At 66.6% G+C, this 47,588-nt stretch carries 41 protein-coding genes; 13 read left to right on the top strand and 28 right to left on the bottom strand.

Annotated elements, in window-relative coordinates; translation table 11 throughout:
• The 10 genes from RT456_RS03605 to ndk all read right to left on the bottom strand — a co-directional run.
• A partial coding sequence (locus RT456_RS03605) for a tetrahydrofolate dehydrogenase/cyclohydrolase catalytic domain-containing protein (RefSeq protein WP_313342615.1) occupies positions 1-206 on the bottom strand: 206 nt, incomplete at its 3' end.
• A 57-nt stretch (positions 207-263) separates the two neighbouring features.
• Entirely contained in the window at positions 264-2,093 is a 1,830-nt protein-coding gene (locus RT456_RS03600) for a monovalent cation:proton antiporter-2 (CPA2) family protein (RefSeq protein WP_313342613.1), read from the bottom strand.
• A gap of 169 nt (positions 2,094-2,262) precedes the next feature.
• The gene (moeB, locus tag RT456_RS03595) at positions 2,263-3,402 is read right to left on the bottom strand and encodes a molybdopterin-synthase adenylyltransferase MoeB (protein ID WP_313342611.1); all 1,140 of its coding nucleotides are present in this window, start codon (positions 3,400-3,402) and stop codon (positions 2,263-2,265) included.
• 86 nt (positions 3,403-3,488) lie between these two features.
• The gene (gene der / locus RT456_RS03590; RefSeq protein ID WP_313342609.1) at positions 3,489-4,886 is read right to left on the bottom strand and encodes a ribosome biogenesis GTPase Der; all 1,398 of its coding nucleotides are present in this window, start codon (positions 4,884-4,886) and stop codon (positions 3,489-3,491) included.
• Between the two features lie 12 nt (positions 4,887-4,898).
• On the bottom strand, positions 4,899-6,107 hold the full coding sequence (bamB, locus tag RT456_RS03585; protein ID WP_313342607.1) for an outer membrane protein assembly factor BamB: 1,209 nt from the start codon (positions 6,105-6,107) through the stop codon (positions 4,899-4,901).
• Positions 6,107-6,745 (bottom strand): tetratricopeptide repeat protein, encoded by a 639-nt coding sequence (locus RT456_RS03580; RefSeq protein WP_313342605.1) that lies wholly within the window; start codon positions 6,743-6,745, stop codon positions 6,107-6,109. The genes bamB and RT456_RS03580 overlap by 1 nt, the downstream gene beginning before the upstream one ends.
• A 59-nt stretch (positions 6,746-6,804) precedes the next feature.
• On the bottom strand, positions 6,805-7,671 hold the full coding sequence (locus RT456_RS03575; RefSeq protein ID WP_313342602.1) for a RodZ domain-containing protein: 867 nt from the start codon (positions 7,669-7,671) through the stop codon (positions 6,805-6,807).
• 6 nt (positions 7,672-7,677) lie between these two features.
• Positions 7,678-8,475 (bottom strand): type IV pilus biogenesis/stability protein PilW, encoded by a 798-nt coding sequence (gene pilW, locus RT456_RS03570; RefSeq protein WP_313342600.1) that lies wholly within the window; start codon positions 8,473-8,475, stop codon positions 7,678-7,680.
• Positions 8,462-9,667: a 23S rRNA (adenine(2503)-C(2))-methyltransferase RlmN gene (gene rlmN / locus RT456_RS03565; protein WP_313342599.1), complete on the bottom strand. Its 1,206-nt coding sequence runs from the start codon at positions 9,665-9,667 to the stop codon at positions 8,462-8,464. Before rlmN ends, pilW begins: the two co-directional genes overlap by 14 nt.
• 10 nt (positions 9,668-9,677) lie before the next feature.
• Positions 9,678-10,103: a nucleoside-diphosphate kinase gene (gene ndk / locus RT456_RS03560; RefSeq protein ID WP_008265389.1), complete on the bottom strand. Its 426-nt coding sequence runs from the start codon at positions 10,101-10,103 to the stop codon at positions 9,678-9,680.
• A 493-nt stretch (positions 10,104-10,596) separates the two neighbouring features.
• Between ndk and RT456_RS03555 the strand changes: the two genes are divergently transcribed.
• The 3 genes from RT456_RS03555 to RT456_RS03545 all read left to right on the top strand — a co-directional run bounded on the left by RT456_RS03555 (position 10,597) and on the right by RT456_RS03545 (position 14,976).
• Entirely contained in the window at positions 10,597-11,259 is a 663-nt protein-coding gene (locus tag RT456_RS03555) for a TetR family transcriptional regulator (protein ID WP_313342596.1), read from the top strand.
• A 44-nt stretch (positions 11,260-11,303) separates the two neighbouring features.
• A complete protein-coding gene (locus tag RT456_RS03550; protein WP_313342593.1) occupies positions 11,304-13,676 on the top strand; it encodes a 3-hydroxyacyl-CoA dehydrogenase/enoyl-CoA hydratase family protein in 2,373 nt (790 codons plus the stop codon).
• 91 nt (positions 13,677-13,767) lie between these two features.
• Positions 13,768-14,976, top strand: a complete 1,209-nt coding sequence (locus RT456_RS03545) for an acetyl-CoA C-acyltransferase (protein WP_313342590.1) — start codon at positions 13,768-13,770, stop codon at positions 14,974-14,976.
• Positions 14,977-15,100: 124 nt separating this feature from the next.
• Here the strand turns inward: RT456_RS03545 and galU are convergent, their stop codons facing one another.
• The 8 genes from galU to cmk form a co-directional block, all read right to left on the bottom strand.
• Positions 15,101-15,985: a UTP--glucose-1-phosphate uridylyltransferase GalU gene (gene galU, locus RT456_RS03540; RefSeq protein WP_313342587.1), complete on the bottom strand. Its 885-nt coding sequence runs from the start codon at positions 15,983-15,985 to the stop codon at positions 15,101-15,103.
• Positions 15,982-17,889, bottom strand: coding sequence for a nucleoside-diphosphate sugar epimerase/dehydratase (locus tag RT456_RS03535; protein ID WP_313342584.1), 1,908 nt, complete (start codon positions 17,887-17,889; stop codon positions 15,982-15,984). Before RT456_RS03535 ends, galU begins: the two co-directional genes overlap by 4 nt.
• Before the next feature lie 16 nt (positions 17,890-17,905).
• The gene (locus RT456_RS03530) at positions 17,906-18,880 is read right to left on the bottom strand and encodes a glycosyltransferase family 4 protein (protein WP_313342581.1); all 975 of its coding nucleotides are present in this window, start codon (positions 18,878-18,880) and stop codon (positions 17,906-17,908) included.
• A gap of 3 nt (positions 18,881-18,883) precedes the next feature.
• Complete coding sequence (gene lapB, locus RT456_RS03525) at positions 18,884-20,062, bottom strand: lipopolysaccharide assembly protein LapB (protein ID WP_313342578.1); 1,179 nt, start codon at positions 20,060-20,062, stop codon at positions 18,884-18,886.
• 6 nt (positions 20,063-20,068) lie between these two features.
• On the bottom strand, positions 20,069-20,353 hold the full coding sequence (locus RT456_RS03520) for a hypothetical protein (RefSeq protein ID WP_313342575.1): 285 nt from the start codon (positions 20,351-20,353) through the stop codon (positions 20,069-20,071).
• 141 nt (positions 20,354-20,494) lie between these two features.
• Entirely contained in the window at positions 20,495-20,800 is a 306-nt protein-coding gene (locus RT456_RS03515) for an integration host factor subunit beta (protein ID WP_017355596.1), read from the bottom strand.
• A gap of 90 nt (positions 20,801-20,890) precedes the next feature.
• A complete protein-coding gene (gene rpsA, locus RT456_RS03510; protein ID WP_313342572.1) occupies positions 20,891-22,576 on the bottom strand; it encodes a 30S ribosomal protein S1 in 1,686 nt (561 codons plus the stop codon).
• A gap of 195 nt (positions 22,577-22,771) precedes the next feature.
• Positions 22,772-23,452 (bottom strand): (d)CMP kinase, encoded by a 681-nt coding sequence (cmk, locus tag RT456_RS03505; RefSeq protein WP_313342570.1) that lies wholly within the window; start codon positions 23,450-23,452, stop codon positions 22,772-22,774.
• A 193-nt stretch (positions 23,453-23,645) separates the two neighbouring features.
• Between cmk and ykgO the strand changes: the two genes are divergently transcribed.
• From ykgO to RT456_RS03475, 6 genes are all read left to right on the top strand, one after another.
• Positions 23,646-23,771, top strand: a complete 126-nt coding sequence (ykgO, locus tag RT456_RS03500) for a type B 50S ribosomal protein L36 (RefSeq protein ID WP_017355593.1) — start codon at positions 23,646-23,648, stop codon at positions 23,769-23,771.
• Between the two features lie 192 nt (positions 23,772-23,963).
• Positions 23,964-24,290: a hypothetical protein gene (locus RT456_RS03495; protein WP_313342568.1), complete on the top strand. Its 327-nt coding sequence runs from the start codon at positions 23,964-23,966 to the stop codon at positions 24,288-24,290.
• A 43-nt stretch (positions 24,291-24,333) separates the two neighbouring features.
• Complete coding sequence (locus RT456_RS03490; protein WP_313342566.1) at positions 24,334-25,371, top strand: agmatine deiminase family protein; 1,038 nt, start codon at positions 24,334-24,336, stop codon at positions 25,369-25,371.
• Between the two features lie 585 nt (positions 25,372-25,956).
• The gene (locus RT456_RS03485; protein ID WP_313342564.1) at positions 25,957-26,844 is read left to right on the top strand and encodes a carbon-nitrogen hydrolase; all 888 of its coding nucleotides are present in this window, start codon (positions 25,957-25,959) and stop codon (positions 26,842-26,844) included.
• Positions 26,845-26,864: 20 nt separating this feature from the next.
• On the top strand, positions 26,865-27,395 hold the full coding sequence (locus RT456_RS03480) for an N-acetyltransferase family protein (protein WP_313342561.1): 531 nt from the start codon (positions 26,865-26,867) through the stop codon (positions 27,393-27,395).
• Positions 27,388-28,623, top strand: coding sequence for a TraB/GumN family protein (locus RT456_RS03475; protein WP_313342558.1), 1,236 nt, complete (start codon positions 27,388-27,390; stop codon positions 28,621-28,623). The genes RT456_RS03480 and RT456_RS03475 overlap by 8 nt, the downstream gene beginning before the upstream one ends.
• A gap of 155 nt (positions 28,624-28,778) precedes the next feature.
• Here the strand turns inward: RT456_RS03475 and RT456_RS03470 are convergent, their stop codons facing one another.
• From RT456_RS03470 to RT456_RS03460, 3 genes are read right to left on the bottom strand one after another with little or no spacing between them, the layout of a single operon-like run.
• Positions 28,779-31,877: an efflux RND transporter permease subunit gene (locus RT456_RS03470; protein WP_313342555.1), complete on the bottom strand. Its 3,099-nt coding sequence runs from the start codon at positions 31,875-31,877 to the stop codon at positions 28,779-28,781.
• Positions 31,874-35,368 carry an efflux RND transporter permease subunit gene (locus RT456_RS03465; protein WP_313342552.1) on the bottom strand — a complete coding sequence of 1,165 codons (3,495 nt, stop codon included), beginning with the start codon at positions 35,366-35,368 and terminating at the stop codon, positions 31,874-31,876. Before RT456_RS03465 ends, RT456_RS03470 begins: the two co-directional genes overlap by 4 nt.
• Positions 35,365-36,510 (bottom strand): efflux RND transporter periplasmic adaptor subunit, encoded by a 1,146-nt coding sequence (locus RT456_RS03460; RefSeq protein ID WP_313342549.1) that lies wholly within the window; start codon positions 36,508-36,510, stop codon positions 35,365-35,367. Before RT456_RS03460 ends, RT456_RS03465 begins: the two co-directional genes overlap by 4 nt.
• A 206-nt stretch (positions 36,511-36,716) precedes the next feature.
• Between RT456_RS03460 and RT456_RS03455 the strand changes: the two genes are divergently transcribed.
• On the top strand, positions 36,717-37,118 hold the full coding sequence (locus RT456_RS03455; RefSeq protein WP_313342546.1) for a c-type cytochrome: 402 nt from the start codon (positions 36,717-36,719) through the stop codon (positions 37,116-37,118).
• Between the two features lie 9 nt (positions 37,119-37,127).
• Positions 37,128-37,589, top strand: coding sequence for a cytochrome c (locus RT456_RS03450; protein ID WP_313342543.1), 462 nt, complete (start codon positions 37,128-37,130; stop codon positions 37,587-37,589).
• A 94-nt stretch (positions 37,590-37,683) separates the two neighbouring features.
• Here the strand turns inward: RT456_RS03450 and RT456_RS03445 are convergent, their stop codons facing one another.
• Both RT456_RS03445 and RT456_RS03440 read right to left on the bottom strand, forming a co-directional pair.
• The gene (locus tag RT456_RS03445; RefSeq protein ID WP_313342540.1) at positions 37,684-39,579 is read right to left on the bottom strand and encodes an ATP-binding cassette domain-containing protein; all 1,896 of its coding nucleotides are present in this window, start codon (positions 39,577-39,579) and stop codon (positions 37,684-37,686) included.
• A 36-nt stretch (positions 39,580-39,615) separates the two neighbouring features.
• Positions 39,616-40,518: a LysR substrate-binding domain-containing protein gene (locus RT456_RS03440; protein ID WP_313342537.1), complete on the bottom strand. Its 903-nt coding sequence runs from the start codon at positions 40,516-40,518 to the stop codon at positions 39,616-39,618.
• A gap of 175 nt (positions 40,519-40,693) precedes the next feature.
• Here RT456_RS03440 and RT456_RS03435 point away from each other — a divergent pair, with 175 nt between their 5' ends.
• The gene (locus RT456_RS03435) at positions 40,694-41,698 is read left to right on the top strand and encodes a YeiH family protein (protein WP_313342902.1); all 1,005 of its coding nucleotides are present in this window, start codon (positions 40,694-40,696) and stop codon (positions 41,696-41,698) included.
• A 57-nt stretch (positions 41,699-41,755) separates the two neighbouring features.
• A complete protein-coding gene (gene dbpA / locus RT456_RS03430) occupies positions 41,756-43,132 on the top strand; it encodes an ATP-dependent RNA helicase DbpA (protein ID WP_313342536.1) in 1,377 nt (458 codons plus the stop codon).
• Positions 43,133-43,226: 94 nt separating this feature from the next.
• Here the strand turns inward: dbpA and RT456_RS03425 are convergent, their stop codons facing one another.
• The 5 genes from RT456_RS03425 to RT456_RS03405 all read right to left on the bottom strand — a co-directional run.
• Positions 43,227-43,763, bottom strand: a complete 537-nt coding sequence (locus RT456_RS03425; protein WP_313342534.1) for an adenine phosphoribosyltransferase — start codon at positions 43,761-43,763, stop codon at positions 43,227-43,229.
• A gap of 64 nt (positions 43,764-43,827) precedes the next feature.
• Positions 43,828-45,393, bottom strand: coding sequence for a protein adenylyltransferase SelO family protein (locus RT456_RS03420; protein ID WP_313342532.1), 1,566 nt, complete (start codon positions 45,391-45,393; stop codon positions 43,828-43,830).
• A gap of 37 nt (positions 45,394-45,430) precedes the next feature.
• Positions 45,431-46,123 (bottom strand): glutathione S-transferase, encoded by a 693-nt coding sequence (locus tag RT456_RS03415; RefSeq protein ID WP_313342529.1) that lies wholly within the window; start codon positions 46,121-46,123, stop codon positions 45,431-45,433.
• Between the two features lie 146 nt (positions 46,124-46,269).
• Positions 46,270-46,479 carry a cold-shock protein gene (locus RT456_RS03410; protein WP_068851222.1) on the bottom strand — a complete coding sequence of 70 codons (210 nt, stop codon included), beginning with the start codon at positions 46,477-46,479 and terminating at the stop codon, positions 46,270-46,272.
• Between the two features lie 435 nt (positions 46,480-46,914).
• A partial coding sequence (locus RT456_RS03405; RefSeq protein ID WP_313342525.1) for a pseudouridine synthase occupies positions 46,915-47,588 on the bottom strand: 674 nt, incomplete at its 5' end.

Here is a 47,588-nt window from a genome sequence, read left to right as displayed (position 1 = left end):
CCGACCTTCTCTGCCGCCCGGCGTTTGTTGCGCACGTACACGGTCGAGGCCGGGTCGCCGCCCACCAGCACCACGGCCAGCCCCGGCCGGCTGCCACCGGCGGCCAGGCGCGCGTCGACGCGGACCTTGAGGCTGTCCAGCAGGTCTTCGGCGATGCGGCGGCCGTCCAGGATACGGGCGGGCTGACGGGGGGCGGTATCGTTCATCGAAGGCAGGGGCGTGGGGCGGCGGGGACGGTATTGTCCCCGATTAACGTGGCGGGGTCATTCTTCCTCTTCGGGCACTTCGTCGGCGTTGAGGGTGCGCGCCTTGCGCTTGGGCGCGGTGAACGGCGTCGGCGTGGGCACGCCCGGCAACGCGGTGCCGAACACCATGTGCGCCCCGGAGAGCAGGTCGCCGCCGGCCATTTCCAGCTCGAAACGCTCGGCGTCGCGCTGGCGGATCTGTTCGGCGATGTCACGGGCGTCGTCGGCGTCGGCGCCCAGCTCCGTCAACGCGGCCTGGCCGAACAGCAAGGCCGATTCGAACGTCTCGCGGATCTGGTAATCGACCCCGGCATGAATCAGGCGCAGCGAATGCTCGCGGTCGAAAGACCGCACCAGCAGCTTGGCCTGCGGGAATTCATGCGCGACGAGCTCAACGATGCGATCGGCATCCTGCGCGTTGTTCACGCACACCGCGATCGCCCGTGCGGTGGCCGCACCGGAGGCGTGCAGCACGTCCAGGCGGGTGCCGTCGCCGTAGTAGATCTTGAACCCGAAACGCTCGGCGTTGTGGATCATGTCCACGTCGTTGTCGATGATGGTCACGTCCACGTCGCGGGCCAGCAGCGACTGGCTGGCGACCTGGCCGAAGCGGCCGAAGCCGATCATCAGCACGCTGCCGGACATGCCTTCGGCGGTATCCACTCCTTCCAGCGACACTTCGCGCACCGGCATCAACTTGTCGTGCAGCAGCACGAACAGCGGGGTGAGCGCCATGGAGAGCACCACGATCGCGGTCAGGTTGGCATTGACCTCCACGCTGATCACGCCGGCAGCCGCGGCGGCCGAGAACAGCACGAAGGCGAACTCGCCGCCCTGCGCCATCACCACGCCACGGTCCAGCGCCTGGCGGTGATCGCTGCCCAGGATGCGCGCCACGGTGTAGATGCAGACCGCCTTGGCCAGCATCAACGCGAACACGCCGGACACGATCAGCGGCCAGTTGTTGGCCACGACGGTGAGATCCAGCGCCATGCCGACGCTGAGGAAGAACAGTCCCAGCAGGATGCCGCGGAACGGCTCGATATCCGCTTCGATCTGGTGGCGGAAGGTGGACTCGCTGAGCAGCACGCCGGCCAGGAACGCGCCCATCGCCATCGACAGACCGCCCAGCTGCATCAGCAGTGCCGCGCCCAGCACCACCAGCAGCGCGGCCGCCGTCATCACCTCGCGCGCCTTGGCCGCGGCCAGGATGCGGAACAGTGGATTGAGCAGGAACCGGCCGACCAGCACCAACCCGACAATCGCACCTGCCGCGATGCCGACGGTGAGCCAGCGCGAACTGCTTCCCGCGTCGGCCTGCACCGGCGCCATGAACGCCACCACGGCCAGCAGCGGCACGATCAACAGGTCTTCGAACAGCAGGATGGAGACGATCTTCTGGCCCGACGGCAACGCAATGTCGCCGCGCTCGGCCAGCAGCTGCATCACCACGGCCGTAGAGGTGAGCACGAAACCGGCCGCACCGATGAAGGCCACCGGCAGCGGGAAGCCGAACAACATGCACACCCCGGTGAGCACGGCGCCGCACACCACGATCTGCAGCGTGCCCAGACCGAAGATTTCGTTGCGCAGGCTCCACAGGTGCGAGGGCCGCATTTCCAGGCCGATGACGAACAGGAACATCACCACGCCGAGTTCGGCGGTATGCAGGATGGATTGCGGGTCGGAGAACCAACCGAACCCGAACGGCCCGATGGCCAGCCCGGCGGCGAAGTAGCCCAGCACCGATCCCAGCCCCAGGCGGCGGAACAGCGGCACCATCACCACTGCCGCACCCAGCAGGGCGACCACTTTCACCAGTTCACTGGCACCTGCTTCCACCGCCATGCGGTCTTTCCTTGCAACTCGGATCAGCCCTCACGATAGGGCAAGTTGATGCAGGGAAATAGCACGGAGGGTGCGCATGATCGTGCCGCAAATGGAACGACCGACCAATAAACCACCACATCATTCCACCCGGGCGTAGCGCCGGGCCCTGCCCGGTGGCACCTGGTCGCTACACACCGCCGCAGAACGCGGCGTAATCGATATACCCCGGGAACGTGCGACCCGGCGCGCACAGCGGGCACGCCGGATCGGGCCGCAGCCGGATCTCGCGGAAGCGCATGCCCAATGCATCGAAGGTCAGCAACCGCCCCACCAACGGCTCGCCCATGCCGAGCAGCAGCTTGAGCACTTCGGTGGCCTGCAGCAGGCCGACCATGCCCGGGAGCACGCCCAGTACCCCGGCTTCGGCGCAGTTGGGCGCGAACCCGGGCGGCGGCGGCTCGGGGAACAGGCAGCGATAGCACGGCGCCTGCCCGCGCTGGCGGCCGGCGTCGAACACGCTCACCTGGCCGGTGAAACGCTCCACCGCGCCATACACCAGCGGAATTTCGTGCTGTATGCAGGCGTCGTTGAGCAGGTAGCGCAGCGGGAAGTTGTCGGAGCCATCCACCACCACGTCCATGCCGTCCAGCAGCGCGTCGATGTTGGCCGAGCTCACCCGCGCCTGCACCGCCTCCACGTCCAGCCGCGGATTGAGCGCGAGCAGCCGCTCGCGGGCGGAATGTACCTTGGGCAGTCCCACGCTGGCATCGGTGTGCAGGATCTGCCGCTGCAGGTTGCTGCGATCCACCACGTCATCGTCGGCAATGCGCAGGTGCCCTACCCCCGCCGCCGCCAGGTAGAAGGCCGCCGGTGAGCCGAGCCCGCCGGCGCCGAGCACCAACACACGGGCACCGAGCAGCGCCTGCTGGCCGGCCACGCCGATCTGGGGCAGCAGCAGGTGGCGTGAATAACGCTCGTTGAAATCGCGCTCGTCGTCACTCTGCAGCGGCTGCACGAGCGGGAGCCCGGCAGCGCGCCACGCGGTGGTGCCCCCGTGGACGGAGGCGATGTTGGGGTAGCCGAGCTCGGCCAGGGCCTGGGCGGCGTCCATGGAGCGTTTGCCGCTCTGGCAGATGAGCACGACGTCGCGACCCAGCGCGGGCAGGTGCGTTGATGGGTCTGCCTGCAGGTCGCCCCTGGCGATGCCCAACGCACCTTCGGCCATGCCGGTGGCGCGCTCGTGCGGTTCGCGTACGTCGATCAGAAGCGCGCCGTGCGCGAGGCGGTGGCGGGCCTGTTCGGGGGTGATCTCGGGGATGGCGGTCATGGCCGCATTATCGCGCAGCCACCCATGGGGTGGCTTTACGGCCGGGTCCATTGGCGTTGCACAGCCACCCATGGGGTGGCAGTACGCTACCTGCCCTTTACGTGCTTGATCAGGCGCTTCTTCTTGGCGATCTGACGCTCGGTCAGCACGTTCTTCTTGCCCTCGTACGGGTTGGCACCCTCGCGGAAGATGAACTGCACCGGGGTACCGACCAGCTTGAAGCGCTTGCGGAAGAAGTTCTCCAGGTAGCGCTTGTACGACTCCGGCAGATCCTTCAGACGCGTACCGTGCACGATGAAGGTCGGCGGATTGGAGCCGCCCGGGTGCACGTAGCGCAGCTTGGAGACATGGCCACGGATCGCCGGCGGCGGGTTGGTCTCATAGGCCACTTCCAGCGCCTTGTTGACCTCGCTGGTGCTGAACTCGTGCGTCGCCGAGGCATGCGCCGCGTGAACCGCACGGAACAGCTCGCGGAGGCCCGAGCCATGTTTGGCGGAGATGCGCACCACTTCGGCCCATGGCACGAAGCCCAGCTTGCGCGCCACCAGCGCCTCGGCCTGCTCGCGCTGGTAGTCGGTCAACCCGTCCCACTTGTTGATCGCCACGACCAGTGCACGGCCGGCATCGAGCACCGCACCCAGCACGCTGGCATCCTGATCGGTCACGCCTTCGCTGGCGTCCAGCATCAGCACGGCCACCTGGCACTGCTCGATGGCCTGCAGGGTCTTGATGACGCTGAACTTCTCGACCACCTCTTCCACCCTGCCCTTGCGGCGCAGACCGGCGGTGTCGATCAGGCGGTACTCGCGCCCGTCACGCTCCAGGTCCACCGCGATCGAGTCGCGGGTGGTACCGGGCACTTCGGAGGCGATCATCCGCTCCTCGCCCAGGATGCGGTTGACCAGCGTCGACTTGCCCACGTTGGGGCGGCCGACGAAGGCAATGCGCATGCGGGCCGGATCGTTGTCCATCTCCTCGGCACTGCCTTCCTCGGGCAGCCGTTGGACCACTTCTTCAAGCAGGTCATCCAGGCCCTGCCGATGCGCGGCCGACATGGTGAGCATTTCGCTGAAGCCGTAGCGGGCGAACTCCGCGCGCACGGTATCTTCGTGCGTGCCGTCGATCTTGTTGATCAGCAGCAGCGTCGGCCGCGACAGCTTGCGCAGCCACGACAGGATCTCGTCATCCTGCGCGGAGGTGCCGTCACGGGCATCCACCACGAACACGATCAGGTCGGCTTCACCCGCGGCAGCGCGGGCCTGGTCGGCGGTAGCACCGGCCAGACCTTCCTCGTCCTCCGAGATACCGCCCGTGTCGACGACGAGGAAATGGTTGTCCTCGTCCAGACGGCAAACACCATAGTTGCGGTCCCGGGTGACGCCAGGCTGGTCATGGACCAGGGCGTCACGGGTACGGGTCAGCGCATTGAAAATGGTGGACTTGCCGACATTCGGCCGTCCAACCAGGGCGACCAAGGGCAGCATCGCGGTAACTCCTTATTGTGCCAACCGGAATGCGGTCAGCTTTCCATCAACGTTCTGCACCAGCAGAATCCCATCGGCGACTACCGGCTGCGCCAGCAGGGCGTCGCCGCCACTCTTGGCGCGCGCGGCCAGTTCACCATTATCCGTCCGCAACCAGTGCAGGTAACCCTTGTAGTCACCGACTACAACGAAATCTCCCTGCACGACCGGACCGGTCAGCGAGCGCCGGGCCAGGCCGTTCTGCGACCACATCGCGGTGCCGCCGGCCTTGTCCAGGCCGAACACGCCGCCCTTGTTGTCGGTCACGAATACATTGCCCGAGGTCAGGGCCACGCCGCCGGCGCCACCATGATCCCGCGTCCACAGCGGACGGCCGGTCGGGCCATCGATCGCCATGGTCTGGCTCTTGAAGCTGCTCACGAACAGCGTGTTGCCTTCCAGCACCGGGGCGCCATCGATATCCGACATGCGCTCCAGCTCGGTGCGGCCTTCGCCGTTGGCGACCATCTGGTCCCATACGGTGCGGCCGTCCTGCATGGCCAGCGCGGCGACGCTGCCGTCATCGTTGCCGATGAACAGCACGCCCGGCCCCGCCACCACCGGCGCGTTGCCACGCACGGTCAGGGCAGGAAGCTCACGCGGGTTGAACCACTTCTGGGTGCCATTGCTGGCATCGAAGGCCGTCACGCGGCCGTCGTTGCTGCGCACGAACACGATGCCCTGGGCGACGGCCGGTGCGGCGATCACTTCGCCCGGCACCTTGGCCCGCCACTTCTCGGTACCGTCGTTTGCGTCCAGTGCGATGACCTGGCCGTCAAGCGTGCCGATCACCACCAGGCCTTCGCCAACGCCCGGACCACCGGAGAGGCGCAGCTTGGGCTGCTTCTTCACCTTGGCCGGCTCATACGTCCAGACCGTCTTGCCGGTCTGCAGATCCAGCGCGTGCACGCCGCCGTAGATCGCCGCCGCGTATACGCGGCCATCGGCAACCACCGGGCCCTGGCGGACGCCGATGCGCCCCTCGCCCTTGCCGACGTTGGCGCTCCAGATCCGGTCGACCTTGGCGGTCGGCTCGAATTTCACCAGCTCCGCCGGCTCCAGCGCCTTCTTGGCCGCCGCGTCCTTGCCGGCGAACCAGCCCTTGACGGTGGTGCAACCGGACAACGCCACGCCCATCAGTACCAGGGTGGCGACACGCTTGATCATGACCATCTGCTTCATTACACCGACTCCGCAGGATCGGTGACGGTGCCACCGGCATCCATCACTTTGGTTTCCAGCAGGCGCCGCTGCGGCGCTGCCACGTCCAGCGTCTTGAGCGCCTTCTCATACTGCCCGCGGGCTTCATCACGCTTGCCCAGCGCCATCAACGCGTCGCCATGGATTTCCAGGCTGGCGCTGTCGCTGGCGGTGCCGAGCTGCTTGATGGCCTCGTCGTTCTTGCCGGTGGCCATGAGCAGGCGCGCGATGCGCTGGTCGATCGCCGGCTTGAATTCGGGGTCGGCCTGGATCGCGCGCAGCGTCGCCAGCGCGTCTTCGTTCTTGCCGGCGTCAACCTGGGCCTTGGCCAGCTGCAGCGAGGCCAGGTCGGCGTAGATGTTCGCCTTGCTGCCCTCAAGCTCCTTCACGCCCTTGGCGGCCGCGTCCAGGTTCTTGTCCTGGAGGTGCTTGAGCACGGTCTGGTACTGCACGTTGGCGCCGGCCAGGTGATTGCCCTGTTCCTTCTGCCACCACTGCCAGCCGGCAATGCCGCCGATGGCAATCGCCACACCAGCGATGATGCTGACACCATTCTTCCGCAGCCAGCTGCGGACGCGTTCACTTTGTTCGTGCTCGTCGAGCAGGTCGTCGATCGCCATGCGTACTCTCGCCCCTGCCTGTCAGGAGGGACTCTTTGAATTGAATTGGGAAACGCGACTCAGTGTGAAACCGGAGCCACGGAGCCGTCAGAGGATACCGTAAAGCGTGCCACGTTGGCTCGCTGGTAAGGCGAAAGGTCGACGATAGTGCCGGCCTGCTGAACCTCGACCGCCGACGCATTGCCCAGCGTCATCCGGCCCACCTGGCCCGCGCTGAAGCTGCGCGTTTCGCCCGATTTGATCAGCGCCTTCTCTACGGTGCTGCCATCGGGGGCGGCGATGTCCACCCAGCTGTCGCCGTTGAACTGCAGGTTCAGCGCGCCACCGGGCGCCGACGGCGCAGCAGCGGTACGCGGGACCGGGGTCAAGGAGGCCAGGTAAGGTGCCGAGGGCGCGCTGGGCGCCGCGGCAGGCGCGGCGACCGGGCTGCTCGGGGACGCCGGCTCGGCGCTGCCGACGACCGGCACCGCCGCTGGAATCACATCCAGCGACGCGGTGTTGGGGGTACTGGAGGGGCTGTCGAAATGCCCGCGGGTCGCGAACCAGACCGGCACGGCCAATGCGGCCGTGATGCCCACGTACAGCACGCGGCGACCCAGGCTTTCGGCAATGCGACGGGCGCGCGGGGTATGGGTGTGGCTGACCAGTTGCGGCGGCACGACCGGCCCGATCCGGGACTGCTCCAGCACATCACCCAGGTCGATCTTGAGCAGGCGCGCATAACTGCGCAGCTGGCCACGGACGAATACCGGGGCACCGAGGCGATCCCACTGTTCGGCCTCCAGCGATTTCACCACCTGCACCGGCATGCGCAACTGCTGCCCCACTGCTTCGAGCGTCAGTCCTGCCGCTTCCCGCGCCTGGCGGAGACGTGCTCCACAGCCGGCTGCGGTGTCAAAAGCGTTCACAGTCTGGTCATCAATCACAATGCTTCAACTCCGGGGATTGGGAGCCGCATCCTGCGGAAATTCGTCGCGAATTCGCTGCAGATAGCGACCGGATGCCACTGTGTCACCGAGCTGCGCCTCGATTTGAGACGCAAGTTGTAACACGGAACGTGTGGCCGGTGCAGCCGCAAGACGCCGTTGCGCAAAGGCTCGCGCCTCGAAATAGCGGTTCTGGGCGTACTCGTTGCGGGCCATGGATTCAAGCGCGTAGGCGTTGTCCGGCTCCAGCGCCAGGGCCTTGCGCAGGTCACGGGACGCCCGCTCCGGCTGCCCGGCATCGAGCGCGCAGCCACCGGCGTTGGCCAGGGCCGCAGCCGGGGTGCGATAGCCGGGCGCGGCAAGCGCGCGGTCGAACAGCGGCAGGGCTTCGGTGGCCCGGCCATGACCACATAACCACGCGCCATAATTGTTGAGCACCTCGCCGCTGTTCGGCGCGAGCTCGGCCGCCTTCTGGAACAGCGGGCCAGCCTCGGCATCGGCGCCGCGCTGGTTGGCCAGGGCCGCAAGCAGGATGTACGCGTCGGGGCGGCTGGCATCGAGTTTCAGCGCGCTCTTCGCCCGTTTTTCGGCAACGTCGATCGCACCGGCGCGGAACGCCTCCGCCGACAGGGTCACCTGGTCCTGATAGTTCACCCGGCGCCGGGTATCGGCATTGTCACGCGCCACGTATTCGGGTGCGATGCCCAAGGGCGCGCTGGAGGGTTTGATGCCTTTGCTGCCACATCCGGCCAATGCCAGCGCGACGAGAACAACGGCTGGCAATCGGAGGTCAGGCAGCGGCATCCCGGTTTTTCCCGTCCTGCAGTGTTTTGTTGAATTCGGCCTGGCGACGCGTGCGATCCATGACCTGGCCCTTGAGCTGGCCACAGGCGGCATCGATGTCGTCGCCACGGGTGCGTCGCACCATGGTCAGCACCTGCGCGTCGAGCAGGATCTTCTGGAAGGCACGGATTTCCGTGTCGCCCGATCGCTCGTAGCGGGTGCCCGGGAACGGGTTGAAGGGAATCAGGTTGACCTTGCCCGCATGCGAGGTCTGCACGGCATTGTCGAACTGGCGCATCAGCCGCGCCAATTGACGGGCGTGCTCGGGCTGGTCGTTGATGCCCTTCATCAGGGTGTATTCAAAGGTGACCGATTCGCGTCGCTTGTTGGCGCGCAGGTAGCGTGCGCACGACGCCATCAGCTCCACGATCGGGTACTTCTTGTTGAGCGGCACGAGCGTTTCGCGCAGCGCGTCAGTGGGCGCATGCAGCGAGACGGCCAGCGAGACGTCGCTCTCCGCGGACAGGCGGTCGATCTGCGGCACCAGGCCGGAGGTCGACAGGGTCACGCGCTTGTTGGCCAGGCCGTAGCCCAGGTCGTCGCGCATCACACTCATGGCGCGCACGACGTTCTCGAAATTCATCAACGGCTCGCCCATGCCCATCATCACCACGTTGGTGAGGCGACGCTGCTTGTGCGGGATGTTGCCCAGGTGGCGTGCGGCAACCCACACCTGGCCGATGATCTCGGCGGTGGAGAGGTTGCGGTTGAAGCCCTGGGTAGCGGTCGAACAGAAGGTGCAGTTCAGCGCGCAGCCTACCTGCGAGGACACGCACAGGGTGCCGCGGTTCTTGTCCGGGATGTACACCGCTTCGATGGCATTCTTGCCATCGGTGCCCATCGCCAGCAGCCACTTGTGGGTGCCGTCGGCGGAGGGCTTGTCGAACACGATATTCGGCACGCGGACCTCGGCGTGCTGCTGCAGCTTGCTGCGCAGCGCCTTGCCCAGGTCGGTCATCTGGTCGAAATCGGTGACGTAGTGGTGGTGGATCCACTTCATCACCTGGTGGGCACGGTAGCGCGCTTCGCCGAGTGTCTCGGCGAAGAAGCGCTCCAGACCCTCGCGATCGAGGTCGAGCAGGTTCTGCTTGGCCACAACCGGACTCGGGACGAGTACGGAGGGGATGGCGGTGGGCTGTACGACCTCGTTCACGGCATCACTCTCAGCGCGAGACCACTTCAGTGGCGGCGAAGAAGTAGGCAATTTCGATTGCAGCGTTCTCGACCGAGTCCGAGCCGTGGGCGGCGTTGGCATCGATGGATTCGGCGAAATCGGCGCGGATGGTACCCGCAGCAGCTTCCTTCGGATTGGTGGCGCCCAGCAGGTCGCGGTGGGCCAGGACGGCGTTTTCGCCTTCCAGCGCCTGGATCATCACCGGGCCGGAGATCATGAACTCGACCAGCGCGTTGAAGAACGGACGCTCGCGGTGCACGGCATAGAAGCCTTCGGCTTCGCGGCGCGACAGCTGCTTGTACTTGGCGGCGACGACCTTCAGGCCGGCCTTTTCGAAGCGGGCGTAGATTTCACCGATGACGTTCTTGGCGACGGCGTCCGGCTTGATGATGGAAAGGGTGCGCTCCAGCGCCATGGGAATTCTCCGTTGGGCGGGCCACTGATCGGCCCGAGAGTAACATGAAAAAAACCCGCGTCAAAACGCGGGCTTAGCCTATATACGTGGCGTAATTCTACAGCCTCAAGGGTCGCAGTGCCACGCATCCGTAGCACCCCGGATCCAGGCGGAATCAACGGTAGTGACACGCCCTGCGTGGCAGGCCTGGCAATGACGCGGGAAGGCCCTGCGTGGCAGGCCGAATCTACGGTAGTGCCACGCCCTGCGTGGCAGGCCGAATCTACGGTAGTGCCACGCCCTGCGTGGCAAGCCCAGCAATGACGGAGGAAGGCCCTCCCCGGCAGGCCCGGCGGACGCAGGAAGGCCCTCCGTTCACATTTACAGGTCCAGCCACGCCCGGACGCACCCCCACGGCAGATGAACGACAGGCCATATCTGCTGCGCCGCAGCATGCCAGCCCGCCCATCCAGGTCTAATATCAAACAATCGTTTGATTGAACCCTGCCCCGCCATGGCCAAGCCCGCCCACTTCTCCACCAAGGACCGCATTCTCGGCGCCGCCGAGGAGCTGTTCGCCCAGCATGGGTTCGCCGGCACCTCCCTGCGCCAGGTGACCAGCCAGGCCGACGTGAACATCGCGGCGGTGAACTACCACTTCGGCTCGAAGGAAAACCTGGTCAACGAGGTCTTCCGTCGGCGCATGGACGAAATGACCGCCGCCCGGCTCTCGCAGCTGGAGTCGGCCCGCCAGGACCACCCCGGACAGCTGCGGCCGGTGCTGGCCGCCTTCGTCGAGCCCGCCCTGGCGATGGCCCAGGACCGCCAGAGCGGTGGCGCCTTCGTGCGGGTGATTGCCCGCGCCTACGCCGAAAAGAACGACAACCTGCGCAAGTTCCTCTCCGACCACTACGGCCATGTACTGCGCGAGTTCGGCAGGACCATTGCCGCCTGCGTGCCGGGCCTGAGCAAGGAAGAGCTGTACTGGCGGCTGGATTTCCTGGCCGGATCGCTGACCTATGCGATGGCCGATTTCGGCCTGATCAAGCGACCCGCCGGTGTCACCGAAGCGGCGCATCGTGCGCATGCCGCCCAGGAATTGATCCATTTCGCCGAAGCCGGCTTCCGCGCAAGCGCGGTACCCGTGCCGACGGCAACGTCCCTCTCCACCACGTAGAGCCGGGCCAGGCCCGACTTCCAGACAACCAAAGGCTTATCGACATGTCCAATTCCCTGCTAGTCCGCCGCGCCGCCGTGCTGGGTGCCGGCGTCATGGGTGCCCAGATCGCAGCCCACCTGACCAACGCCGGCGTCGACACCGTGCTGTTCGACCTCCCCGCCAAGGAAGGTCCGGCCGATGGCATCGTGCTCAAGGCGATCGCCAACCTCGGCAAGCTCAGCCCTGCCCCGCTGGCCAGCAAGTCCTACGCCGAGGCGATCACGCCCGCCAACTACGAGACCGGCCTGGAGCAGCTGCGCGACTGCGACCTGATCATTGAAGCCATCGCCGAACGGATGGACTGGAAGCAGGACCTGTACAAGAAGATCGCGCCGTTCGTGGCCGACCATGCCGTGCTGGCCTCCAATACGTCGGGCCTGGGCATCAACAAGCTCGCCGACGTGCTGCCCGAGCAGCTGCGCCACCGCTTCTGCGGCGTGCATTTCTTCAACCCGCCGCGCTATATGCACCTGGCCGAGCTGATTCCGGCCACCACCACCGATGCTTCGGTGCTGGAAGGCCTGGAAGCGTTCCTGGTCACCACCCTGGGCAAGGGCGTGGTGTACGCCAAGGACACCCCGAACTTCATCGGCAACCGCATCGGCGTGTTCTCGATCCTGTCCACCATCCACCACACCCAGCAGTTCGGCCTGGGCTTCGACGAAGTGGACGGCCTGACCGGGCCGCTGGTCGGCCGTCCCAAGTCGGCGACCTACCGCACCTCCGATGTCGTCGGCCTGGACACCATGGCCCACGTCATCAAGACCATGGGCGACACCCTGCCCAACGACCCGTGGCACCAGTACTTCAGCGCGCCGAAGTGGCTGGACGCACTGATCGCCAAGGGTGCCCTCGGCCAGAAGACCGGCGCCGGCATCTTCCGCAAGGTCGGCAAGGACATCGTGGTGCTGGACCTGGAGAAGCAGGACTACCGCCCGGCCGACCGCAGCGCCGCACCGGAAGTCGTCGAGATCCTGAAAATCAGGAACCCGGCCGAAAAATTCGCCAAGCTGCGTGAGAGCCAGCACCCGCAGGCACAGTTCCTGTGGGCGACGTTCCGCGATCTGTTCCACTACAGCGCCTACCACCTGGCCGACATCGCCGAGACCGCGCGCGACGTGGACCTGGCCATCCGCTGGGGCTACGGCTGGTCGCTCGGCCCGTTCGAGACCTGGCAGGCTGCCGGTTGGAAGCAGGTGGCACAGTGGATCGCCGATGACATCGTCGCCGGCAAGAGCATGAGCAACGCCCCGCTGCCGGACTGGGTGTTCGATGGCCGCGATGGCGTGCACGCCGCCGAAGGCAGCTACAGCCCCACGCGCAACGCCAAGCTGCCGCGTTCGGCGCTGCCGGTGTACCAGCGCCAGCGTTTCCCGGATCCGCTGCTGGGCGAGACCTTCAGCCCGGGTGAAACCGTGTTCGAGAACGACGGCGTGCGCATGTGGCACGACGGCGACGGCATTGCCGTGGTCAGCTTCAAGACCAAGATGAACACCGTGTCCGACCACGTCCTCAACGGCCTGCAGGACGCGATCAAGCGCGCCGAGAAGGACTTCAAGGGTCTGGTCATCTGGCAGCAGAAGGAACCCTTCTCCGCCGGTGCGGACCTGGCCGGCGCGCTGGGCCTGCTGCAGGCCGGCAAGGTCGACCAGTTCGAAGAGATGGTGCACAACTTCCAGCGCACCAGCCAGGCCATCAAATACTCCCTGGTGCCGGTGGTGACCGCCGTGCGCGGCCTGGCCCTGGGTGGCGGCTGCGAGTTCCAGATGCACAGCGCCAAGAGCGTGGCGGCGCTGGAAAGCTACATCGGCCTGGTGGAGGCCGGCGTGGGCCTGCTGCCCGCCGGTGGCGGCCTGAAGGAGCTGGCGGTGCGCGCGTCGCAGGCCGCCGGTCCGGGCGGTGACGTGTTCGCCGAGCTGAAGAAGACCTTTGAAACCGTCGCCATGGCCAAGGTCTCCAACTCGGCGGTCAATGCGCAGGAGCTGGGCCTGATGCGCCCGACCGACAAGGTGGTGTTCAACAGCTTCGAAGCGCTTTACATCGCGAAGGCCGAAGTGCAGGCGCTGGCCGAAGGCGGCTACCGTCCGCCGATGCCGGCCCGCCGCATCCAGGTCGCCGGTGACGTGGGTATCGCCACCTTCAAGATGATGCTGGTGAACATGCTGGAAGGCCGTTTCATCAGCCCGTACGACTACGAGATCGCCGTGCGCATCGCCACCGTGCTGTGCGGCGGCGAAGTGGATCGCGGCACGCTGGTCGACGAAGAGTGGCTGCTCACCTTGGAGCGCAAGCACTTCGTCGAACTGGCCCAGCAGGAAAAGACCCAGGCCCGCATCGCGCACATGCTCAAGACCGGCAAGCCGTTGCGCAATTGATGCCGCGCCGGGCGCGACGGCCTCCGTCCGCGCCCGGCAGGTGCCGACCGCTGGTCGGCACACCTGTCCCTACATTCAAGAGATCACTGCAATGACCAAGCAAATCCAGGACGCCTACATCGTCGCCGCCACCCGCACCCCGGTAGGCAAGGCGCCCAAGGGCGTGTTCCGCAATACCCGTCCCGATGACATGCTCGCCCATGTGCTCAAGTCCGTGGTCGCGCAGGCGCCGGGCATCGACCTCAGCCGCATCGACGACGCCATCATCGGCTGCGCCATGCCGGAAGCCGAGCAGGGCATGAACGTGGCGCGCATCGGCGTGCTGCTGGCCGGCCTGCCGGACACCATCGCCGCGCAGACCGTCAACCGCTTCTGCTCCTCCGGCCTGCAGGCCGTGGCCATGGCCGCCGACCAGATCCGCCTGGGCAATTCGGACCTGATGCTGGCCGGTGGCACCGAGTCGATGTCGATGGTGCCGATGATGGGCAACAAGATCGCGATGGCCCCGAGCGTGTTCGACAACGACCACATCGCCATCGCCTACGGCATGGGGATCACCGCCGAGAAAGTGGCCGAAGAGTGGAAGGTCTCGCGCGAGGAGCAGGACGCGTTCGCGCTCGCCTCCCACCAGAAGGCCATCGCCGCGATCCAGAACGGCGAGTTCAAGGACGAGATCAGCCCGTACGACGTGCGCACCCGCCAGCCCGACCTGGCCGACGGCCGCCGCATCATCACCCGCGACAGGATCGTCGAAACCGACGAAGGTCCGCGCCTGGATTCGTCCGCTGAAGGTCTGGCAAAGCTGCGCCCGGTGTTCCGCAACGGCCAGTTCGGCGGCACGGTCACCGCCGGCAACTCCTCACAGATGAGCGATGGCGCCGGTGCGGTGCTGCTGGCCTCCGAGCAGGCGATCAAGGACTACGGCCTGACCCCGCTGGCCCGCTTCGTCAGCTTCTCGGTCGCCGGTGTGCGCCCGGAAGTGATGGGCATCGGCCCGATCGCCGCCATCCCGAAGGCGCTCAAGCAGGCGGGCCTGACCCAGGACCAGCTGGACTGGATCGAGCTCAACGAAGCCTTCGCCGCGCAGTCGCTCGCGGTCATCCGTGATTGCGGCCTGGATCCGTCCAAGGTCAACCCGCTGGGCGGCGCGATCGCGCTCGGCCACCCGCTCGGCGCGACCGGTGCGATCCGTACCGCCACCCTGCTGCACGGCCTGCGCCGTCGCCAGCAGAAGTACGGCATGGTCACCATGTGCATCGGCACCGGCATGGGCGCGGCGGGTATTTTCGAATCGCTGTGATGCACCGACGGGGACCGACCGCTGGTCGGTCTCCCCGGCAGGTACCGACCGTTGGTCGGTACGCGGACCAAAAAAAAGGGCGGCCTCTCGGGCCGCCCTTTTCATTTGATCGATCGCGTAGCGATCACTCCTCGGCCAGCATCTGCGTCAGCTTCTCGCGCGCCGGCTTGGCCAGCTTCTTGTTCTCGAGGGCGAAGCGGATGGTCGCTTCGACCAGGCCCAGATGGGTACCGCAGTCGAACCGGGTGCCTTCGAAGCGGTAGGCATCGACCTCGTCTGTTTTCAGCAGTTCGGCAATGGCGTCGGTCAGCTGGATTTCACCGCCCGCACCCCGGCCGGTCGACTCAAGCAGCTCGAATATTTTCGGGCTCAGCACGTAGCGTCCCACCACGGCCAGGTCGCTCGGTGCGTTTTCCGGCTTCGGCTTCTCCACGATCTGCGCGATGCGACCCTTGCGGCCGTCGAAGGCCTCGGTCGCCACGATGCCGTAGCTCGCGGTGTTCTCGTGTGGCACGTCTTCGACCGCGATCACGCTGGCACCGGTGGCGGCATTGAGATCGGCCATCTGCTTGAGTGCGCCGTCGCCGCGGTTCCAGATCAGGTCGTCTGGCAGCAGCACCGCGAAGGGCTCATCACCGACCACGGATTTCGCGCACAGCACCGCATGGCCCAGGCCCAGTGCCTCGGTCTGGGTAACGAAGACCGCGCGCACGCCTTCCGGCAACACGTTGCGGACCAGTTCCAGCAACTCGGTCTTGCCCGCGCGCTCCAGCTTCTGCTCGAGCTCGTAGGCCTTGTCGAAATAGTCGGCCACCGCATGCTTGTAGCGGTTGGTGACGAAGATCAGGGTGTCGCACCCCGCTTCGATCGCCTCATCGACGGCGTACTGGATGAGCGGCCGATCGATGATCGGCAGCATCTCCTTGGGTACCGTTTTGGTCGCCGGAAGGAAACGGGTTCCCAGACCCGCCACCGGAAAAACCGCCTTGCGAATGCGTTTGCTCGTCACAGCCTGTTGGCCTCTCGCGCCGGAAAGGGAAGCACTTTAGCCGACTCGACGTGATCGTCCTGTTGCAGTGGCGCAAACTCCGGCATCGTCGCGAACAGGATGCTGTTGATGGCATCGGTGTCGTAGTTGGCGATGGCCTCGCGCAGGCGCGGTACATTGCCCAGGACCTGCTCGCGGGCGAACGTACGCACGCCCGCCTCGAGGATCTTGGGGTGTGACGTGGGCCGGTAGTCCTCGTCCGAATAGAACAGCGTCTCGTGCAGCTTCTCGCCCGGGCGCAGGCCGGTATAGATGATCGCGATGTCCTTGTACGGCTGCTTGCCCGCCAGGCGGATCATCTGCTCGGCCAGCACCCGGATCGGTACCGGCTCGCCCATGTCCAGCGTGTAGATCGCCCCATGCGAGGCGGACGCGGCCGCCTGCAGGATCAGCTGGCAGGCTTCAGGAATGGTCATGAAATAGCGGGTGACTTCCGGGTCGGTCACGGTGACCGGACCGCCCTTGAGGATCTGCTCGCGGAACACCGGCACCACGCTGCCTGCCGACGCCAGCACGTTGCCGAAGCGCACGGTGACGAAGCGGGTGTGGGTGGTCTTCTGGTCCAGGCTCTGGCAGATCATCTCGGCGTAGCGCTTGCTGGCGCCCAGCGCATTGACCGGGTCCACGGCCTTGTCGGTGGAGATGAACACGAAATGCTCGATGCGCGCCTCGACGCAGGCACGCGCCACCGTTTCGGTGGACAGGATGTTGTTGCGCACCGCCTCGCGCAGCTGGCGCTCCAGCACCGGCACCTGCTTGTACGCGGCTGCGTGGAAGACCGCGTCCACCTGCGACAGGGACAGCGCATGGCGGATCACCGCCGGATCGCCGCAGTCGCCCAGTACCGCCTCGACCAGCAGGTCGGGGAAGCTGCGCTTGAGCTCGGCCTCGATGGTGAGCAGCAGCAGTTCGCTCATTTCCAGCAGGACGATCCGCCCTGCCCCATGCCGCGCGCACTGGCGGCACAGCTCCGAACCGATCGAGCCACCGGCGCCGGTGACCAGCACCGTGCGTCCACCCAGCCAACCGCGGATCAGCGACCAGTCCGGCAGGATCGGCTTGCGCCCCAGCAGGTCCTCGATCGCCACTTCCTTCAGCTCGCCAGGCAGTGAATGGCCCAGCAGCACGTCATTGAGCTTGGGCACCATCCGGAACGGCACACCCGTGCTTTCGCAGATGGCCACTACGCGCTGCATGCCCGCCGCGTCCAGCGAGGGAATGGCGATGACCAGCAGTTTGGCCGCGGTTTCGCGCACCACCGCCGGGGCATCGTCGAGCGTGCCCAGGATGGGCAGCCCCTGCAGCTTGGCGCCCTGCAGGTGCGGGGCATCATCCAGCAGGCCCACCGGATGGAAATCACCGGAACGGCGCAGGTCACGGACCAGGGCCTCGGCGGCCTGGCCGGCGCCCAGGATCAGTACCCGGCGCGCGGTCGCATCGGACTGCAGTGCCTGGTAATCCTTCCAGGCCCGGTACAGCAGGCGCGGCGCGCCCAGCAGTGCGGACAGGGCGAAGGGATAGATCACCAGCACCGACATCGGCACGCCGTTGAAGCGCTTGTAGGCCAGCACCACCACGATGGCGAGCAGCCCGATGAAGCTGGATTTGAAGATATGCAGCAGGTCGGCCACGCTGGCGAAGCGCCAGAGGCCCCGATACAGGCCCACGCGCCAGAACACGATGGCCTGGATCACCAGCACCAGCGAGGTGTCGATGTTCCAGAGCGGCAGCGAGGGGGCATCGGCCAGCATGGAATAGCGGCCGGCATGCAGCAGCTGCCAGCACGCCCAGACCATGAAAAGGTCGTGGGCCACGATGGCGGCGCGGGGAAGCAGACTCGTGAAGCGGTCTTGCCAAGGCGTCATAAAACAAACAATCCTTTTAGTTGCGCATTCCTTTGCGCAGGAGTAGCCAAAGGCCGGTCGCGAACAGTATCCACGCTACGGCCACGGCAGCCTCCCACCTCGGCTGCAAATTCTTGCAAGCATTAAACACTGTAATACTGAACAAACCAAAAACAAAGTACATCCCTGTAATCGAAGTGTGCCCTGCACCACCTTTGACGGCACGCTGATACAGATGTTGGGTGTGGGCCTCCATCCATCGTTGTCCGGAGAGCATGCGCGAAAGCAGTGTGAAGCCCGCGTCCACGAGGAAGGCGGTCAACGGCACCAGCAACAGCAGCCAGGACAGGGTCGTGGCAACACTGGCCAGACAGACCAGCCCGGCTATGGCGTAGCCCAGCGCCCCACTGCCCACGTCCCCCATGAAGATCCGCGCGCGCGGGAAATTGAACGGGAGGAAGCCAAGGCAGGCCAGCGCAAGGACAATGCCGGCGAGTGCCAGCGGGCCGGGCAGCACCAAGGCGAACGCGACACCGGCCAGGGTGGCTTGGCTGGTGGCAATCCCGTTGATGCCATCCATGAAGTTCCAGATGTTGATCAGCGAGGTGGTGAACAACAGCGCCAGAAGGGCCTGCCACGGATTTCCGGTGGCCTGCCAGACCAGACCGGCCAGCAAGCCCGCTGCCGCCAGATGGACCAGCAACCGGCGCACCGCAGGCAGCGGCCGGTGGTCGTCCCACCAGCCGATTCCGGCGACCATCACCAGACCCAGCCCGAATACCAGCAGCGGTACCCGCGCGGCGGCCAGGAAGACGGCTGCCACCGCCATGGCCAACAGCAGGGTCAGGACGATCGCGATGCCGCCGCCGCGCGGCGTGGCGACGCCGTGACTGCGGCGCTCACCGGGCTGATCAAGCAGGTTGCGCCGCAGCGCATAGTGGCGCGCGGCCCAGGTAAGCGTCGCCGAGACTGCCAGCACCGCCGGCAGTCCGATCATCCAGGCAGACGGCATGGCTCAGAGCACCGCGTAGTTCAGCAGCGGCTTGACCGTGCCCCACTCCTTGCAGCTCGGGCACTGCCAGTGGTGGGTACGCGCGCCGAAGCCACACCGCGTGCAGCGGTAGGCCGGGTTGCGCACCAGCAGCTGGTCGGTGATGTGCTTGAGGTCGTGCAGGGTGGCGGTGGAGTCGGCGCCTTCGGCCAGGGTCAGGTCGATCAGGGCCGATTCGCCGCGTACCGACGGCCGATCCTTGAGCTGGCGCCCCAGATAGGCGCGTGCGGGGGCAACGCCCTCCTGCTCCTCCATCAGCTGGGTGAGGGCCAGCACCGGGGCGATGCCGCGGTAGTGCTCGGTCATTTCCGAAAGGAAGGCGCGCGCGCCCCCCATATCGCCGACCTTGCGGTAGTTCTGCATCAACGGCTGCAACACTTCCGGCAGGTACTCGGGATCATTGCGGGCCGCACGCTCGAACGCGCGCACTGCCGCCTCGGCGTTGCCGGCGTCGGTTTCCAGGCGGCCTTCGATGATGCCGGCACGCACCGACATGGCATCGGCCTGGTAGGCACGGGCGATGGCCGCGCGTGCCTCGTCGAGCTTGCCGGCCCCGCGGAAGCGTTCGGCGAGCTCGCATTCGAACTGGCCGACCAGTTTGCCCATCGGCTCGCCGGTGACTTCTTCATAGCGGGTGGCGTTGTCGATCGCCTTTTCCCAGTCACGCTCGGCCTGGTAGATGCCGATCAGGTGCTTGAGCGCCTGCGGTGCGCGCTGGTCGATCTGGGCCAGCTCGGTGAACACGGTTTCGGCACGGTCGAGCAGGCCGGACTTCATGTAGTCCTCGCCCAGCGCCAGCAGTGCCTGTACGCGCTGCGCATCGCTCAGGTCCGCGCGGTTGACCAGCCCCTGGTGCAGGCGGATGGCGCGGTCGACCTCGCCACGGCGGCGGAACAGGTGACCCAAGGCGACCTGGGTCTCGAAGGTCTCCTTGTCCAGCTCGGCGATGTGCAGGAACAGTTCGATGGCTTTGTCCGGCTGCTCATTGAGCAGGTAGTTCAGGCCACGGAAGTAGGTGCTGGAGAGGCGGCTGACCTGGTTGTCACCATGGCGCTGACCGCCGCGCCGGCCGATCACCCAGCCGGACACCGCTGCCAACGGCAGAAACAGGAAGAACCAGAACCATTCAGAGACGAATTCCATCGGCGCTCAGCGTCCGTCGAAAGTAGAAGAAGGGGGTACCACGGGGGCGACGGCCGGGGCCGTCTTCTGCGCCTTGCGCAGTCGGGAATACAGCGGAATCACCAGGCCGACGAGCACCAGGCCGCCGCCGATGAACGCACCGGTCAACAGGGCGACGGTAATCGCCAGACCGGTACTGGAATGGATGGCAGTGAACCCAAGATTGAGGGTCATGTCCTGCGAATTGAGGGCGCCGACGATGAGTCCGGCCACCAGAACCGCGAGCAGAATGAGCAGGCGTACGACTTTCATTTGGCAGCTCCCGTTCCTTTAGGGGTAGAGAGTAGCGGACTAACAGTCCGCTCTACCAGCCGGGTCCGCTCTATCAGCCGGGTCCGTTCTACCCGCCGGATGGTTGTAAAGAGACGTATCCGCCAGTGCGGACGCCAACGCTCAGGCCGGATCGCTTTCCAGCGGCACCACGGCGCTCACGCGCTCACGCAGTTCCTTGCCCGGCTTGAAGTGCGGGACATGCTTGCCCGGCAACGCGACCGATTCCCCGGTCTTGGGGTTGCGCCCCAGCCTGGGCGGCCGGTAGTGCAACGAAAAACTGCCGAACCCGCGGATCTCGATGCGATCCCCGCCGGCCAGCGCCCCGCCCATCATTTCCAGCAACGACTTCACCGCCAGATCGACATCGTCCGACTTCAGATGCGCCTGTCGGCGCGCCAGGATTTCGATCAACTCGGATTTGGTCATTGCGGACTCGTGTCGAGGGTCTCTGACCCTGAAACGGCCCGGACAAGTGTCCGGGCCGTCCAGGAAACTGCTTGCTACGGGTAAGGCCGATTACTCGGACTTGTTGCCGTTCAGCTGGGCGCGCAGCAGCGCACCGAGCTGGGTGGTGCCGCTCGACGCCGACGAGGACTGGTATTCCTCCAGCACTTCGCGCATTTCCGCATCGTCCTTGGCCTTGATCGACAGCTGCAGGGTACGACCCTTGCGATCCATGCCCACGAACTTGGCTTCAACCTTGTCGCCGACCTTCAGGAACTGGGTCGCGTCGTCCACGCGCTCGTTCGCAACATCGCGAGCGGACACGTAGCCTTCAATGCCGTCAGCCAGTTCGATGGTAGCGCCCTTGGCGTCCACTTCCTTGACCACGCCTTCGACCTTCGAACCCTTCGGGTTGGCAGCCATGTACTGACCGAACGGATCCTGCTCCAGCTGCTTGACGCCCAGGCTGATGCGCTCGCGCTCCGGATCGACGGCCAGGACGACGGCGTCCAGGTTGTCGCCCTTCTTGTAGTTGCGGACCACGTCTTCGCCGGTGGTGTTCCAGCTGATGTCCGACAGGTGCACCAGGCCATCGATACCGCCGTCCAGGCCGATGAAGATGCCGAAGTCGGTGATCGACTTGATCTGGCCCGACACCTTGTCGCCCTTCTTGTGGATGGCAGCGAAGGTTTCCCACGGATTGGCGGCAACCTGCTTCATGCCCAGCGAGATGCGGCGACGCTCCTCGTCGACGTCCAGGACCATGACTTCAACTTCGTCACCGACCTGCACAACCTTGGACGGGTTGACGTTCTTGTTGGTCCAATCCATCTCGGACACGTGCACCAGGCCTTCGACGCCCGGCTCGATCTCGACGAACGCGCCGTAATCGGTGACGTTGGAGACCTTGCCGAACACGCGGCTGTTGGCCGGGTAACGACGGGCGATGTTGTCCCACGGATCCTCACCCAGCTGCTTCAGGCCGAGCGAAACGCGGTTGCGCTCGCGGTCGAACTTCAGCACGCGGACGTCCAGCTCGTCGCCGACGTTCACGACTTCGGACGGATGGCGCACGCGCTTCCAGGCCATGTCGGTGATGTGCAGCAGGCCGTCGATACCGCCCAGGTCCACGAACGCGCCGTAATCGGTCAGGTTCTTGACGACACCCTTCAGGATCGCGCCTTCCTGCAGCTTGTCCATCAGCTGCTCGCGCTCTTCCGAGTGCTCGCTCTCGACGACAGCGCGGCGCGAGACCACGACGTTGTTACGCTTGCGGTCCAGCTTGATGAGCTTGAATTCCAGCTCCTTGCCTTCCAGGTAGGCCGGGTCGCGCACGGGGCGCACATCCACCAGCGAACCGGGCAGGAACGCGCGGACATCCTTGATGTCCACGGTGAAACCACCCTTGACCTTGCCGCTGATGCGGCCGGTGATGGTTTCGTTCTTCTCCAACGCTTCTTCCAGCTCGTCCCACACCATCGCGCGCTTGGCCTTCTCGCGCGACAGGACGGTTTCACCGAAGCCGTTCTCGATGGAATCGAGGGCGACCTTGACGACATCGCCTTCGGCGACGTCGATCTCGCCTGCGTCGTTACGGAACTGTTCGATCGGGACGATGCCTTCGGACTTCAGGCCGGCGTTGATCACCACGACGTCGCCGCGGACTTCCACGACAACACCGCTGACGATGGAGCCCGGCTTCAGCTTGGCCAGATTGGCCTGGCTGGCTTCGAACAGTTCGGCAAATGATTCGGTCATTAGATTTACTCTGTTGGACACATGGGCATTGGCCCCCGCAAAGGGTCCGTTTACTGCCCGCCTGTTGGTCGACCCCGGAAACGCAGGTCGTGTGTTAAGTAGGAAAACCGCCACGCATCATTGCGGGACGGAGCTGTTGTTGCCTTGCATTGGTGCGACTGCCGTCGATGGACTGACGACCCTCCTTACAACGGATCAGGCACCCGAAACCGGAAGCAGATCCAGTACCTTGGCAACGACGGCGTCGATGCCGATACCACTGGTGTCGATGACGACGGCATCGTCTGCCGGCTTCAGGGGCGCCACTGTGCGCTGTGCATCACGGGCGTCGCGGGCCATGATCTCGCGCAGGAGGTCATCAAAGTTAACAGAAACCCCCTTGTCTTTCAACTGGTTATGCCGGCGCTCGGCGCGCTCCTCGGCACTGGCCGTCAGGAAGACCTTGAATGGGGCATCCGGGAAGATGACCGTCCCCATGTCGCGCCCGTCGGCCACCAGGCCCGGCTCGACCCTGAATGCGCGCTGGCGCTCCTTCAGGGCGGCGCGCACCTCGGGAATGGCGGCGATGGCCGACGCCAGGGCGCCCGTGGTCTCCAGCCGCAGCTCGTCGGTGGCATCCGTCTCATTGACGATGACACGCAGGCCACCGTCGGCGGACTCGACGAAGCGCACATGGGTATCGAAGGTGCAGCGGACCAGCGCGGAGGCGTCCGAAGTGTCGATATCGGCCCAGCTGGCGGCCACGCCCACAGCACGGTACAGGGCGCCTGAATCCAGGTAATGCCAGCCCAGCCGGCGTGCGACAATGCGGCTGACGGTCCCCTTTCCAGCCCCGGACGGGCCGTCGATGGTGAGCACGGGAGGTAGCTGGTTCATGGGTTTCCCTGTGGATTTGACCGCCCATTCTAGCCCCTGGCTGACCGCCCCCGAGACCTTTTTGGTGCAACCACTTGAAAGGATGGAAAAAAGACCGGTAGAATGGCGGGCTTGAACGAGCGTCACCTGCCGATTGTCGTCTGCATATCGCGGCCGCGCTCCAACCGTATCCACGTTTCTGCCGAGGTATGCAATGAAAGTCCTGTCTTCCCTGAAGTCGGCCAAGTCCCGTCACCGCGACTGCAAGGTCGTTCGTCGTCGCGGCAAGATCTTCGTGATCTGCAAGTCGAACCCGCGTTTCAAGGCTCGCCAGCGCTGAGCCGGAAGGAGTCTCGACCGATGGTCGCGACTGCCTGAATAAAAAGCCGCCTCCGGGCGGTTTTTTATTGCCGTTTTTGTTGTAATCGCGGGGTACGTCGCGGCCGTCGGTCACGACGCCTTCGCTGTAATCGCCGGTAGGTCACGACCGTTGGTCGTGACTCCATTCTTGATAACTGGGGAGTAGATCGAGATGAAGCGTTACCTGACCACCCTGCCGTTGCTTGCCCTGCTGGCCTGCTCCGGCGCCCATGCCGATACCCTGCTGATCGACCGGACCAAGGAGCAGCCCGCGCCCGTCGTGCCGGTCCGCGGCCAGAGCGCGAGCCAGGTGTTGTCCACGTTCGGCGAACCCAGCGAGAAGCTGGAGCCGCGCGGCGGCCAGAAGCGCCAGTGGCCGACCATCAACCGCTGGGTCTACCCGATGTTCACCGTCTACTTCGAGAAGCAGAAGGTGATCGACGTGGTGGCCAACAAGGCCGATGCCAACGAAGTCGGCCCGCGCCCACCGATCCGCTGACCCCTCCTACGTCCACCGCACGGTGGGCCATCGCACCGAGACCATGAACGACACGCTCCGCTTTCCGGCCGAATGGGAAACCCAGTCCGCCATCCTGATCGCCTGGCCCCACGCCGACACCGACTGGGCGGACCGCCTGGGTGACGTCGAGGACACCTACATCGCGCTGGTCGCGGCCATCACCCGCTTCCAGCCGGTGGTGATCATCGTGGCCGATGACGACCTGGAGGCGTATGCCGACGCGCGCCTGCGCTCCAACCGGATCGACACGGACCGCGTGCGTTTCGTCACCGCGCCGTACGACGACACCTGGCTGCGCGATTCGGGCCCGATTTCGCTGCGCCGCGCCGACGGCGGTTTCCGCCTGCTCGACTTCCGCTTCACCGGCTGGGGCGGCAAGTTCGAGGCGAGCCTGGACGACCAGCTGGTGGGCGTGCTGCACGCCGCCAACCTGTTCGCCAACGCCGAGCTGCAGAGCATTCCGTTCGCACTGGAAGGCGGGGCCATCGAAACCGACGGTGCGGGCACGCTGCTGACCACCTGGCAGTGCCTGCACGAGCGCCACCCGGACCGCGACCGCGCCTCGCTCAGCACCGACATGGCCACCTGGCTGGCCCAGGACCGTGTGCTGTGGCTGGACCACGGTTACCTGGAAGGCGACGACACGGACGCGCACATCGACACACTGGCGCGCTTCGCCTCGGTGGACAGCATCGTCTACCAGGCCTGCGATGACAGCAGCGACTCGCACTTTGCCGAACTGCAGGCGATGGGCAACGAGCTGGCCGCACTGCGCACGGCCGACGGCCAGCCGTACCGGCTGTTCCCGCTGCCGTGGGCGCGGCCGGTGATGGACGAAGGCCGCCGCCTGGCCGCGTCCTACGCCAATTACCTGATCCTCAACGGCGCGGTGCTGATGCCGGCCTACGGCGACGAAGCCGACAATGCTGCGCGCGACGTGCTGGCCCTGGCCTACCCGGACCACGAAATCGTGCAGGTCCCCTGCCGCTCGCTGATCTGGCAGAACGGCAGCCTGCATTGCATCACGATGCAGTTGCCGGCTGGGTTGCTGGCTTCGTAGAGCTCGTCGGCAATCGAGAGTTTCCCAGGCGCCGGGCTTTGCCCGGCGCTTTTGGTTTTGGGCGAACAGCCGGTGGGCCCCCTGTTTCCCTGGTTTGGCGGGACGGTGCGGGTTTGCGGGACACGCCGTGAATCCGTCCTTGGAGGCTTGTAGAAAACATCCATGTTTTCTACAGTCCCGCAAACCCGCCCCGACCCGCCTTTGACGGTTGGTCGGCGGCCAGAGGCAAGCAACCGCGACAGCCAACGTCAGCTGCGCCTTCGTTCTGGAATCCGGCATCTGATCTTCCATGGCCGCCAACACACCGTCGAGGGTCGGCGGGGGCGGGTTTGCGGGACCGTAGAAAACATGGATGTTTTCTACGAGCCCCCATGGATGGGTTTACGGCGTGTCCCGCAAACCCGCACCCGCCGGCCCAGCTCAGACCGTGCGCGGCCCACCGGCTGTTCGCCCAAGACCATCAGAAGCCGGGCAACGCCCGGCGCCCCGCCAACCCGGCTACTGGAGCCCCGGTTTAACCGCCAGCACGCCCTACACACCCATCCGCGATAAACTGCGTTTTTCCCCCTGCAGGACCCGCCCCGGATGAGCTCACGCCACACCCTTTCCGTCGCCCTGATCCAGGAGCGCAACCACGGTGACGCGGCCGCCAACCTGGCCGTGATCGAAACGCGCGTGGCTGAAGCGGCTGCCCGGGGTGCCAAGCTGGTCCTGCTGCAGGAACTGCATAACGGCGCGTACTTCTGCCAGCACGAATCGGTGGATGAGTTCGACCTGGCAGAACCGATTCCCGGGCCGAGCACCGAGCGCCTTGGCGCGCTTGCGAAGAAGCATGGCGTGGTGATCGTCGGCTCGCTGTTCGAGCGCCGCGCCGCCGGCCTGTACCACAACACCGCCGTCGTGTTCGAGAAGGACGGCACCCTGCTCGGCAAGTATCGCAAGATGCATATTCCGGACGACCCCGGCTTCTACGAAAAGTTCTACTTCACCCCGGGCGACATCGGCTTCAAACCGATCGATACCTCCGTGGGTCGCCTCGGCGTGCTCGTGTGCTGGGACCAGTGGTATCCGGAAGCGGCGCGCCTGATGGCGCTGGCCGGTGCCGAACTGCTGCTCTACCCCACCGCGATCGGCTGGGACCCGGAGGACCAGAAAGACGAACAGGGCCGCCAGCGCGATGCATGGGTGCTGAGCCACCGTGGCCATGCCGTGGCCAATGGCGTGCCGGTGCTGAGCTGCAACCGCGTGGGCCACGAACCCTCGCCGCTGGGCGCCTCCGGCATCCAGTTCTGGGGCAACAGCCACGTGCTGGGCCCGCAGGGCGAATTCATTGCCGAGGCCGGTGGCGAGCCGACCGTACTGCTCTGCGAGGTCGACCTGCAGCGCAGCGAGCACGTCCGCCGCATCTGGCCGTTCCTGCGCGACCGCCGCATCGACGCCTATGGCGACCTGCTCAAACGCTACATCGACTGACTCCACAGGAACCCTGCCCCGTGACCGTGCTGCTGCGCGACGCCACCGATGGCGACATATCGGCCATCACCGCCATCTATGCGGTGGAAGTGACCGACTTCGTCAACACCTACGAATACGATGTTCCCGATGCAACGGAAATGCAGCGACGCATGCATGACATTGTCGCGCGCGGCTTTCCCTACATCGTGGCCGAGGTCGACGGCCAGGTCGCCGGCTACGCCTACGCCAATACCTACCGCGGTCGCATCGCCTACCAGTGGACGGTTGAGAATTCCGTGTACGTCGACGCGGCCTTCCAGGGTCGCGGCGTCGGTACCGCGCTGATGCAGGGCCTGATCGATGCCTGCGTCGCCCGTGGCTACCGGCAGATGGTGGCGGTGATCGGCGAACCCTCCAACACCGCCTCGATCAAGCTGCACGAACGTTTTGGCTTCCACCTGGTTGGCATCTTCCGTGGCCTGGGCCGCAAGCATGGGCGCTGGCTGGATACGGTGCAGATGCAGCGCGCGCTTGGCGATGGTGCCGACGGCGCCCCCTCGAATGAATGATGAAATGACTGATATCCCGATGGACGATAGCGGCGACACCCTGTTCGCCGGCCAACCCGTGCGCGTGGTCGAGCGCGACGGCGTGCGCTACACCCTGCTGGGTACCGCGCATGTCTCGCAGGCCAGCGTGGAGGTGGTGGAACGCGCCATCAACAGCGGCCGCTTCGACGCGGTGGCGGTGGAGCTCGACCCGCAGCGCCTGCAGGCGCTGACCAATCCCGACGCGCTGGCCAAGCTCGATCTGGTCGAAGTGATCCGCAAGGGCCGCGTTGCGCTGTTCGCCGCCAACCTCGCGTTGGCGGCCTACCAGCGGCGCCTGGCCGAGCAGCTCGGCATCGAGCCCGGCGCCGAACTCAAGCGCGCCGTCGGCCTGGCCAATGAACGCAACCTGCCGGTGCACCTGATCGACCGCGAAGTGGGCCTGACCTTCAGGCGTGCCTCGCAGCGGCTGGGTTTCTTCGGCAAGATCAAGCTGGTCATGGGCCTGGGTGCAGGCCTGTTCGCGTCCGAGGACGTGGGCGAGGACGAGATCGAGAAGCTCAAGCAGGGCGACATGCTCGAAGCCAGCTTCGGCGAATTCGCCAGCGAAAGCCCGGCGCTGTACGAGACCATCATCGGCGAGCGCGACCGCTACATGGCCACGCGCCTGCGCGAAGTGCACGATCCGGCGCAACGTGAGGTGCTGGCCGTGGTCGGCGCCGGCCATCTGGCCGGGCTGGCCAGGTACCTCGAAACCGACACCGATGCACCGGGCCCGCTGCGCGAATCGCTGGAAGCGGTGCCGAAGAAGCGCAACATTCCGTGGATCACGCTCATCATCCTGGCGGTGGTGCTGGCCGGTATTGCGGTGGGTTTCTACCGTGGCGGCCTCGGCGTCGGTGGCGAGCTGCTGCTGACCTGGGCGATGTATACCGGTGGGCTGGCTGGACTGGGGTGCCTGCTGGCCGGCAGCCATCCGTTGAGCATCCTGACCGCGATCGTGGTCGCGCCGTTCAAGCCGTTCCGCCTGAGCATTCCGACCGGCGCGTTTGCCGCATTGGTCGAAACGCGCCTGCGCAAGCCGGCCTACGAGGATTTCCTGAAGCTGCGCGATGATGCGCAGAGCCTGCGCGGCTGGTACCGCAACCGCGTCACCCGGGTGGTGCTGACCTTCATGCTGACCAATCTGGGCAGCATGCTGGGGCTGTGGCTGACGGGTTTCCAGGTCTGGCACAAAGTCGGCGCGTAGCGCCGCCTTTGTGCCGGGTTACGCGCCAGCGCATCTGCGCTGCCGTCCCACGGTTCGCTACGCAAACCGTGGGACCCCTTGCAGGCCTCTCCATACCCCCGCCGCTTCGCGGCCGCCCCCTGACTCAGGGGGCTCTCCCCCAGATGCAGTCCTTGTTACGCCGGCTCGATCACCGCATCACTGCCCTTCGGCGGCAGGCCCCTCGCCCGCCGCACGATGCGGGCCACATTGATGCTCATGTCATCCAGCATCGCGTAGATGGTCGGCAGGAACAGCAGGCTGACCACGGTGGAGAAGGCCAGACCGCCGGCAATGGCCCGTGCCATCGGGTAGTACGGCGGGCCATCGCCCAGCAACTGGGTGTCGGTCAGCGAGATCGGCACCATCGCCAGGATCGCCGTGCCCATGGTCATCATGATAGGGCGCAGCCGCTCGCGTGAGCCTTCCACCAGCGCCTGTGTGCGGGCCATGCCGCGGCGGCGCAGGTTGTTGATGTGCTCGATCATCACGATGCCGTTGTTCACCACCACCCCCATCAGCACCAGGATGCCGATGAAGGACATGATGCCGAACGAGGTGCCGGTGAGCCAGAACAGCCAGAACACGCCGAAGATCGAGAACAGCACGCCGCTCATGATCGCCGCCGGGAACAGCAGCGACTCGAATACCGCTGCCATCACCACGTAGATCATCACCAGGGCGATGATCAGGTTGAACATCATCTGCTGCATGGCTTCGTTGTCGTCGCCGTAATCGCCGCCGTCGAAGGTGAAGGTGTAGCCGGCCGGGAAGCTCATCGGCTTGAGCGTTTCCTCCATCGCCTTGCGGCCCTCCGGCGCCGTGACCTTCTCGGCCAGGTTGGCCTTGATGGTCAGCGTGGTCTGGCGGTTGGTGCGGCCGACGCGCGTGGCCGACGGCGTGATGCTCACATCGACCAGGCTCAGCAGCGGTACCGAACGGCCGTCGCCGGTCCGCACGGTGAAGCTGGCCAGGTCTTCCGGACTGCTCTGCTCGGCGCCGGCGAAGCGCACCCACACCGGCACTTCGCTGTCGCCGCGGCGGAATTCGCGCAGCGGTGCGCCACGCAGTGCCAGGCCCACGAAGCTGGCGACCTGTTCGGCATTGAAGCCGAACGCGGCGGCGCGTTCGCGATCGACGTGGATGGACAGCTCGCTGCCCTTCTCGCCGTTGTCGATGCGCACGTCACGCAGCTCCTTGCGCTGGGCCAGCAGCGGCACGACGTCCTCGCCAATCTCCTGCAGCATCTGGGTGGAGTCGCCGATCAGCTGTACCTCCACGCCCTTGTTGCCACCCCCACCGCCGCCGCCGTCACCGCCCTGGTTGCCGACGATGTAGTCCGCGCGCGCCGAGCGCGGCAGGCCCTTGCGCAGTGATTCCTGCACCGCTGCCATGTTGCCGGCATGTTCCGCGTCCAGGGTGACGATGGTGCTGGAGCCTTCCTGCTCGCTGTACCACGAGTACACCTGGGTGATGTGCAGCTTCTCGCGGTTCTGGTCCAGGTACTGCTCGACCCGCGCGACCTCGTCGGACATCTGCGCCCGCGTATAGGCACCCTTCCAGTTGTAGCCGATGAAGACATCGGTTCCGCCTTCACCGCCGAACATGTCGATCTTGGTCAGCTTCATCGGCACCAGGCTGATCAGCACCACCATGATGATGCCGAACACGCTCCAGCCACGATGTTCCAGCGTCCACTGCAGCACCCTGGCATAGCGGCGTTGCAGGCGTGCAATCAGGCCGCTCTGCGAATGCACCAGCTTGGGCGTCTGCATGCGCGCCGACAGCATCGGGATCAGGCTCACCGCCACCAGCCACGACGCCAGCAGCGAGACCGAAATCGTGATCGCGATCTGCGCCATGAAGATGCTGATGTTGTTGGTCTCGCCGAACAGGTTCGGCACGAACACGATGCAATGGCACAGCGTACCGGCGCTGAGCGCGATGGCCACGTTGCGGGTGCCGATGATCGACGCCTGCACCGGCTGGTCGGGCATGCGCTCGCGCTCCTGGTAGATGCTCTCGACGACCACCACCGCGTTGTCCACCAGCATGCCCACCGCGAGCAGCAGCCCCATCATGCTCAGGATGTTGAGCGTGACACCTGCGAAATACATGAAACCCAGGGTGATCACGAAACAGATCGGGATGGCCAGGGTGACCATCAGCGTCGACGGCCAGTGGCGCAGGAAGAAGAACAGCACCGTCACCGACAGCAGCAGGCCCACCGCGCCGGCCTCGGCAAGCTCCAGCAGCGACGAGGTCACTGTCTTGCCCTGGTTGTCGATCACCCGGATGTTCACGTCGCGCATCGAGGGCTGCTTGCGGATCGCCTCCACCTCGGCAAGGGCGCCGCGCGAGACCTCCACCAGGTTGGCGCTGCGCTCCTTGTAGATGTCCAGGCCCACCGCCGGGTTGCCGTCCAGCCGGCGCCCGTAGCTCATGCGCGTGGCCTTGAGCCGGATCTCCGCGATGTCGCCCAGGCGCAGGCCCTTGGTATCGATCACCAGGTCGCGAAGTTCCTGCAGGTCGGTGATCTCGCCGACCGGCTGGATCCGCACGCGCTGGCCGTTGTCGTCGATCTGTCCGGCAGAGATGGAGAAGTTGAGCGTGCGCAGGCGCTCGCTCAGTTCGTTGATGCTGAGGTTGTGCGCGGTCAGGCGATCCGGACTGATCGCGATCTCGACCTCGTTCGGCGGCGCGCCGGAGATCTCCACGCGCGCTACACCGGGAATGCGCTCGATGCGCCGCTTGAACTCGCGGTCGAGCATGTCGTAGGCGCCGGTCAGGTCGGTACTGCTGGCGAGGCGGACCTTCAACACGGGTTCGTCGCTGCTGGACCACTTGAATACGTTGTAGCGCTGCAGGTCATCGGGCAGGTCGCTGCGGATCGCGTCGATCCGCTCGCGCGCGTCCGACGCGGCGATGGCGATGTCCCGGTCCCAGTCGGTGAACTCGATGAAGATGCTGGCCCCTTCGGCGGTGGCCTGGGAGCGCATGCGCTTGATCCCGGTCATCGTGGCCAACGCTTCCTCGGTCGGCCGGATGATGGTGCGCTCCACTTCCTCCGGGGTCGAGCCGGTGTAAGGCACCTGCACGAACAGGAACGGCGCCGAGATGTCGGGCAGCGCCTCCAGCGGCAGGCGGAACGACGCGATCAGGCCCACCACCACCAGCGACACGAAGCACATGATGGTGGTGATGGGACGGCGGATGGAGAACTCGGCAATGCTCATGCCGGCTCCCGTGCCGCATCGCCGGCGGCATCCACAGCGCCGGCGCCGCGCTGGTGCTGGCGACCGCGCTCGCGGTAGTAGGCATCGCCACGACGATCCAGCAGGTCGTACACCACCGGGATCACCAGCAGGGTGAGCAGCGTGGAGACCAGCAGGCCGCCGATCACGGTGATCGCCATCGGCGCGCGCACTTCGGCACCTTCGCCCATCGCCACCGCCAGCGGCAGGAAGCCGAACAGCGTGCACAAGGTGGTCATGATGATCGGGCGCAGGCGCGAGCGTGCCCCTTCGATCAGCGCGTCGTGCTTGGCCACGCCGGCCTCGCGCAGCTGGTTGACCTTGTCGATCAGGATGATGGCGTTCTTGGTCACCAGGCCCACCAGCAGGATCAGGCCGATGAAGACCACCACCGAGATCGGCTTGCCGGTGAGCATCAGGGCCAGGATCGCCCCCACCAGCGCCAGCGGGATGGTGAACAGGATGACGAACGGATGCAGCAGCGATTCGAACTGCGAGGCCATCACCAGGTAGACCAGGAAGATGGCCAGGCCGAAGGCGAAGATCAGCGAGCGCGCCGATTCGGCCAGCTCCTCACCCTGCCCGCCGATATGCATGCCCACGCCGGCGCCCAGCGGCTCCTTGGCCACCATGTCCTGCACTTCGCGCACCGCGCCGCCCAGGTCGATGTCGCGCAGGTTGGCCGAGACCACGGCCACGCGGGTCTGGTCGGCGCGATGGATTTCGCTGGGGCCGTTGGTGGCCACGACCTCGGCCACCGCGTCCAGCGTCACCGGCCGCGTGCTGCCCGGGTTGACGATCAGGCGGCGGATGCTTTCCACGCTGGCGCGGTCGCCTTCCTGGGCACGCACCAGCACGTCGATCTTGCGGTCGCGGAAGCTGTAGCGCGTAGCAACATCGCCGCGCACCTTCTTGACCACCACATCGGCGATCTGCCGCGTGGTCAGGCCCAGCGCACCGGCACGCTCCTGGTCGAAGCGGATCTGGATCTCGGGGAAGCCCTCCTCCACGGTCGACTTCACGTCGGCGTAGTGCGGGTTGCTGCGCAGCCGCGCGGCGAGCGCCTGGCCGGCGCGTTCCAGCGTGGCCATGTCCTGGCCACGCAGCTCCACTTCCAGTGGCGTGGAGAAACTGAACAGTGCCGGCCGCGCGAAGTCGACCTGCACGCCGGGATGGCCGCGCATCGAATCACGCAGGCGCTCGGTGATCTCCGCCTCCGCCCTGGCACTGCCGCCATCGGCCATCACGACCGTCAGCTTGCCGATGTTCTCGCCGCTCTCGGTCGGGCTGGCATCCAGCCGCGTGCCGCTGCCGCTGACGCCGTACAACGAGGTGATGCTGTCGTCCTTGGCGTGTGCCAGCTGCAGCTCGCGCACCAGCGCATCGGTCTGCTTCAGCGGCGTACCTGCCGGCAGCTTGGCGGTCATCTCGAAGCGGTCCTGGGCCAGCTGCGGGATCAGGTCCGCACCCAGCATCGGCACCAGCGCCAGGGTGGCCACGAACGCCAGGCCGGCCAGGCCGAGCACCTTGCCCGGATGACCCAGTGCGTTGGGCAGCAGTGTCAGATAGCCGCGTTCGGCACCGGCGTAGGGCTTCATCGCCAGGTCGCTGGCCTTGCGCATGACCGGCCCGATCACGGCCGTCAGCAGGCGCCATGCACGCACCACCGCCCAGGCCACGCCAAAGCAGCTCCAGCGCACCAGGGCGCCGATGCCGCGGCGGCCACCGGCCACCGGCTTGAGCCAGCGCTGCTGCGGCTGCCAGGCCTGGCCTTCCGCTTCTTCCGGGAACGCCAGCGGCGGGTTGCCCTTGAGCGAGCTCAGCATCGGGATGAGGGTCATCGACACCAGCAGCGAGATCGCGATGGCGATGGCCACGGTCAGCGCCTGGTCGCGGAACAGCTGGCCGGCAATGCCGTCGACGAACACCAGCGGCAGGAACACCGCGATGGTGGTCAGCGTGGACGCGACCACCGCCATGCTCACCTCGCGGGTGCCGACGATCGCCGCCTGCAGGATGCCCAGCCCACGTTCGCGTGCCTTGGCGATGCTTTCCAGCACCACGATGGAATCGTCCACGACCAGGCCGGTGGCCAGCGCCAGGCCGCCCAGCGACATCACGTTCAAACTCAGGCCCAGCTGGCCCATGAAGAAGAACGTGGTGATGATCGAGACCGGCAGCGACAGGCTGATCACGAACGTGCTCCAGCCATCGCGCAGGAACAGGAAGATGATCAGGATGGCCAGCAGGCCACCGATCACCGCGTCCTTCTTGACGTCGCTGATGGCGTGTTCGATGAAGCGCGACTGGTCCTCGATGGTGGTCAGTTCGGCATCGCCGGGGATCTGTGCCTTGATCTGCTCCAGCTTGGCGCGCAGCGCTTCGGCGGTGGCCACGGTATTGGCATCGCCTTCCTTGTAGATCGCGAGCTCGACCGCTTCGCGGCCACCCAGGCGGATGATCGCCTCGCGCTCCTTGAAGCCCTGGCGCACGGTGGCCACGTCCTTCAGGCGCACCGGCACGCCATTGGCGATGGTGGACGAGCTGCTGCTGGAGGCACTCTGCGCGGCCGAGGCGGCGGCCACGGCGGCATCCGAACCGGTGGAGGCGGCGATGGCGAACATCTGCTGCATGGCGGCGTCGGCGGCGTTGCCGTTGTTGCCCTGGGTGGTCACCAGCAGGTTGCGGATATCCTCCAGGTCGGCGAACTGGTTGACGGTGCGGACCAGGAAGCGCTGCGAGCCTTCCTCCAGCCGCCCGCCGGAAATATTGATGTTCTCTTCCTTGAGACGCTTGATGACGTTGTCGATGGGCAGGTTGAGCTGGGCCAGCTTCTGCTGGTCGATGTCCACCTGGATCTCGTCTTCGAGACCACCGCCGACCTTCACCGCAGCCACGCCGACCACCGGCTCCAGCTTCTTCTTCAGGTCTTCATCGGCATAGCGGCGCAGCGCGGTCAGCTGGCGCACCGCATCAGCCTCGCTGGACGGATCGCCCTTGGCGGCGATCACCAAGCGCATGATCGGCGCGGTGGACGGATTGAAGCGCAGCAGCACCGGCGCCTTGGCTTCCAGCGGCAGGTTCAGCGCTTCCATCTTGTCGCGCACCTCCAGGCTGGCCTGGTCCATGTTGGTGCCCCACGCGAACTCCAGCACCACATCGCTCTGGCCGGTACGCGAGATCGACTTCAGCTTGCGCAGGTTCTTGACCACGCCGACGGCCTCTTCGACCGGTTCGGTGATGAGGGTTTCGATCTCGGTCGGTGCCGCCCCGGTGTATTCGGTGCGCACGGTGAGTGTGGGATAGCTCAGGTCCGGCAGCAGGTTGACCTTGAGATTGCCCAGTGCGATCAGACCAAACAGCACCAGCGTGATCATGCACATGAAGATGGTGACGCGGCGGCGGGTGGCGAACTCCACCAGCCCACCGCCCCGCTGCGGTTCGTTGCCGTGGTCGTTGCCGGCTGAACTCATTGACGGGTCTCCGCCTTGACCGGAGCCGCCTTGCCCGCGACGGCAGTGGCCGGCTTGTCGCCGATCACCTGCACGGCGGTACCGTCGCGCAGGGCGACCTTGCCGGCCGTCACCACCAGGTCGCCGGCCGCCAGACCGTCACGGATTTCCACCCACGGGCCCTCTGCATAGCCGAGCTTGACCGGTACGCGGGCGACCTTGCCGCCGCGCACGCGGAACACCGCCGGCTCGCCATCGTCCAGCAGCGCCAGGCGCGGCACGACGAGCGCGTCGGCGCGCTGGTCGTAGTCGATGCGGATGCGACCGAACATGCCCGGCTGCAGGCCCTCGGCGTCCTCACCGAAGCCGCTGACCACGCGGAAGGTGCCGCTGCCGGCGTCGACCACCGGTGCGATACGGTCCACCTTGCCGGGGAACGACTTGCCCGGCAGCGCGTCGGCCACCAGGGTCACCGGCTGGCCCGGGCGCAGCGTGGCCAGCTCGCGTTCGGGAACGTTGAGGGTGGCTTCCAGGCGCGAGTTGTCGATGATGCGGAAGATCGGCGTGTTGATCTGGACGAAGTTGCCGGTCTTGATCGAGCGCGAGGCGATCACGCCGGAGATCGGCGCGACCACCGTGGTGTAGGAGAGCTCCAGCGTCGCCAGACGGTACTGGGCGCGCGCGTTTTCCACGTCGTACTTGATCTGGTCGACATCGGCGGCGCTGACCATCTGCTGGCCGATCAGCTTCTGCGCCCGCTGGTAGTTGTTCTCAAGCTTGCGCATCACCGCTTCGCTCTGGGCCACCGCCAGCCGTGCACGGTCCGGATCCAGCCGCACCAGCGGCTGCCCGGCGCGGACCTGCTGGCCTTCCTCGACCAGCACCGCCAGCGCGACGCCGGAGGTCTTGGCCACCACCTGCGATTCGGCCCGCGCTTCCAGCGCCGCCGTGCCGGTGTAGCTGGCCGCCACGGCGCGGCGCGAGGCCGCCACGGCCTCCACCGGCACCGCTTCCAGCGCCTTTTCGGCCCTGGCGTCTTTCTCCGCCGCCTGGGCGTCGGCAGCGCCGCCGGCGCCGCAGCCGCTCAGCAGCAGCGTGGTGGTGATGAGCAGCGCCGCGGCGCAGGTTCCGGTGCGGCCGGGCAGAAGAGAGATTCGCAACATCGTCGTGTCCCTGAAGGATGCGTGGGCAGGTGTGGTAGCAAAGTAATGCACCACGTCACGACAACACCATATCCCAAAGGTCATGGTGACCTGCGTCCCGCCCTTGGCCGGACCCGGTTTCAGCTAGATGAAAACGCAGGCTATACTCGGGTCAGTTCCGTACCCCACGCCGGAACGACCAGAACCCGTATATCGGAAACGACATCATGCGCCCGCAGCCGCTCGCCGCTTGTCTCGCTCTGGCCGTCCTCCTGCCCCTCGGGGCCGCCGCACAGGCCGCATCAGCTCCAGCCGTACCTGCTCCAGCTGCACCCGCCGCACCTGCAGTTGCCCCGGCAGCCTCCCCGGCCGCCCTTGTCGGACAGTTCGACAATGGCCGGACCCTGGCCTATACCTGCCAGGGGTGTCACGGCATTACCGGGTACAAGAACGCCTATCCCAGTTACCGGGTGCCCAAGATCGGTGGGCAGACCCAGCAGTACCTCAGCCAGGCGCTGAGCGAGTACCGCCAGGGCAAGCGCCGGCATCCCACGATGCAGGCGCAGTCCATGAGTTTCAGCGAACAGGAGATCGCCGATCTCGCTGTTTACCTGTCCACCGTCAAATAAGCACCGCTCATGACGAAAGCCGCGCCGTTCAAGCGTCACGCCATCGCCCTGTCCGTTGCCCTGCTGCTGGCTGCCTGTTCGCAGTCGCAGGTGGAAAACAGCGCAGATTCCGCCGCCGACCCGGGCCACGCCAGTGGCGAGCACGGTTCAGGCTCTTCCGCCGGTCTCCCGACCGGACGCATCGCCGCCGGTGAGGCCCGCGCCCAGGTGAAGGGCAAGGCCACCGGGCAAAGCTGCATCGACTGCCACGGGGCGGACGGCAACAAGCCGATCGACCCGACCTACCCCAAACTGGGCGGGCAGTATGGCGATTACCTGGCCCATGCTCTGCAGGCGTACCGCGCCGGTGATCGCCAGCATCCGCTGATGACGCCGCAGGCGACGGACCTGAGCGACCAGGACATTGCCGACCTGGCCGCGTATTTCGGCTCAAGACCGAGCCAGTTGCGGGATCTGCACGGCCTCAAATGAGGCAGGCGGAACTGCCGTAGAGCCACGCCCTGCGTGGCTGCTTTCCGTTGGGCACCGCGAAGCCACGCAGGGCGTGGCTCTACCGACGCGCGTGTCAGGCGTCCAGCTCTTCCCAGCGCTTGTACGCGGCATCCAGTTCGGCCTGCACCGCACCCAGCTTCTGGGTGTGCGCCGCCATGTCCGGGGCGCTGCGCTGATAGAACGCCGGGTCGTTCATCGCGGCGGTCAGGCCCTCGACGTCCTTCTCCAGCGTTTCGATCTTCAGCGGCAACTGCTCCAGCTCGCGCGCGTCCTTGTAGCTGAGCTTGCGCTTGGGGGCGGCCGGCTCTGCCGGTGCCGCCGTCGCCACCGCTGCCTGCGTCGCCGGCCGGGAGACGGCCACCGGTGCAGCCGCCGCCGCCGCGGCCATGCGCGCCGCCTGGCGCTGCCAGTCGGTGTAGCCGCCCACGTACTCGCCGACCACGCCGTCGCCTTCCATCACCATCGTGGAGGTCACCACGTTGTCGAGGAAGTCACGGTCATGGCTGACCAGCAGCAGCGTGCCGGTGTAGTCGCCGAGCAGCTCTTCGAGCAGTTCCAGCGTTTCCACATCCAGATCGTTGGTCGGTTCGTCCATCACCAGCAGGTTGGACGGCTGCGCGAACAGCTTGGCCAGCAGCAGCCGGTTGCGCTCACCGCCGGACAGGCGGGTGATCGGCGCACGGGCGCGTTCCGGGGTGAACAGGAAGTCCTGCAGGTAGGCATGCACGTGCTTGCGCTTGCCGTTGACCTCGAGGAAATCACGGCCTTCGGCGACGTTCTCGATCGCGGTCCAATCCTCGCGCAGTACCGAGCGGTACTGGTCGAAGTACGCGATCTGCAGGTTGGTGCCGGCACGCACTTCGCCGCTGTCCGGGGCGAGGTCGCCCAGCAGCAGCTTGAGCAGCGTGGTCTTGCCGCTGCCATTGGGACCAATCAGACCGATGCGGTCGCCGCGCAGGATGGTGGTGCTGAAGTCCTTGACCATCACCCGCTCGCCGAACGCGAAGGAGATGTCCTTGACGTCGATGACCTTCTTGCCGGAGTTCTGCCCCTGCGAGGCTTCCATGCGGACGTTGCCGCCCAGCTCGCGGCGCTGGGTACGCTCGTCGCGCATCGCCTTGAGGCGGCGCACACGGCCTTCGTCACGGGTGCGCCGGGCCTTGATGCCCTGGCGGATCCACACTTCTTCCTGCGCCAGCAGTTTGTCGAACCGCGCGTTTTCCTGGGCCTGCGCGTTCAGGCGTTCTTCGCGGCGGCGCTCGTAGTTGGCCCAGTCGCCCGGCCAGCTGGTGACCTGGCCGCGATCGATCTCGACGATCCGGGTGGCCAGCGCGCGCAGGAAGCGACGGTCATGGGTGACGAACACCACGCTGCCGTTCCAGTTCTTCAGGAACATTTCCAGCCAGTCGATGGCCTCGATGTCCAGGTGGTTGGTCGGCTCGTCGAGCAGCAGCAGGTCCGGCGCGGACACCAGCGCGCGACCCAGCAGCACCCGGCGCTTCATGCCGCCGGACAGGCGCGCGAATTCCGCCTCGCCATCCAGGTCCAGCTTGGTCAGCGTCTCGCTGACGCGCTGGTCCAGGCCCCAGCCGTTGGCGGCGTCGATCTTGGCCTGCACAGCCGACAACGCATCGCCGTCGAACTCCTCGGCCACGCTCAGGTGATGGAACTCGGCCAGCCAGTGGCCCAGTTCGCCCAGGCCTTCGGCGACGACGTCGAAGACGCTGCCGGCGGCACCGTGCGGCACCTCCTGCTCCAGCCGGGTGATGCGCACCCCCTGCTGCACGCGCACTTCTCCGTCGTCGGGCTTATGGTCGCCGGACAACAGCTTGAGCAGGGTGGATTTGCCGGCGCCGTTGCGGCCGATCAGGGCGATGCGTTCGCCCGGCTCGATCGACAGTTCGGCTTTTTCCAGCAACAACGGGCCGCCGACGCTGAAGTCGACGCTTTGCAGAGTAATCAGAGGCATCCGACCATTGTACGGGCTGACGCTGCGTGGCGTCGCTCAGGCGGACGCGAAAACTCCCGGCGGCAGCGCCAGCAATTCAGCCAGCGCCGGGGGTACCCGCTTGCTGGGGTGGCGCACCATCCACAACTGGCGCGACAGCGGCGGCAGCGGCGTGTCCAGGATCCGCAGGCTGCCCAGCGCCACCAGGTCTGCCACCGCCAGCCGTGACAGGCAGGCGATGCCCAGGCCGGCGGCCGCGGCCTGTTTGATGGCTTCGGTGCTGCCCAGCTGCATCGACCGTGCGAAGTGGTGCAGGTGTGGCAGCAGGCCCTGCTCGACCGCCTCGCGGGTGCCCGAGCCCGGTTCGCGCAGCAGCCAGCGCGCCGCTGCCAGGGCCGGCACGTCCACGCGGGACGGCAGGTCCGCAGCCGCGGCTGCCACGATGACCAGTTGATCGCGCTGCCACGGAAGCACCTGCAGTCCGCTGGCGTGGCAGGGGCCCTCGATCAGGCCCAGGTCCACCTCCAACCGCTGTACCTCGGCCACCACGTCGGCACTGTTGCCGACCCGCAGGTCCACCTGGGCCTCGGGTTGGCGGGCGAGCAAGGCGGCAACGCGCCCAGGCAGCAGATAGTTGCCGATCGTGGTGCTGGCCCCGATCCGCAGGTGCAGCGGCAACGTGTCGGCGGCCCCAGCCTGCCCCACGCCGGCCGAGCGCTCCAGCGCCTGCGCCGCTACCAGCAGCGCGCGCGCCGGGTCGAGCAGCGCGCGGCCGGCCGCATTGAGCACCAGGCCACGGCCGATCCGGTCGAACACCGGGAACGGCAGCTGGCCCTCAAGCTCGTTCAGGGCGGCGCTGACGGCCGACTGGGACAGGCCGATACGCGCCCCCGCCGCGGTCGTGGTCCCGGCATCGGCGACGGCGACGAGGACCTGCCATTGGCGAAGTGAGAGGCGCATCGAATAACCAACCTGTTTTACTGGTTTGTACCACTGATTTTATCCGTTTTACAGGTAGTTCATCCGGCACGCACGCTCACCTCTCCCCTGCCGGAGCAGCGCCGTGAATGTGCCCCTTGCCACTGATCCTTTCCCCGCGCTGCTGCAGCGCTGGCGTGGCCGCGCCGCCGGGCTGCTGCTGGTCGCGGCGCTGGCCGCTGGCGCGCTGGTGCTGGCCGCCCTGCCCTGGCCGCAGGCGCATGGCCTCAGCGCGCTGACCCTGGCCATCGTGCTGGGCATCGCGGTCGGCAACACCGTGTACCCGCGCATCGCGCACCCGACTGCGCCGGGCGTGGCCTTCTGCAAGCACTGGCTGCTGCGCGCCGGCATCGTGCTGTATGGGCTGCGGCTGACCTTCCAGGACATCGGCCAGGTCGGGATGGCGGGCGTGGCCATCGACGCGCTGGTGCTCACCAGCACGTTCGCGCTGGCCTGGTGGGCCGGGACCCGCGTGCTCGGGATGGACCGCGAGGCTGCCCTCCTCATCGGCGCCGGCAGTGCCATCTGCGGGGCGGCGGCGGTGATGGCCGCCGAGCCGGTGGTGCGCGCGCGGCCGGCGCAGGTCACGGTGGCCGTATCGACCGTGGTGGTGTTCGGCACGGTCGCGATGGTGCTGTACCCGGCGCTGTACCAGCTCAACCTGGCCGTGGGCGCACTCTCCTTCAGCGAGCAGTTGTATGGCGTGTTCACCGGCTCGACCGTCCATGAAGTGGCCCAGGTGGTGGCCGCCGGTGGCGCGGTCAGCGCGGCCGCCGCCGACACGGCGGTGATCACCAAGATGGTGCGGGTGATGATGCTGGCGCCATTCCTGGTGGGGTTGTCGCTGCTGCTGGCCCGTCAGCGCCCCACCGCACGTGACGGTGGAAGCCACAGGGTCGTGGTGCCGTGGTTCGCGTTCGGCTTCGTGGCCGTGGCGGCGGTGAATTCGCTGCAGGTCCTGCCCCCGGTACTGGTCACGGCGGCGCTGCAGGTGGACACCGTGCTGCTGGCGATGGCCATGGCCGCGCTCGGCCTCACCACCCAGGTGCGCGCGTTGCGCCAGGCCGGGCTGAAACCGCTGCTGCTTGCCCTGCTGTTGTTTGCCTGGCTGCTGGTCGGCGGGCTGGCCATCACCCTGGGCGTGCACGCCCTTCTCCGGTAGGCCACGACCGTTGGTCGTGGCGGCGGCGCCGGACCGGCGCACCGGGTAGAATGCGGCATGAACGAATTCTCCGAACTGCCCCTGTCGGCCTCGCTGGCGGCGGGCATCGACGCGCTGGGCTATACCCAGATGACTCCCGTGCAGGCGCAGAGCCTGCCGGCCATCCTTGAGCGCCGCGACCTGATCGCACAGGCCCCCACCGGCAGCGGCAAGACCGCCGCCTTCGGCCTGGGCCTGCTGCAGGCGCTGGACCCGTCGGTGATCCGCGCCCAGGCGCTGGTGCTGTGCCCGACCCGTGAGCTGGCCGACCAGGTCGGCAAGCAGATCCGCAAACTGGCCACCGGCATCCCCAACCTGAAGCTGGTGGTGCTGACCGGCGGCATGCCGCTGGGCCCGCAGCTGGCGTCACTAGAAGCCCACGACCCGCATGTGGTCGTCGGCACCCCGGGGCGAATCCAGGAACTGGGCCGCAAGCGCGTCCTGAAGCTGGGGGGCGTGACCACCCTGGTGCTCGACGAAGCCGACCGCATGCTCGACATGGGCTTCGAGGAGCCGATCCGTGAGATCGCCGGGCGGACCAGCAAGGACCGCCAGACGCTGCTGTTCTCGGCCACCTATCCCGACGAGATCCGCGAGATCGCGCGCGTGCTGCTGCGCGACCCGGTCGAGGTAACCGTGGAAGGCGCCGACCACGCGCCGGCGATCCGCCACCTGTTCTGCGAGGTTGACCTGGCCAGCAAGCAGAAGGCACTGGCCGGGCTGCTGCTCAAGTACAACCCGGAGTCGACGGTGGTGTTCTGCAACACCCGCCGCGATGTGGATGACGTGGCCGTTTCACTGCAGCAGTTCGGGTTCTCCGCGCTGCCGCTGCACGGTGAAATGGAACAGCGCGACCGCGACGAGGTGCTGGTGCGCTTCGCCAACCGCAGCTGCAACGTGCTGGTGGCCAGCGACGTGGCCGCGCGCGGTCTGGACGTGCAGGACCTGGCGGCCGTGATCAACTACGAGCTGCCGACCGATATCGAAACCTACGAACACCGCGTCGGTCGTACCGGCCGTGCCGGTGCCACCGGCCTGGCCATCAGCCTGGTGACCAGCCGCGAACGCAACCGCGCCGACGCGCTTGAAGCGGCGCAGGGCAAGCCGCTGGATTGGCAGAAAACCCCGCTGGCCACCGCACGCCCGGCCGTGCTGCCGCAGGCGGCGATGGAGACGCTGCGCATCGATGGCGGCAAGACCGACAAGCTGCGTCCTGGCGATATCCTGGGCGCGCTGACCGGCGACGCGGGTCTCTCGGCCAAGGTGATCGGCAAGATCGACATCTATGCCACGCGCTCCTATGTGGCCATCGCCCGCGGCCATGTCGGCAAGGCGATCGCACGGCTGGAAGCCGGCAAGATCAAGGGCCGACGCTTCCGCGTGCGACAGATGTAATGGCAGGCCCGGTACCGCGTGGACACGCATGGCGTGTCCCTACGCGATGCCGGGCCACAACCACGCAGGGACACGCCATGCGTGTCCAGCAGGATCAATACACCAGATTCGCCAGCAGCGGCACGTCGCTGCTCCAGCGCTCGCGGCCACCCAGGCCGGCCAGCTCGACCAGCACCGCCGCACCGACCACCTCGACCTGCAACTGCCGCGCCAGTGACAGGGCGGCCAGCAACGTGCCGCCGGTGGCCAGCACGTCGTCCACGACCAGCACCCGTGCGCCGGGCGGCAACGCATCGGCATGCACTTCAATGCTGTCGGTGCGGTACTCCAGCGTGTAGTCCTGGCGCAGCACCTTGCCGGGCAACTTGCCCGGCTTGCGTACCGGCACGAAGCCCACGCCCAGCACCCGCGCCATCGCCGCGCCCAGGATGAAGCCGCGCGATTCGATGCCCATGACCGCGTGCAGGCGCGCATCGCGCCACGGCGCGACCATGGCGTCGATCGCCGCAGCGAAATCATCGCCGTCGGCCAGCAGCGGCATGATGTCCTTGAACAGGATGCCCGGCTTGGGGAAATCGGCGATGTCGCGGAGGCGACCTGCCCAGGCGGGCGTGGCGGAAGCGTCGGTCATGGAAAGCGGCAACCAAAGGGGTGGCATAGGGTAACCCGGCCCCGCATGGACCGCGCCATCGCGCTCAGGAACTGCAGGACAGCATCGAACAGCCGGCCTTGTCCCGGGCCCATTCCGGTCGCTTGCCGGCGTAGTGTTCACGGCCCGGCTGCCTGTCGTAGGGGTGGCGCAGCACCTCCTGCAGCGCATGCACGCCGCTGAGGTCACCCTGTTCAGCCTGCTCGATGGCCTCCTGGGCCAGCCAGTTGCGCAGCACGTACAGCGGATTTGCCGCCGCCATCCGTTGCTGGCGCGCCGCCGCGTCCAGCGCATCGCTGCGCAGCCGCGCCGCGTACTGCTGCAGCCACGCCTGCACCGCCGGCAGCACTTCGCTGCGGCGCTCCATGCTGTAGAAGGCGTCCTCCAGCACGGCCGGGTCAGGTGCCTGCGGATCGAACCGCATCAGGCCGCGGAACGCGAGCGTCATGTCCATCTCGCCGTCCTGCAGGATCTGCAGCCACGCGGCCATCATCGCCACGTCGTCATCGCGGCACGCTGCCAGGCCGAACTTGGCGGCAATGTCCTCGCGCTCGCGCTGTGCATGCACCGCCTGGAAACGGGCCAGCCCCGCGTGCAGCGGCGCCACGTCGTCGAACAGCGGCGACAGCGCCTGCGCCAGCCGGGTGAGATTCCAATAGGCCACCTGCGGCTGCGTGCCGAAGCGGTAGCGCCGCCCCTGCGCGTCGGTGGTGTTGGGGGTCCAATCCGGATCGTAGTCGTCCACCCAGCCGTACGGACCGTAGTCGATGGTCAGGCCGAGGATCGACAGGTTGTCGGTATTCATCACGCCATGCACGAAGCCCACCCGCATCCAATGCGCGACCAGCACCGCCGTGCGTTCGCAGACCTGCGCGAACCACGCCGAATAGCGGTCTGCCCCCGCATCGGCAAGCGCCGGGAAGTCGCGCGCGATGCAGAAATCAACCAGTTTCCGCAGCAGGTCGACATCGCCACGCGAGGCCGGCAGCTCGAAACTGCCGAAGCGCAGGAACGACGGTGCCACCCGGCATACCACCGCGCCGGGTTCCGGCTCCGGGTGACCGTCATAGAACATGTCGCGCACCACTGCCTCGCCGGTAGCGACCAGGCTGAGCGCGCGCGTGGTCGGCACGCCCAGGTGGTACATGGCTTCGCTGCACAGGAATTCGCGGATCGACGAACGCAGCACCGCACGGCCATCGGCACCGCGCGAATAAGGCGTGCGCCCTGCCCCCTTCAACTGCAGTTCCCAGCGCGCACCGTCCGGGGCAAGCAGCTCGCCCAGCGAAATGGCGCGGCCATCGCCGAGCTGACCGGCCCAGTGCCCGAACTGATGGCCGCCGTAGTTGGCCGCCCACGGCTGCATGCCGGCATACAGGGCATTGCCGCCGAACACGCGCGGGAAGTCGGCGCTGTCCAGCAGGTCCTGGCCGAGGCCCAACTGCGCCGCCAGCGTCGGCGAATACGCCAGCAACGTCGGGTTGGCCACCGGCGTGGGCAGCACCGACGACCAGGCCGCGCCGCGCACCTCGCGGACGCGTGGCCCGTCTTCTTCATCGCCGGGAAGTTCCCGCAGGAAACGGTTGTCGAAACGCAGCGGCTCTGTACTCATGGCATCGACATGGGGGCAGCGGCGTGCGCGTGCAAGCTCAGGCCGCGCCTGCGCCCAGGTTGAGCGGGCCGCCGCGCTCGATGGCACGCTGGTACGCCGGCCGCTGCTCGATGCGCTGCAGGAAGCCCTGCAGCTTCGGGTAGCGCTCCATGCTGCCGGCGCGCGAAGCGGCCGCCTGGACCGGGAAGCTCATCTGGATGTCGGCCGCGGTGAAGCGCTCACCGGCGAACCACGGCGAAACGCCCAGTTCGCGCTCCATCCAGTCCAGGTGCAGCTTCAGCTGCGGCCCGACGAAGGTCTTCATCACCTTGTCGACGATGCCGCGGGCGATCGGCTTGGCGAAGAACGGCATCGGCGCCTTGCGCACCCGCGCGAACACCAGACTCATCAGCAGCGGCGGCATCGCCGAGCCTTCGGCGTAGTGCATCCAGTAGCGGTAACGGACCCGCTCGTCGGCCTGCGCCGGCAACGGCTCGGGCGACAGCTGGCGGGCGCTGTCGTAGCGGTCGGCCAGGTATTCCAGGATCGCGCCGGATTCGGCCAGCACCAGTGCGTCGTCCTGCAGGACCGGCGACTTGCCCAGCGGATGGATCGCGCGCAGCGCCGGCGGCGCCAGCCAGGTGGTCGGATCCCGCTGGTAGTTGACCAGCTGGTACGGCAGGTTCAGCTCCTCCAGCATCCACAGCACGCGCTGCGAACGGGAGTGGTCCAGATGGTGCACCTTGATCATCGACGGTTCCGGGAAAGGCAAACCCCCATCCTAACCGCCGCCGTGAACGAGCGCGTCATCGCCCTGCAGCCACTGCAACGCCCAAAAAAAAACGCCGGAAGCTTGCGCTTCCGGCGTTTCTGGCAACCTTACGGTTGCAGGGGCAATTAAGCCGCCTGCACCTGGTCAGCCTGCATGCCCTTCTGGCCCTGCACGGCGACGAAGGTCACTTTCTGGCCTTCCTGCAGCGACTTGAAGCCGGTGCCCTGGATGGCACGGAAGTGCACGAACAGGTCCGGGCCGCTTTCCGGGGTGATGAAGCCGAAGCCCTTGGCATCGTTGAACCACTTGACGGTGCCGCTCTGACGATCAGACATGTACTAACTCCTGAAACAAAAGTTGAAATAATCGCGACAACCGGTTTTCCGGTGCCGAGACTGAGTTGCAGGCGTTGGTAAAGCGGATCGATGAGCGGATCGTGAGATCAACTGCACCAGGCCACGATTCACGGTGACCCTAGCAAACACAGTGTGGGGGACGATACGCTTCTTTTACCGAAAAAGCGATAGCTGCGTTATTCAGCCACCGGCCCCCTCCCGCCTGACAGGACAAGGGATTGGCGCATCCTACACGAAATCTGCTGCCCCATTCATGTTTTTCCAGCCTTAATTTCAGCCAAATGATGGGCGGCCATGACCTGAGGAAGACTGGACCGGTGGCCGATATGGACGTACAGCCACACGCCTCTCGTGGGGGGGCGACGCTTCCCAGCCACGCAGGGCGTGGCTCTACGGGACGCGCAGGGCGTGGCTCTACGGGACGCGCAGGGTCAGCTGGCTGGTGAAATGCCTTGGCTGGCGGGTCAACGGATCGTCGAACGAAAGCGCCTGGGCCAGCAGTTGCAGGGGCAGATCTGCAGCCGCCTCGCCCGCTGCGCGCAGCTGCGGATACAGGTCGTCCCCCAGGATCGGGGCGCCCAGCGCGGCCATGTGAACGCGCAGCTGGTGCTTGCGCCCGGTCTCCGGATGCAGGCGATAGCGCCAGTGCCCGCCCTCGCCATCGATCACTTCGATCCGGGTGCGCGCGTTTGGGTCGCCCGGCGCTTCGGCCATCCGGAAGAACGGCTCGCCCGGCACCATCCGGCTGTGCCGCTCCATCGGGAAGGCCAGTCCGGGCAGCGCCCTGGCCAGCGCCTCGTAGGTCTTCACAATGCGGCGCTCCCGAAACAGCCGCTGATAGGCATCACGCGTCGCAGCGCGGGTCGAGAACAGCACCAGCCCCGCCGTGAGCCGATCCAAGCGGTGCAGGGGCACCAGCGCGGGATTGCCGGTGCGGGCCACCAGCCGCGCCAACAGCGTCTCGCGCACGTAGCTGCCGGCAGGCGTCACCGGCAGGAAGTGCGGCTTGTCGGCCACCAGCAGGTCTGCGTCCTGGAACAGGATCGATTCCTGCACCGGGATCACCGGCTCGTCCACCACCTCGCGAA

Origin of the sequence: Stenotrophomonas sp., assembly GCF_032099025.1 — a bacterium.
GTDB lineage: Bacteria > Pseudomonadota > Gammaproteobacteria > Xanthomonadales > Xanthomonadaceae > Stenotrophomonas.
This window is presented reverse-complemented; position numbering and strand designations above follow the sequence as displayed.

Coding starts and splice junctions, on each gene's coding strand:
- RT456_RS03600 (WP_313342613.1), bottom strand. CDS start 2,093: ATGGCGGTGGAAGCAGGTGCCAGTGAACTGGTGAAAGTGGTCGCCCTG.
- moeB (WP_313342611.1), bottom strand. CDS start 3,402: ATGACCGCCATCCCCGAGATCACCCCCGAACAGGCCCGCCACCGCCTC.
- der (WP_313342609.1), bottom strand. CDS start 4,886: ATGCTGCCCTTGGTCGCCCTGGTTGGACGGCCGAATGTCGGCAAGTCC.
- bamB (WP_313342607.1), bottom strand. CDS start 6,107: ATGAAGCAGATGGTCATGATCAAGCGTGTCGCCACCCTGGTACTGATG.
- RT456_RS03580 (WP_313342605.1), bottom strand. CDS start 6,745: ATGGCGATCGACGACCTGCTCGACGAGCACGAACAAAGTGAACGCGTC.
- pilW (WP_313342600.1), bottom strand. CDS start 8,475: ATGCCGCTGCCTGACCTCCGATTGCCAGCCGTTGTTCTCGTCGCGCTG.
- ndk (WP_008265389.1), bottom strand. CDS start 10,103: ATGGCGCTGGAGCGCACCCTTTCCATCATCAAGCCGGACGCCGTCGCC.
- RT456_RS03555 (WP_313342596.1), top strand. CDS start 10,597: ATGGCCAAGCCCGCCCACTTCTCCACCAAGGACCGCATTCTCGGCGCC.
- RT456_RS03550 (WP_313342593.1), top strand. CDS start 11,304: ATGTCCAATTCCCTGCTAGTCCGCCGCGCCGCCGTGCTGGGTGCCGGC.
- RT456_RS03545 (WP_313342590.1), top strand. CDS start 13,768: ATGACCAAGCAAATCCAGGACGCCTACATCGTCGCCGCCACCCGCACC.
- RT456_RS03535 (WP_313342584.1), bottom strand. CDS start 17,889: ATGACGCCTTGGCAAGACCGCTTCACGAGTCTGCTTCCCCGCGCCGCC.
- RT456_RS03530 (WP_313342581.1), bottom strand. CDS start 18,880: ATGCCGTCTGCCTGGATGATCGGACTGCCGGCGGTGCTGGCAGTCTCG.
- lapB (WP_313342578.1), bottom strand. CDS start 20,062: ATGGAATTCGTCTCTGAATGGTTCTGGTTCTTCCTGTTTCTGCCGTTG.
- RT456_RS03520 (WP_313342575.1), bottom strand. CDS start 20,353: ATGAAAGTCGTACGCCTGCTCATTCTGCTCGCGGTTCTGGTGGCCGGA.
- RT456_RS03515 (WP_017355596.1), bottom strand. CDS start 20,800: ATGACCAAATCCGAGTTGATCGAAATCCTGGCGCGCCGACAGGCGCAT.
- rpsA (WP_313342572.1), bottom strand. CDS start 22,576: ATGACCGAATCATTTGCCGAACTGTTCGAAGCCAGCCAGGCCAATCTG.
- cmk (WP_313342570.1), bottom strand. CDS start 23,452: ATGAACCAGCTACCTCCCGTGCTCACCATCGACGGCCCGTCCGGGGCT.
- ykgO (WP_017355593.1), top strand. CDS start 23,646: ATGAAAGTCCTGTCTTCCCTGAAGTCGGCCAAGTCCCGTCACCGCGAC.
- RT456_RS03495 (WP_313342568.1), top strand. CDS start 23,964: ATGAAGCGTTACCTGACCACCCTGCCGTTGCTTGCCCTGCTGGCCTGC.
- RT456_RS03490 (WP_313342566.1), top strand. CDS start 24,334: ATGAACGACACGCTCCGCTTTCCGGCCGAATGGGAAACCCAGTCCGCC.
- RT456_RS03485 (WP_313342564.1), top strand. CDS start 25,957: ATGAGCTCACGCCACACCCTTTCCGTCGCCCTGATCCAGGAGCGCAAC.
- RT456_RS03475 (WP_313342558.1), top strand. CDS start 27,388: ATGAATGATGAAATGACTGATATCCCGATGGACGATAGCGGCGACACC.
- RT456_RS03470 (WP_313342555.1), bottom strand. CDS start 31,877: ATGAGCATTGCCGAGTTCTCCATCCGCCGTCCCATCACCACCATCATG.
- RT456_RS03465 (WP_313342552.1), bottom strand. CDS start 35,368: ATGAGTTCAGCCGGCAACGACCACGGCAACGAACCGCAGCGGGGCGGT.
- RT456_RS03460 (WP_313342549.1), bottom strand. CDS start 36,510: ATGTTGCGAATCTCTCTTCTGCCCGGCCGCACCGGAACCTGCGCCGCG.
- RT456_RS03455 (WP_313342546.1), top strand. CDS start 36,717: ATGCGCCCGCAGCCGCTCGCCGCTTGTCTCGCTCTGGCCGTCCTCCTG.
- RT456_RS03450 (WP_313342543.1), top strand. CDS start 37,128: ATGACGAAAGCCGCGCCGTTCAAGCGTCACGCCATCGCCCTGTCCGTT.
- RT456_RS03445 (WP_313342540.1), bottom strand. CDS start 39,579: ATGCCTCTGATTACTCTGCAAAGCGTCGACTTCAGCGTCGGCGGCCCG.
- RT456_RS03440 (WP_313342537.1), bottom strand. CDS start 40,518: ATGCGCCTCTCACTTCGCCAATGGCAGGTCCTCGTCGCCGTCGCCGAT.
- dbpA (WP_313342536.1), top strand. CDS start 41,756: ATGAACGAATTCTCCGAACTGCCCCTGTCGGCCTCGCTGGCGGCGGGC.
- RT456_RS03425 (WP_313342534.1), bottom strand. CDS start 43,763: ATGACCGACGCTTCCGCCACGCCCGCCTGGGCAGGTCGCCTCCGCGAC.
- RT456_RS03420 (WP_313342532.1), bottom strand. CDS start 45,393: ATGAGTACAGAGCCGCTGCGTTTCGACAACCGTTTCCTGCGGGAACTT.
- RT456_RS03415 (WP_313342529.1), bottom strand. CDS start 46,123: ATGATCAAGGTGCACCATCTGGACCACTCCCGTTCGCAGCGCGTGCTG.
- RT456_RS03410 (WP_068851222.1), bottom strand. CDS start 46,479: ATGTCTGATCGTCAGAGCGGCACCGTCAAGTGGTTCAACGATGCCAAG.